Raw genomic sequence first — 57,671 nt, 5'->3', positions numbered from 1 at the left:
TCGAAGGGATTAATCCCCAAATTGTCATAGTAATAAGCATGTACCATCCAACCCAAAGGAAGGGCGCTGATAATAAAAATAGCTATCCTGATGGATTTATGATGACGGTTAAGATTAAAGCTCATTAACGATGGGGCTTCCTGTTAGAAGTGCTTAGATAAATCCATGCCTTTGTACAAATGAGCAACCTGATCTTCGTAACCATTAAAAGGCAGTGTACGAACTTTTTTTAATTCACCCAGAGGGACTTCTCGCCGTTGACTCCAGCGAGGATGAGGAACCTCTGGGTTAACGTTAGCATAAAAACCGTATTCTGCAGGGGCAACGCTATTCCAGGTGGTTTGGGGTTGTTCTGCGACCAGTTCGATTTTGGCGATGGCCTTAATGCTTTTAAAACCGTACTTCCAGGGAACGATCAAGCGCAAGGGAGCACCGTTTTGGTTAGGTAAGGGTTTGCCGTACATACCATTAGCGATCAAGGTCAGAGGGTGCATGGCTTCATCGAGGCGTAGCCCTTCAGAATAAGGCCAGGGCAGGGTGTTTCGTCGTTGGCCGATCATCTCTGATGGACGCTTGATGGACTCAAATCTTACGTACTTTGCAGCACTGGTGGGCTTAGCTAACTCCAGTAACTTTGCGAGCTCAAAACCTTGCCAGGGAACGATCATCGACCAACCTTCGATGCATCGAAATCTCAAAATATGAGTTGCCGCCTGAGGAAGAGAGGCTAACGAAATGGATAGAGGATTGTCGACCAGACCCTCGATGCTCAGGGTCCAAGGCTCAGGCTTAAAGTCTTTTGCGATTATATGAACGAACTTTTTGTTGGTCGAGAATTCGTAGTAATTGTTATAACGCGTTGCTTTTGCTTCGTCCGTTATCTTTAACTTGGAAGCCGCGGATACCGAAGCCAATGGCAGGCAGCTTAGCAAGCCCGCTTGTACGGCTTTGCGAATAAACTCTCGACGAGTATTAATCATGTGCTCAGGAGTTATCGGTTGTGACTTCATGCTCGCTTGAATGACTCGAAACCAGTGGATTTATGATGGTTATAAGTATAGATGAGAAAACCAACAGTCTGGGTTGTATTTTCTGCGCTTACTTATTGGATTGTTTAAATAAAGTTGGCATTTTTAGGGGGACTATCTACGCTTTAGATAAGAAGAAATCGCCGTCCTTTTTAAGCGGCTATCTCTGGCTGGCAAATGAAAAATAACCAATGCCTATTGAGGAGAATCAATGCAGTATCCGTCAATAAATTCCCCACCGCATTCTATCACTTGCCCTAATTTTTGCTATCTGCTGATAGACTAAGGAGTTTTATCCTTGCTTAGGTTTGCGTATGAATGCTCGCTTTTATTGGTTTTAAACCTGAGCGGCTGGCTGCAGTATAGCGTATTGAGAATGCGTAACTGGGCGTTGGTTTGGACTGCGCTAATGGCCGGTATGGTTTCTGCTGCTTCTGAGCAATTAACTCAAGACGCTATGTATCGTAATGCTGCGCTTATTTATCAAGAACGTTGTGTCTTATGTCACGGTAAGCAAGGATTTGGTCTCGGCTTGTTGCCCACCTCGGTAAAAAATTATCCCAACACAAATCTTCATAAATTGCGTCACGGTGATTCTTTGGAAGATATTAAAAAGAACATTGCTCTGGGAGCCAAATTATCAAAAATCGATGACAAAATGCCGCCCTGGGATGAAGAGCTGACAGTTGAGCAAATTAATGCTTTAGCGAAATACGTAAAACTGCTCGTTGAAGAGTCAACAAAAGCCTACAGTTATCAAAAAGATTTAACCAACAAACAAAGTGTTTCTGATGCGGCGGGTAAGAATGCTTATAAACGCTATTGTGTTCAGTGCCATGGTGAACGAGGTCGTGGTGATGGACGTATGGCTAAAATTATCAAAAAGCCACCACCAGCCAACCTGGCTGCCTCGTTAATGCCTGATGCTTACTTAAAAATAATCATCAAAAGAGGAGGGGAAGCCATAGGGCGTTCTCCTCAAATGCCACCCTGGGGGAGTGAACTCACTGAGCAACAAGTTGACTCCATTATTCGTTACATCAATATTTTGAGAAAGGACACGCTCAAGCCTCATGAAAAGCGTCAATAATAAACCCAAACGCTCGGTTATTCGGCAGCTAAGAGCGAGGTTTATTGCTCTGCTATTAGTGTTGGTTAGTGGTATCTGCATTCTTGCTGCCTGGGGTGGACGAGAAATCTACCTCGAGAACGGCAAAGTAAAGTCGGCAATTACCATTAATAAGGTTCGTTTGACGTTGGCGAATGAGGCGAAGCTCTCTATTGTGACCATGGCAGCCGCTCGTGCTAACTTAATTGCAGCGGATCAACCTCGAGAAATTAAGTTGGGAGCGGTTGCGACTATTGGCGCTTCTTCAAAGTTAGAAGAGGCCATCAGCAAATTAGCTAAGGTACTCGACTCCAAAGAAGTTAAGCAGTTAGTGACACTGCAGGCTCAGCTTCGACCTTTATCGCTGGGAGTGATTCGAGCAGGCAGAAAAAACAATGATGACTTGGCAATGCAGGAGCAGGCAAAGTTATCACCCCTGCAAAAAGAATTTGAAGCATTAGCATTAAAAATTGTCGATCTCGAACAAAAACGGCTTGATGGGGTGATTAAGTCTAATGAAGAGGCCATTGTGACGCGTTTGGAAACTCTCGGTGGTCTAATGGCCGCGATAGCTGGTGTCGGCCTTCTTATCACCGTGCTTTTGGTATGGCGAGCAACTAGCGGGTTAGCCAAAGGACTAAATGTGGCTGTGGATGTGGCCAATAAAGTCTCGACGGGCGAAACCTCTGAAGTGAGCGAAACCGAGCGTGAAGATGAAATTGGGCTCTTGATGCGTTCGTTGGATCGAATGCAAAATGAATTGATCGCAAAGTTTGAAAAAAGTGCCAAAGAAACATCGAGCTTGATGAGCGCACTTAAAGTAGCGAACACCAGCCTGATGTTGGCAGACAATGAACACAACATTATCTATATGAACGAGTCTGTGCGAAAGATCTTTAAGACTCATCGAAGTAGTTTTGAAAGTGCATTAGAGTCTTTTAGTGTCGATGAAGTGGAAAGTACAAAAATTGATGTGTTGTTTAATGATGCGAAAGGTCAGGAGTTATTAACTCCCACGGTTGATCAACCTAGAAAGCTTCGTACTCACTATGGTGAAAGCACCTTCGATATTGTTACCAATGTGGTATTAGGTGCTGATGGCGAAAGAATTGGAGTCATTGTCGAGTGGAATGACTTAACCGAAGAGTTGGTAAGAATGGAGTTGGAACAGCGTGAGGCTGCAACCAATCTTCGTGTAAAGCAGGCATTAGATAACGTCAGTGCCAGTGTGATCGTTGCGGACGAAAACAATCGTATTGTTTATACCAATCAATCGGTACTGGAAACTTTAGCTAAGGTATCTGAACATCTTGGTTCAGATACTCTTGGCCAGTCGCTAACACTGTTTGATCCTTTTGTAGACAGTTCAGAGTCCTTATTGCATCCATCAAATAATCAGCGTTGCAATCGAGCTCATATAGGAGAGCGGCACATTGATCTTACTTTAAATCCCGTGCTTACCGATGAAGGCCAACAAGTGGGTGCTGTTGTTGAGGTTGTGGACCGCACCGAAGAACTGGCCATTCAATCAGAAGTTGATTCTATTGTGAATGCAGCAAGAATGGGAGATTTGTCGAAGCGAATTACACGGCGTAACGAAGAAGGTTTCTTTGCTCAGTTAAGTACTGGCTTAAATGAAATGTTTGATACAACGTCTCAGTTTGTTAGAGAGATGGGGGATGTGTTTAAAGCCATGTCTCGTGGTGACTTAATGATCTCGGTGTCAAAAGACTATCATGGTGAACTCAAACTAATTGCTGAGGATGTTAATAATACACTTATAAAGCTTCGTGAGACACTCGGTAACATAAGTGCAACCTCGATGGAGGTGAGTCAAACGTCTATTCAAATATCCGATGGCAACAATGCACTCAGTACTCGAACAGAAAGCCAGGCCAGCGCTTTAGAAAAAACGGCCGCCAACATGGAACAGCTGACATCCATTGTCAGTGTTAGTGAGCAAAATGCGATTGCGGCTTGTGAAGCTGCGAGTGAAGCTAAAAATAAGGCACAATCGGGAGGCAGTGTTGTAAAGCAGGCGATTACCGCAATGGATGATATTTTGGTCGCCAGCAAGAAGATTAACAACATCATTGGAGTGATTAATGACATATCGTTCCAAACTAACTTATTAGCGCTTAATGCGTCAGTAGAAGCTGCACGAGCAGGGGAGCAGGGGCGTGGTTTTGCTGTGGTTGCGGGTGAGGTGCGCTCTTTGTCTCAGCGTTCTGCTGAAGCAGCAAAACAAATAAAGGAGCTGATCACTAACAGTGTTCAGAAAGTGGATGCAGGTTCATTATTGGTCAACGAATCCGGAGCGACCTTAGATGAGATTGTTGCATCGGTTGAGACCGTATCCCGTTTGATTGAGCAAGTCAACGAGGCGGCTAGTGCGCAAAGTTCTGGTATTAATCAAATAGATCAGGCCATTCGAGAAATGGATGGGATGACACAGAAAAACGCAGAGCTGGTTCAAGAAACCTCTGTGGGGTCAAACTCGTTAGCCGATCAGGCGAAAGATATGACGCGATTGGTAGGCTTTTTTAAAGCTAACTAGGTGATAAACCTCTTAATTCTCAAATTCTTTTAAAATTTAAGTCCCTTAAAACTTATAAGACAAATCAAGCATCAGACGTCTTTCTAAACCTGGCGTTGGTGCTTGGCCACCACGGTAGGGTTGGACATAATAGACATCGGTATCAAAAATATTAGCGATACCAATACCGACATTAACATTCTCTATTTGATGCTGATAAAAAATATTGATGTTGGATTCGACGCTTAGTTTTTCTGGCTCGCCACATACAAAATTCACGGTATCTTCAATGCAGGCATATCGATGCCCAATAAAAGCACCGGTGATATTAATAAGATTGTTATGGCTTAAGTTTATAGTTGAAGAAAACTTAAGCATGTGATTGGGGATACCTAGCACTTTTTGTGGCTTGCCAACAACCGCAAAGCCGTTTAAAGCCTGACTGTTTAATTCGAAATAAGAATAGTTGATATCGGTGATTCCCCATGAATTTTCAACTTTCAGGAGGAGTTCTGCTCCTAGTGTTTTGACTTGTCCAGCAGTTATGTTGGCAAATAAGTTGGGTTCATAGGCGATATAATCTTCGATATCTAGATGAAAAATATTGCCTTGAATATAAATATCGTCGCTCAGGTAGGTTCCATACTCAAACTCAATGGAACTTAATTCTTCGGCACCCGCAATCGGTGTGCCTACCAATTCTGCCGTCGCCAGAGTTCCAAATTTAGGAATTTTAAAGGCTTCACTGTAAACGAATTTAATATGATGATCTTCATTGGCTTTAGTGATTGATAGTCTTGGAACGACACTGCTGCCGACGAAGCCATTGTTTTCGTATCGAGCTCCTAGCGTAATATCTGCCCAGTCTAAGCTTGATTCGTATTGTACAAAGAGTGCATTGTCACTGACGGAGTCTGAAGGCGAACCGTTGAAAAAAGTGGTGGGGTCCAGAAAGTAACTGTCAAGCAGTGTCATCTTATCTTTGTAGTGACTCAATCCAAACAGTATGTTGGAAGTAGGGTTTAAGTCGTATAAGCCAATCACCTCCAGTCGACGTCGGCTGACTTTTTCTTCTGTTCGATGAGGTCCTCTATCGGGATAAAATGACCCCCAAGGTTCTTGCTTGATGTAACTTATGTGGGTTTTAATATTGAAGTTATTGGTTAAAGACTCTTGGTGTTTGAGACTCACACCTAAAGATTTAAAAATGACCTCACCGTTTCGGGTAAACTCCGTAAAGTCGTTAGAAGGATTAAAAAAGTCGTTAGAAAATAATCCTATGCCGCCAATACCAATGCGATCTTCATACTCATAATCATCATAAAAAACTCTAAAGTCGAAGGTGTCGTAAGACAGTGAGAAATTTAAGTTCATAGGAGTGACATTAGAGTTGTTTTTTAAGGAAAAAGAATTGCCCGCAATGCCAACATAATCTTTATTGCTATAGTCACCTGCACCCCAAAAGCCAGAAAGAGAATAACCAATACCATTATCGAGCTGATTGCCGACCATAAAGGTTAAGTTCTTGTTATGAGTGTTACCGGAAGTAAAATCACTGCTGACAAATATTGCTCCGCCGTTTTGTGACGCGTCGTAAGTGGTGACATTAATAACGGCCAGTTCGGCATCTCCACCATATAAAACAGAACCTGGACCTCTAATGACTTCTACCCGCTCAATGGATTGAGCTGAGTATCGATTATTTAAAATGATTGTGCCAAAGGCGAGATCATTTTGCTCAATGCCATCAATGATGAGCAGGATCTTTCCATCAATGCCCCAAACACCCCGAAAACTGAGTGAAAATACACCTTGGGCATCCACTCCCACCCAGAAGCCCGGAAAGTGCTTTAAAATATCCAACAAGTTTCGAGCACTACTTTGTTGTATTTGTTCCTTTGTCATGACACTGACAATACTGGGTTGCTTTCTTATGGTTTTTTCTTTGTTTGAAGATACGGTTATTTCGAGGTTCATTAACTCGCTGAGTTCGAGATTGAATAAGTCTCTGTCATCGTCTGCGACAACAGAACCTGACGACAAAGCCAGAAAAATGAGTAAGCAGGTAATCGTCAGTTGAGCGAGTATGTGGGTGTCTAGGCGCAAAATTTGAGTCCGAATATCACATAAGAACCTGATTTATAAGTAAGTTTAGCTCAAGTATTATGAAATGCGCGAATAAGAGCCGTCTTTTTATAAACGAAGGCGCAGGAGTCTGACTCTCAGACTCCTGCGCGCGGCGAAGCAAAGTATCTTAATGTTGAGTTGTAAAGATACTATAGGTATTCAATGAAGCTCTATTCTGGCAGTTTGTTGAAGGTAAAGCTGTCTTGGGTAATTAGCTTATTGTCGTTTAATGGATCAGCTACATACCAAGTAAAAGTGTATTCTCCAGCTGGGAACCAGGTAGGTATGTTGATGTAAGGACGGGTGTAAGATTTTTCTTCACCTGAGCTGAGCTCTAGCTGTCGAGACTTGTGGACAGGATAAGCTTCGCCTGTGGGCAAAGTTAAAGACGACCACTGATTGAAGTTTTTGTAGCTGAGGTCATAATCTAAATTACGAATCAGCGCATCATACTTGAGTTTTCCTCCTTCTGCAGGGACTGAATAGTTAGGATCATCCTTGACGATATCGACTTCAAGTAAGTCGGGTTGATTGATGGTTCCTGTGATCGTGACATCCAGGGACGAGAGGGTTGCCTGGCCCTTGTACATCTTAACACCAAAAGTTTGAGCGCCATCCAGAAAGTCGGAAGCACCCGTATGTGCTGGTGTGATACAGGTGGTACGTGAAGCAATCGGCGTTGAGTTTATATTGGTCCAGCCATAGCTTGCGCTGCCAAATGGACCCATCATAAATCCTTCGTTGGGATCGGCTAAGTCGCCCGTAAAATGAGCCGTAAAGCAAATTCGGTCGATGGATTCGAAGCTAGCTCCAAAATCTACCGTTGCGTTGTGGGCAATGTTGGTTTCTAGATGGAGTGGGAGTCCTTCTTGAAATGTGGCGCTAGTCGTGAGCGAAGAGGCCTGTACTGTGGTAGCAATGGACAACAGGCCAATGATGGACAAAATTTTATTCATAAATTGTCTTCCTTAGTTTGAAAATAGAGTAAGTAGGAACCAGTAGCTCCTTTATGTGCTGATGTTTAGCACTCTAAAAAGACGCATTTCTGCGACGCCAAATATTGTCGCAGGTCGCTGTATCATATCCTGAGACAGTGAACAAAAAAGAGTGTGTTTTTTATGGATGGGTTTGATCGAGTTTATGATTTACATCGAGTGCTCAAGGGACGAAAAACAGTTATATCTACAAAGGATATATTGTGTGAGTTGGAGTGCTCTCGCGCTACCTTTAATAGAGTCAAGCGCCACATGATCGACTTTCTTGGCGCTCCGATAGAATACGATAGAAATCGAGGGGGTTACTATTATGTAGAAAATGCGGAAGAGGGATTTGAGTTACCTGGCGTTTGGTTTAATGAAAAAGAATTGAATGCCTTGCTTCTTGTACAGCAGTTGTTGACCAATCTTGGTGTTGGTGTATTGAAAGAAGAAGTGTACCCCATCCAACAACGGGTAGCGCAACTGTTAAGGCAGAGTACCATCGAGCCAGCATCACTAAGTAATAAAGTTCATTTTCTAGGGGTGGGTATACGAGACGTTGAAGGGCATCAATTTCAATCGATTACTCATGCGATTTTAAATATGACTCGTATAGGTATTACTTATGTCACCCGTGATGAGGGCATTGTGACCCAGCGAGAGATTTCTCCGCAAAAATTGATCAACTATCGAAACAACTGGTTTTTGTATGCTTGGTGTCACAAAAGGGAGCATTATAGAACCTTTGCTGTGGAATGCGTCTCGAATATTCAATTATCCAGTAATCCTTTTAAAGTTGTGAATGAAGATGATATGGAAAATCATTTTAAGCAGAGCTATGGCATTTTTGCGGGCAGTGAAATTGATACTGCCATCATTAAGTTTAAGCCAGGTATTGCGCAGCGTATTTCTGAAGAAGTATGGCACTCGAAGCAACAGGGGCATTTTTCTGACGACGGTTTCTATACCTTAAAGTTGCCATTTAATATTAGGCAACCTGATGAGCTCATTATGGATATCGTCAAGCTGGGAGATAAAGCCGAGGTGGTGTTTCCGCAGATTTTGCGCGATGCATTAGTTGAGCGCTTAAATAATGCGCTTGGTGTTTATCAAATTTAAGTTATTTATCGGGCTATGGCTATGTTAAACTGAGAGGTAAATATAAGGAAAATAGAATGAAGATAACGGGTTTATTGACGATTGTTGGATTATTTTTGTTGGTTATGACGTTTGCAGGCGCGCATGATGCACCTTATGTTATGTCTTGTTTTCATTGCATTCCTAATGCTTCATTACCTCTCACTGCCATGGCCATTGCGGCTATCTCCATTACTCTGTTAACCATTGCCTTAACGCGCCTTATCAAAGTAACTCCTGCTATTTTGCTCAATAAATACTCCGTCAGTTCGATAGTTCCGCAATCGTTAAACCACTTTGATGACTCGCTTATCCCTCTCTTCCCGATACACCTTATGCTTCCCTTGGATGAGGCGCTAATTATTGAGAGTAGTGTTTAGTCACCACAATTTCACCTGGATTTGAACCTCTCCTTGTTAGGATACTGATATTGCCTAACGAGGAAGATTTAATGAAACTCAAAAAATTAGTGACGGCTAAGGTTTTTCAAGCAACCCTTGGCGTACTCTTCGCACTAAGTGCCATTTATTACGTATTTTTTACATTGGATAGTGAGCCTTTATCGACTCAAGAAATATTGGATAGATACCAATATTCTGCCTCTCAAAACCTGAATTTCGAGCTTAATAAGCTGGAGGAAAACCTCTATGAATTCCATTACAGGAGTTTTGATGGGGCGAAAGTAAAAGGGCAAATCCACTACCCCGAAGTGAAAAAGGACCGTTATCCTGTATTGCTGGGTATGCACGCAATGGGGCGCAGTTATCCTCGTTGGTGGGTGGATTCATTAAAAGGCAGACCTACAGTTACCCAAGTTAATAAGATTACCCAAATTGCAAGAAACAAGGGCTATGTGGTTATTGCTATTGATGCTCGATATCATGGATCGCGAAAAAAGGCAGATCGAAGTTTGCGCTCCATTATGATTGATCTGACGTTTCTGGGTGACAAGGATGATTATGTTCGTATGATTCGGGATACTGTTCTGGATTATCGAGTACTGCTCGATTGGATAGAGCAGCAGAAGGAGCTGGATATTTCTAATACTCATGTTGCCGGTTATAGCATGGGAGGACAAATGAGCCTGCTTCTAGCAGCAGTGGATGTTCGAATAAGTAATGTTTTGTCAATTGTTCCCCCCTATCTGGAAGATACTACCGCATCCGTTGCGCCTAAGAACGTTGTTTCGTTGTTAGATGACAATAAAGTCTGGTTGGTTACATCAGATGATGATGAAAATGCAACACATGAAGAAAATGTACTTTTGTTTAAAAGAATTCCTTCGAAAGACAAGAAGCATATTGTGTTTAAAGGAAATCATATCTTACCGGAGGAGTATGTTAACTCACTTGTTGAGTGGTTTTAATTACCGAATAAGACGTTGTGTATGTTCGAATAAGTAACGTTTTGTCAATTATTCTCCCTTATTTGGAAGGTGCAGCTGGAATCGTTGCGCCTAAGAATGTTGTTTCGTTATTTGATGACAGAAAAGTATCTTTGACCATCATCGGATGATGGCGACAGCACAACTCATAAATAAATTCCATTTACTAAATTAATTTCTTCGAGTGATAAGAACCTTTATTTTTAAAAGGAAGTTATGCCTTGCCGGGAGATCGTGTTGACTCATTCGCTGAATGGTTTTGATTGCTGGTTAATGGTTTGCGTATGTTCGAATAAGTAATGTTTTGTCAATTGTTATCCCCTGTTTGGAAGGTGGTAGCCTATTTGTTACGTTAGGGAATATTGTTTTGTAATTAAATGGCAATAAATTTTGGTTTGGTTTTATCGGTTGGTAACTAAAGCGGAACTCACAAATAAAATTACTTTTAAAATAATTTTTGTAGAGGTAAGGGGTGTCTGCATAAAGGCGGTTGTTCCTGTCGAAAGTTTTTTACTGGTTTTATTAATTTTTTTTGATTGCCTCTTAAGTGTTGTGTATGTTCGGATAGGTATCGTTTTGTTGTTTATTCTCCTCTTTTTTTAGGTCTGCCTGTGTTTTTTCTTGAGTTGTTTTGTTGTTAGATAGCTAAATTGGTTGTGTCGGGTTGTTATGAAAGATGGAGTTGGTTGGAAGTGCTGGGTGAATTTGTTTTTAAATGGATTGGTGCTTTAGTTAAAATGAAAATTGTTTTCAAAAAATATTTTTTGTTTTCTAGAAAAAAATTTTATTTCGTGATAGCTTCCATCTCGATCTCTAATAAAGACTGTTTTGAAATTAATGAATAGGATAACTAAAAATGAAAAAACTATTTTATATATTTGTTTTTATTGTCGGGTTTATTTCGAGTAATGTTTTTGCTGCGGATAAAGTGATTACTTGTAACTTCTGTAGTGTTAGCTCTCATAACTATCTGGCTAAGCAGGCCGTTCCTAGACATGTGAACTCAATGTTAGTGCATGTATTTGATCACGGCAGAAAAACATTGCACTCTTATATGGTTATTAATGAACGTGATATTGGACCTTCGATTATGACCTTTGTAGCTCCAATACAAACTCCAGCTCCAATTTTTGATAAGTATACTGATTACGTTAATGCGCTGGAGTATTTTGAAGTACTAAAAAATGCGATCGATGTTGTTCCTGAGCATGTTGCTTCCAGTGCATGGGATATGGTCGGAGACCCTGCTGCTCGCCAACGGGTTGGAGACTGGTTTCAGTCGAGTCACTCTGTGTATTCGGCTCTTACAAGTGTTATTAATTTAGCGACAGGATTATTTGGTCACCCTGCAATTACTTTAACTTTTGAGTTTGCTGATGGAAGTACTGCAAAATTTAAGTTTCAATCTATTGATTCAAATAATGATATGTATTATCAACTTGTTCCTGTTCAATCTCGAGATGCAGATGGAAATACATTAGAGTTTTCTGGCAGCAATAACTTTGGTGGCTCGATGGCAAGCTCTCGATCACTGAGTGACTTTCTTGCAGCGGCTGCTCGTGCTGGAATTCCAATTATTGTAAACGGTGGAACAATTGGTGGTGGCGTTCCTGTAAGATGTGTCAGAAATGGAAGTGGAGGAATTACCTGTACTCCAGTTAATTCTCGCACTTAGATAGACATATCTTGATATTAGCTCCCAAGCTTATTCTATTGGCTTGGGAGTACAATAAAGATTTGTTTAGGCTTAAGCCACTTGTATTTCTGTTAAAAACAGATTGCTTGGCTCTAATGAATGAAGGGCCCGTGCCAGATCTTCTCGAATAAAAAAGTCACTGGGATACTCTGGAATACGAAACAGAGCAGGGGCGGCACTGACTTTATCCTCAGAAAAAACATAGTCGCCATCGACACCAATAGGATCATAGGGTTCACACTCGTCATAAATAACTTCGGATCGAGCGGTATCTAAGGCATCAAAGGTAGCGAGGGAATGCACCATCCAGTAATCTGAGCTGACGATTTGCTCGTCTGAGGAGTAGATATCCAGCGGTAATATTTCGACTTCTTGTTCTGATAAATGACTATCGAATAGCTCTTTGCAGCGAGATGATACTACTAACAAACAGGCTGTGTTAGAAATAAAATCGGTCATGCCTTTTTCTTGAGGCATGTTTTCTAAATAAACTTTGAGATTGCCAGAATAAACTTTCTCGTATAGGTTTTTAACGGGCAATCCTTCGGTTAAGTGCCAACATTTAAGCTTAAGACCCGAAGGTGCTCTTTCAATTGTGGGTAGTTGTTTGATATTTTTTAAATCACCTAGTATTTCTATTTGAAAAAATCGCATGCTGATTCCCTGATTGGCTTGCTTAGACCTGCTGTGGATCTGAAGAGCAGGTCTATCTTTTTCGATAATGAAAGTATAGGGAGTTGGCTTCCCTTATTCTTTGTTGATCTTCTCAAAAACAATTTCCAGTTGTTTTTTCATCGCATCATCGACTTCTTCTGGCTTAACTCGTGAAATAATATTTCTTAACACGCGAATTTCATTCTGGTCGATCTCGCCGTCACGCTCTGCAATGGCAAGAATCTCAGCTAATTCATTAGCACAAAGCTTTCCGTCATTAGTAAAGCACTCAATGGAGCGAAATGACATTTCAAGATAATCTCTTGGTTCAGACATAGGTATTTTCCCTTTATAAAATAAATGTTTTTAATTATCTAACGCCTTAATTCAGGCTCAGACAGTATAACGAACCTGACGGGTTTAGAAAAAGAAATTGCAGCCATCTAAAAGGCTGAAACTTGTTGGGATATTGAATCTGATTACACTTTGAGCATTTTCTGGAGGATTTGTTGGTTTTTAATTCATAAGCATTGGATGCATTGGCAATACCGCCTATTAATCAGTCGTCCCTTATTGACGGGCTATATATAACTGCTGCTTCTAGGGGGTTATAAATAAGCGACGACAGTGCTCATTAAACTGCTTTTCGTCTCGAACCCAAAAGACTGATACAGTGAGTGTGCATCAGCGGTTTGTAGAGCAAACTGGGTATGAGAAAACTGAGGATGAGCCAGCATGGTTTCCAACATCCACTTTCCAACCCCTTGGCCTCTGTGATCTTCGGCAATAACAAAATCAGCAAGCCAGGAAAAAGTGGTCTTGTCAGAAACAAACCGAGCGAAACCTACTTGCTTGTTGCCAAAAAACAGGGTGAAACAATAGGAGTTATCGACCATGGACTTAACCACATCAATAGAGCGGTTTGCCTTCCAGTAGGTGGTTTGAAGTAGTTTATAAGTGTGTTTGATATCAACAGGGAGCTCGTTATCAAACAAAGTGTAATTTTGAAATTCCCAATGCATAATTGCTTTCCTGTGCTAGAAAAACGAAGTTGGGTGAATTGAGAAGGTGTTTAATGGAGTATAGCACTGATGGTTTTATTCGTCGCTTGAACTAACTTAATATCGGTGATTGAGTCGCTTATCAGGCGAGGTGTTCTCTTGCCTGATAAGCCTTAGTAAAGAACTATTTGATTGTTGGTTGATACATGAATAGATGGGCATCTGTCTTTCTGATGAAGAGCAGATTATCGCCGTTTTGAGAGGCCGAACTGAGTTTTCCTAAAGTCAGGTTTTTCAAGTTTAGTGGGCCAGGAAAATATTCTTTTCCTTCCGAGACTAGCTGGCCGTCTTGATAGCTGTAGAAAAGTAAGTCATTGTCAAAGGAACGATGGGCTACAATTTCTATTTCCGAGTCATTGTCAAAGTTTCCTGCGGCCACACCAGTCCAGTTGGATGCCGAGCCTGCTTCTAACGTTGCTACGTAGGTAATAGCACCATTATCCAGCTCGTAGAGATAACCTTTACCATCAAAGTTACGCAGTGCAATAAACTGGTCTTTTCCTACGTTCTTAAAGTCACCCGCAGCGACGCCCGCCCAGCTTGAAGCGTTGCCGTTTTCCAGGGTCGCTATTAAGGTAATTTGGTTATTAGCATACTCATACATATAGGCGTTGCCATCTGAGTTTTTAAAACCAACAAACTGAGCTTTTCCGTTACCTTTGAAGTTTCCTGCCGCAACGCCTGCCCATTGAGAATTGGCATCTTGCTCAAGGGTCGCTATTTGAAGCAATTGGTTGTTGTTAACTTCAAATAGATAGATGTTGCCATTATCGTTGTTTACAGCTACCAATTGTTCTCGGCCATTACCAATGAAATCGCCTGCCGCTAAGCCTGACCAATGAACGATGGCATTATCTTTATAACTGCCGAGCGTTGATACTTGACTGTTGTTGTATGCACGTAAGAAAAGCCGTCCATCAAAGTTTCTGGAGGTAATAAACTCATCGATGCCATTCCCATCAAAATCACCCGTAGTAATCGCGGAGTAGTCTGACGCAGAACCTGAACTTCTGTCTGTAGCTACAGGGTGTAACTTGTTTTGATGTTGAAACAACTCTGCGATAGAAAGTATTATCCAGCCAAAGTCGAAAGAGCCCGGTGTACTTAAACTGTGCTCTAGTAAGACATCCTCAATGACATGGTAAATGTCAGGATCGAAGGTCGACAGCGATAAATAACGGCCCACAGCTGTGGCATTTTCGATGTCACCTGTCCGGTCAAGAAATCTATAGAACTTACCTGGTTGTTTTTTATATATACGATTGGTAAATGTTGAAGCAAATCGGTTCATATCGTCTTGTGTAACAGCGAGGTTATTTTCGAAACAAAGTCGCGCGAAATCAATTTCAACAAATGCATGGTCTGAATTTTCTATATTAGCGTCGTCTGCTCCGTAGTACCATATGTATGATTGATCTGAAGCATCATAAGTCAGGTGTTCCTTAAAATGTGCTAAGAGTTGGTTCACTCGATTTAAATAGAAGGTGTCATTGGTGTATTTGTACATCATTAATAGGACTCGACCCATAGCCGCAGACATATTAAAAGGGACTGATTGTCCACTCAAAGTATGCTGGGGATGTGTCATGATGCGGTAGTTGCCAATGGCGTTATCCCATTGAAACTCATGGGCGGTTATGGTTTTTTGAGCTTCAGTGACAAAATGCGCGGCGATGGTTTGAAAACTGCGGCCATCAGCTTGATAAATATAGTCACCTAAGGAAGGCGTATTTTTTACCAGCTGAGCAAAGTCCAGTATTGGGTAAAGAATCATGCCGCTATGTCCAACCCAGGAGTAGGCTTTATTATTCGTTACGGGTCTTGTACTTGCCCAGGTTGGCCGAACAACACCGTCCAATCCTGAAACCTGGGGAATAGCATTGTCATCTCGTTGGGCAAATACATTTTCGGCGTGTCGAATAAGCTTGTCTAGATACCTTCTTTCGCCCGAGGCACGATACATGGTCATGTAAGACATCATGACGTAGCTTTCACCCCACGCTAGAGCGTCTTCTTTATTACTGGAATTAGAATGCCAATCGCCTCTAATCTGGTCATGGGCATCGAAAATTTGTTGATAGTTCGAGCTGGCGTAAGAAGAATGAATAGAAAACGCCAAGCCAAATAAAAGTGCTACTTTTTTTAACATAATAACTCCTGAGAGAATCTAATGATTAGTCGACAGCTTTCTTGCATAAAAGAAGGGGAGAAGCCTTAAAGTGCTGTCGCTCTTTCCTAAAATTAAAATCGTTTAACTACTTGGTAACGAGTAAATTTCCATATTATTACTCTACATAAACCAAGGTAATTCTAACATAGTTGCAAGAAGAGAGTCTATTGTGTCGGTTTAGGTAGGTAAAAAGTAACCGTTATGGCGGGGAGGTAGGGTTTCGAACCCCGTTGAATAAGTTGAGTGTTTTACGAGAAAAATAAAAAAGGCGACTTGAAAGTCGCCTTTTTATCGAACGTTGCGAGTGAGTGGATTAACCACACTTAGAATCGCCGCAGTTCAAGCAAGTCATGCAACCGTCCATCATGATGACAGCGTTGGTCATACACTTGTTGCACAGTTGAGCACCATCAGGGAATTCTGATTTGGCTTCGGTCTCACCGCTTTGTTTGGCTTCGTATTGAGCGCGTTTCTCAGCGATCAGAGCTTTTTGATGCTCATCTAGCTCGTCGTCTTTTAATAAACCGATCATCTTGAGGTGTGACTCAATGGCTTCGCCGATTTCTGCTACCAAGGATGGCATAAAGCGACCACCACGTTTGAAGTAGCCACCTTTAGGATCAAAAACGGCTTTTAGCTCTTCAGCTAAGAAGGTACAGTCGCCACCTTTACGGAAGACGGCTGACACAACTCGAGTTAGAGCGACAACCCACTGGAAGTGATCCATGTTTTTCGAGTTAATAAAAATCTCGAAAGGGCGGCGCATTTCATGTTCGGTTCCCTGATTTAACACCATGTCGTTGATGGTCACATACAAAGCATGTTCTGACAGCGGTGTTTTAATCTTATAAGTCGAACCTAACAGCATTTCTGGGCGTTCAACACTCTCGTGCATTTGCACAATTTCTGCCGTAGGTTTTTCTTGGGGTGCTGCTTCAACCTCAGGTTGGTCTTTGGTTTTTACACTATAGCCAACAATCGTTTTATCGATTTTGTGTGCCATGGTTATTTCCTATGTTCGTCTTGTGTCGCTGCAATAAGGCCATTGTAACCGCTTTTTTGCAAAAAGGCGTGCCATTAATACCACACCTTTTGCTGTTATCTTTATGGGGCCTTAAACCTCACTGCGAAATACTCTTTAAGTAATAAATCTGTCGCTGTTGCTTAAAGTTTGCCGTAGTAACCTTCTTTTAAAGCATCAAACAGATTTGCCGCGGTATGAGTTTCACCATCATACTCAATTTCTTCGTTACCTTTGACTTCCAGCTTGGTGCCATCTTCTAGCTCAAACTGATAAGTGGTGTTTTCCAGATCCTGTTCTTTAACCAGTACGCCCTGGAAGACCTCTGGATTAAAGCGGAAAGTGGTGCAACCTTTAAGCCCTTGCTCGTAAGCGTAACGATAAATCGATTTAAAATCGTCGTAAGGGAAATCAGTCGGAACATTCGCTGTCTTAGAAATGGATGAATCAATCCACTTTTGTGACGCCGCTTGAATGTCAACGTGCTGCGTTGGTGTAATGTCATCAGAAGTGATGAAGTACTCAGGCAGTTGCTCGTCGGCATTCTCTGAGAAAGGCATGGCTTTATCGTTGATCAATGTGCGGTAAGCCAACAACTCATAAGAGAATACGTCGATTTTCTCTTTCGACTTTTTGCCTTCGCGGATCACGTTACGTGAGTAGTGATGTGCGAAGCTTGGCTCAATACCATTACTGGCATTGTTCGCTAATGACAAAGAAATGGTTCCTGTTGGTGCGATAGAAGAGTGGTGCGTAAAACGCGCGCCTACTTCGGCCAGTGCTTCGGCTAATTCTGGCTCTACTTCGCCAACTTGTTGCATATAGCGACTGTATTTGGCGTGAAGGACTTTACCTTTTACTTTTTGACCAATTTTGTAACCGTCTTTTTTCATTTCTGGACGCTTACGTAGCATCTCACCAGTCACTTCGAAGTCTTGTTCCATGATAGGAGCAGGGCCTTTTTCTTTGGCCAGATCCAAAGCGGTACGCCAGCCTTCTAGCGCTAACTCTTTGGTGACTTCTTCGGTGAAAGCAACAGACTCTTTTGAGCCGTACTTCATACCCAACATAGTCACTGTTGAGCCTAAGCCGAGATAACCCATACCGTGGCGACGCTTGCTCATGATTTCGTCGCGCTGACCACCTAGAGGCAGACCGTTAATTTCGACCACGTTGTCAAGCATACGAGTGAAGATGCTAACGGCTTTACGGTACTTGTCCCAATCAAATTTAGCTTTGTCGGTGAAAGGATTTTTCACAAACTTGGTTAGGTTGACAGAACCTAACAGGCAAGAACCATAAGGAGGAAGAGGTTGCTCACCACAAGGGTTGGTTGCACGAATGTTTTCGCAGAACCAGTTGTTGTTCATTTCATTTACTTTGTCGATGAGGATAAAGCCAGGCTCAGCAAAATCATAAGTGGACGACATGATCAGGTTCCACAAATTATTCGCTTTTACTGTTTTATGAACGCGACAGGCAACACGACCTTCTTTGTCAGTGATGTAGCCTTTAGAAACAGGCCAGTCACGCCAAACTACTTGTTCTGAATCTTTAACGTTAACGCCGTCGGCTTTGGCTTCTTTTTCGCTCAATGGGAAGGCAAGCTTCCACTCGGCGTTGTTTTTAACCGCTTCCATAAACTCATCAGTGATCAACAGAGATAAGTTAAATTGACGCAAGCGACCGTCTTCACGCTTTGCTTTAATGAAGTCCATCACATCGGGATGACCTACATCAAAGGTTGCCATCTGTGCACCGCGACGACCACCTGCCGAAGAGACGGTAAAACACATTTTGTCGTAGATATCCATAAAGGATAGAGGGCCAGAAGTATAAGCGCCGGCACCAGAAACATAAGCGTTTTTAGGACGTAAAGTTGAGAATTCGTAACCAATACCACAACCGGCTTTTAGGGTCAGTCCGGCTTCATGTACTTTGGCCAGAATGTCGTCCATCGAATCAAGAATAGTGCCCGATACGGTACAGTTGATGGTTGAGGTGGCTGGTTTGTGCTGTTGTGCGCCCGCATTCGACATAATTCGTCCTGCTGGGATCACACCATGACGTAGCGCCCACAAAAACTGCTCAAAAAATTCTTCTTGTTTATCTTTGGCTTCAACGCTAGCCAAAGCTTGTGCTACCCGCTGGTAGGTGCCATCAATATCAGCGTCTACTGGACTGCCATCTTTGGCTTTTAGACGGTATTTGGTATTCCAGATATCGACGGAAGCGGTTTGTAATTCAATATCAAAATTAGAGGCTTCTATTTGTTTTTGTAGTGCGGTCATGTCCTGCGTCCATCCAAAAATATGAAGGGTTGTTTATTAGTTTGAGAACAAGCTGTGGATAACCTACATATAACTCCATGAGCGATACATAACTATATGGTGGGGCCATCCGAGAATCTCGGCACAATATATAGTTGGATGGCTAAACTGTAAAGCAGATATTGATTATTCTGCACGGCAAAAACCGCTAGATGATTGAAACTCTTGGAGATTTTCAAAATAAATTTTTTTGCTTGACAATACTTTATTAAGTGCTTGTTTTGCAACGCTTATACAGCTGATTGAATATTGTTCATTAGTGGTAGTTTGAGGCACAATTTTGGTGCTTAAATTATGCCATTTTGTGATGAGTTTGATTACATTGTGGCAGCATTTATGGCTGGGACGAATGTTTGTTGTGAGTAAGAGGGGAGTGCTTCGGTTTGTTTAATAAATGCTCAGGTTACCTTTCATCGATGAGAGAGCGGTAGCTCAGAATGGATGCATCAGATCTGCTCTCTCGTTGTTTAAACTTCCGTCGTCAGGTAAAGATATTCATGTTCAGAGTGGTTTCTGTTATCTTTCCGCCAACTTGATGTATTTTCGCTGATTAGGGCTGTACCGATGTTGAGTAAAGAGAGTGATGATGAGTTGTGTCGACATTTAGTCAGCGCTTTTGCTGAGGTGTTTCCTCACTTATTGATACAAGGCGGGGCGGATGAGCCTTTTTATAGTGCGCCCAAAGAAAACGCCAAAGCGACACTCTATTTTAGAAGCAACTATCCGCGAAGCTTACTGCACGAAATGTCTCATTATTGTTTGGCTGGGGAGCAGCGAAGGGCTCAGGATGATTTTGGGTTTTGGTATGTTCCCTGTGGCAGAACACAAGAACAGCAAGAGCAATTCGAGAAGGTTGAAGCAAGACCTCAGGGACTCGAAAAAGCCATGTGCGACATTATTGGCATTGATTTTTCTCCGAGCATTGATGATTTTTCTGGGCGGCCACCTTCAGACAGTTTTTTGCAGGGGATCGAGACTGCTTATAACGAAATGCTGACCAATCCACCCCCTACAGCTAAGAAGGCCATTCAAGGATTGTCTTATTATATGGAAAGCTGTTGTTGAATGGGTTTTTAGAGCAACCAATCTTGATGCTGATTGTATTTTAGTCAGTTACATAAAGTTAAAAACTCCCTGCACCATGTCTCTGGCACAGGGAGAGTCTATGAGTTTTACGGAGCTGTATTAATTAGGGAACCAGTGTAAAGTTTTTAGGCTCAATACACATACCATGCAAATTGATGTCATAGTTCCAATCTGCTGTTGTGTCGCCGATAAAGCGTTCTCTAGTTTCTAGGTGAGCAGAAAAACGCAGGCATTGTTTGTTATTGATTAACTCATACTTTTTACTGCTATGGTCACCTTGTTCAAGAGTATCGTTACTACTCAAGATTGTTTTTATCCGCTCTCGATTAGCAAAGAATCCTGTGCAGGGTTAATGTACAATAGCAACACCTAAAGAGCGCTATTTGTGCATTTGATGAATGAGTGAACTTTCGAAATCTGGGCAGGGATCATCAAGACAAGTTCCCCATGATGGAAGAGTTGGCAGTATAGAGGCAGTTGCATGTTTAAATTGGGATTGGTGGTGAATCCATTTGCCGGGATCGGAGGCAGTGTTGCCTTAAAAGGCAGCGATGGCGAAGACATTCGAGCACTGGCTTTAGAAAAGGGCGCTCAACCCTTGGCGCCAACGCGTAGTCAGGCGGCGCTGGCTATGATTGAGGCAACCCATCGTAACAAGCTACAGATTTTGACAGCATCGGGTGCAATGGGTGAAGACAGTGTGGTCGCTGCAGGTATGACGCCTGTTGTGGTGGCTGAATATGCTCAACCTAGCCAGGCTGAAGACACACAAGATTTGATTCGATGTTTTGAGCAACAGGGCGTTGATGTGATCTTGTTTGCCGGTGGTGACGGTACGGCACGAGATATTTTATCGACATTGGATACCGACATTCCTGTATTGGGTATTCCTGCTGGTTGCAAGATCCACAGTGGCGTTTATGCGGTTACCCCCAAGGCGGCCGGGATGGTGATTAATCAGCTTATCGAAGGCGAGCTGTTATCATTGCGCGAGGCATCGGTGATGGATATCGACGAAGCTGCCTTTCGCGAAGGTCGTGTTAAGGCGCGTAACTTTGGCAGCATGATCATTCCTGATGCGTTGAAATATGTTCAGGCAACCAAGCAGGGGGGGGTAGAAGTTGAAGAACTGGTACTCCAGGACATCGCTGCGGATGTGATCGAAAATATGGAGCCAGATATTTGTTATGCCATTGGCTCTGGCTCCACCTGTGCGGCACTGATGGAAGAGCTGGGTCTCGAAAACACTCTATTAGGCATTGATGTGGTTAAGGATAATCAACTGATCGCATCGGATGTTGATGCCATTTATCTTTCTAACTTGTGCGAACAGGAAACCGTGGAAGCAGTCATCACGATCATCGGTGGGCAAGGGCATATTATTGGCCGAGGCAACCAACAGTTTTCACCCGAAGTCATTCAGAAAATTGGTTGGGAACACTTTCATGTTATCGCCACAAAACAGAAAGTTCAGGCACTAGAGGGCAAGCCCTTGATTGTTGATAGTGGTGTTGCTGAGTTAGATGATGCCTTGTCGGGCCTGAAAAAAGTGATTACCGGATATCATGATTCGGTGATTTATCGGGTCGGCATTGATTATGATGCCTAAGTGGCTTGAATGGTAAGGTCGCTGACGTCAGTCATTGTATTTTCTCTGTGTCAGCATTCTCTTAAAGACAGTAGCGATATGGTTGCAAAACGCTGTAATGCTGCACCTCGACAGAATCTAGAAACAGACGCTAAGTAACTTAATTTATTCATGATATTGGCGCTCGAATCTTGCTTGCGAAACTCCTTTTGGGATATTTGGTCCCTTGTGATTTAACCCCATCGGTCTATTATTAATCCCGTACACAGGAAGTGTATATCACGGAGGGTTCGACAGGAACGCGAACATCAGGGAAACCAGGGCGGAACCAACACGGCAGGGACCAAAACGGAAGATAGCGAGAATGCTAGGGCGGCTGGAGGCCGCCTTTTTTATGCCTGTGATTTTTATCTGGGCGTTGAGAGATCTTGATGGCTTGGTTATGCTGGATAAAAAACGAATAAGATCTCATGTTATGTTACTTCGGTTTATTTTTCTTCTGATAGTCAGTATCAATCTTCTTGCCTCAGAGCCTGGCGTATTACCTAAACCCATTACTAATAATGCTGTCGCTGCGGCGAAAGTTAATGGTCAATGGCGACTCTATTCCTTTAACGGTTTGGCTGAAGGTAAGCGTTGGAGTGATGCAACGTCTCATGCTTCATTTTGGCAATTGGGTACGCCACAAGGCCAGACACTTAAGCCCGTTCCGGGCCCTGGCGGTCGATTAGCCAGTATTGCTGTAACGGTGGCCAATCAAATTTATTTGATGGGAGGTTATACTGTTGCAAAGGATGGTAGCGAAGTATCGACACCCGAAGTATTTCGTTTTGATCCTATCCAATCGAGCTATCAACAAGTGACAGAGATGCCGTTTCCGGTGGATGACAGTGTTGCTCTGGTTTATCAAGATCGATACATTTATCTGGTGTCTGGTTGGCATCATGATGGCAACATCAGTCATGTTCAAATGTTGGATACTCATTCCATGACATGGACACAGGTTTCGCCTTTTCCTGGCCCTGCCGTCTTTGGGCATGCGGCTGGTATCCTTGGCAATCAAATGGTAGTGGTTGATGGTGTCAAAGTCGCTGATCGCTCTAAAGGTAAACGCATTTATAAGATGTCACCCGTTTCGTTTTTAGGAACGATAGACCCAAAGAACCCTGCCAAAATTAAGTGGCAAGTATTGCCAAAACATCCTGGGGCGGCGGGTTACAGAATGGCCGCAACAGGAGATGAGAAGGGACAACGCATTATCTTTGCTGGTGGCAGTGCAAACCCTTATAACTACAACGGTATTGGCTACGATGGTCGTCCTGCTTCTGCTGACAGTCGCGTTTTTGCCTGGGATCTAAAGCAACAAAAATGGCAGGTGCTGCCTTCACTCAAAACAGCTTCTATGGATCATCGCGGGTTGCTTGCGGTTGACGATTGCTTTTATCTGCTAGGTGGCATGTTGGATAAGCAGCGAGTGACTGACAAAATACAGCGTTACTGTCCTAAGTAAAGGCATCTTGATTATCTCGTGGAAAAATTCCTTTTGTCGAAATGCTTAACAGTTCCATTTTGAGATGATTCTAAGTGTTTGTTTTTAAGGAATAATTATAGTTGGCACAAAGTATGCTCTACTAAAAGCAGATAATAAACCGATACAGGAAGTGGAAGATGAATAAAAAAACATTAATCGCGTTAGGTTTAACAGGAGCAATGACTGCTCCGGCATTTGCTGTTCCTTTTGAGTATGTTCGAATTGGCGATCAGGATGGCTTTGGGTTTAATGCAGATGCTAACTTCGCTGCTTTAACCGGTGATGGCGGATTAATTGATCGTAACAATGATGGTCAATTAGGGCCGGGCGATGTATTGCCCAGTTTGAATGGCGGTGGTGTGGTTGCTACAGGTAGTGGTGACGATTTTGATAATCGTCTTAATGAATCAGTAAACGGTATTGGTTTTAGCGACAATGGCACGCAAGGTGTCGAGTTTACTGATATTGCTTTATCCACCAGCTACGATAACTCTAGCAACAACAATAATGTTTATGACGCCAACACCAGTACCTGGGGTTCTGGCGGTACTTTCCCGAGCGGTAACTCCAATAGCTTACCTAATCAGCCTGGCTTTGTTTTTGATTTCTTTGTGAGTGCGGGTGACATTGTTGCTGGTACGGATATCTTCTTCAATATGGTCTTTGGTGACTATGATGTTTTTCCTGCAGAAATCGATCTGATTTATGCCAACAATACAGCCGATACCTTACCGGTTAACTTACAGAACAATGGCCCTGATGATGGATTGATTCAAGCAGCCTTTGTACAGTTAAGTTTTGCCGATGTGTTTACCTGGGATGCCATTAACAATGGTTGGTCCGGTTATCTCGAAGTGAACTTTGATGCGCCTAATGAGCCCTACACAGCATTCGATTTTGTTGAATTAAGTGTGGCACCTATTACGGTCCCAGAGCCAGGTCCTTTATCTGTCTTGTTGTTAGGTTTGGGTTGGTTATACCGCGCTCGTAAAAACGCATAATCAATCGCGCTGTCTCTCTTAAACCAGAAAGCTCCTAGTTGAGCTTTCTGGTTTTTTTATATCTCCATTATTTTAATTTCCGAATATTAAAAGTGACTAAATTTTCATTTTTAGTCGTATATTCTCGATTTGATATATCGTTTTTGAGCCAAAACATATGGGGTTAGTCCGGGAGCTTATAAGAAAATGTAGGAGATCGCCTGTAACCTTTGTGCGAGATCTCTTACAAGCCTGTAAGCCATGTCTCGTCTTGCTGTAAGTGAGTTACGGTTTTTTGATAGTAATTTCTTCTAACTTATTGATTATAAAAAACTAATGGTTTTTGAGTTAAGACGTTTGTCATCTAATTGTCATAGAAAGCTTATTGTCTATCACCCTGATTAACGTAATATAGAACCCGTGGACAGGACAGGGAATCACGGAAAGTAAGGCGTTCACACGGAGTTGCTAAATGGTTTAGCTCATGCGGGAAACAGGGCATGGATGAAAACAGCACTTGATGAAAGTACGACAGGATTTGAAGGACTGGGAAGAAGGGGAGCCTGATGGAGAAGGCAACGGACTAAACTGGGATAGACGAGACCTTGTTCTCATTCAAAGAAGGTAGCCACGAAGGCTGCCTTTTTTATTGCCCGCGATTTACGTTTTTCTATTATTTCACACCTTCTAATGATTTCTTCAAGGCGGCTTTGGCCAGCAAGCGTGTTGAATCTAAAGTAGGTAATGCAGAGTTACCGTCGTTAATGATTAATGGAATTTCGGTGCAGCCTAAAATCACGGCATCGCATCCTTGCTGTTTGAGATTATTAATCACTGTTTGAAAATAACGAATACTGTCTTCTTTAAACACGCCGTGGACTAATTCCTCCATAATAATACGTCCTACCTCATCAACTTGCTCTGCATTGGGCTTTACACAAGCCAGAGATTCCTTCTCCAGTATGCCTGGATAAACACTGCTGTTTACTAACCAGTGAGTCCCCGTCAGGCCTAAGCGCTGGTAGCCTGATCGTTTGGCTTCTGCTGCCACGACTCTGGCGATATGCAGCCAGGGTAAAGGAGAAGCCTGCTCAACCCATTCAAAAGCCTGATGAATAGTGTTATCAGGACAAATAAGCAACTGTGCGCCAGCATTCTTCAAGTGGTTAGCCGAAGACAGCATCAGATCGGCAACACCTTGTAGATTGCCTTTTTTCAGACAATCGACATAGTGACTCAGCGAGTGGGTATGCATGGCGATCTGAGGATGTTGATAGTTTCCCAACTGATTTTGGGCCTCTTGGCAAAGGGTTTGATAACAGAGGGCTGCGCCTTCTGAACTGCAACCAACAATACCGATGGAAAGGCTTGAATCAATATCGACGTTATTTTTGTTCATTGAGAATGCTTACTGATGGAAAGTGGGTGTCTGCAAAGTGTATCGAAAGGGCTAAAACACGTCGATAAAATATCTCGTAACTGAATGATTTTTGTGCAAAAAATGTGTTGGCCTGGTGGGCGTGTTTGAGTTGATGTGGGTAAGTGTTAGGTCATTGTTGAAGATGCTTGTACGCCATATCTCACAAGGTTGTGCGATAACTTGGTGACTTGTTATCAGTCGAGACTTATCTCAATCTATAAAGCTCTGTAAGTTATTGATATAAAATGAAAAAGTAGAGTGGGTAAATATTGAGCAAGTCCCTCAGTCCATTTTTCTGCCGATACCCCCCATTGTTTCGAATAATTATCCGCGTACTATAGACCCCGTAAACAGGAAAACGGACTACATGGATGTCTTGGGTGTTTACACGGAACAACTGGCTGGAGCCAGTTACAGGGACAAAGGGCACGGACGAAACACAGCACTTGATGAAAAAACACACTTCAGGGAAGTGCAGGGAGTCAATAAGGGAGCCTGATGGATTGGGCAAGGGACTATACAGGACATTGAGACTGATGACTCAACTGAAAAAGGCAGCGTAAGCTGCCTTTTCTTTTTGTGTTTTCGTTGATAGTTAAGTCTTATCTGCATATCCCAAAGCATCAACCAACAACATCTTACTACGCACAAAGATCCCGCTACCTCGCGCAATCTCTTTACCATCATCATTATAAACCACCGATTCCGCGACCCATTGGCTGCGATTTTTATTTACTACTTTACCCACGGCGCGCATGTTGCCTTCACTAACTGGACGGGTAATATAGGTCGTGAAGGAGGTGGTTAATACAAACACTTCTGGTTCCAGAGAATTGGCTGCGAAGAAAGCAGCATCATCCAGTAGCTTAAAGTACACAGAGCCGTGTACAGCACCTGCGGCGTGAAAGTAATCGGGAGTCAGTGCTATCTGAATTTCGGCTTCACCTTCTGCGACCGTGATTTTGGGTGGATACAGTTTGTTGATGGGAGCAGCCTGATACATGCTTTCTAGACAGCGATAGTGTTGTTCTGGGGTCATTGGAATACTCCATCCTTAAATCAATGAAGATTGACGACTTGATGGCAAACAAAGATAAGACAAAATAGCGATTTCGCCAATCATTTTGGTGACAGAATCAGAGCCAAATTAACTGATTTTTCTAGATTTTTCTCCTCGGCTTAAATTTGCCACTTCCCAAAAGGGTGATATTGGCCATCAAGCGTGTGAGAAATATCTTACAAGCGTGTAGGAGATTGCGGTTATTTGCGTCGCGTCAAAGCTTACTTATGCTAATGGCTTTTGTTAAGTGATTGAAAATAAATAGCTTTTTGTGGTCCTTACCAAGGTGGGAGCAGAATTGTCCCACAATCTTCCCTAAAAGGTGGTTGTTTTCGTCGGTCAGTAATTTAATATTTACCTCGTGGACAGGAAACGGAAGCATTGGATAGCACACAAGTTCACATGGAAAGTTGAAAGGCATTCAACTTAGCTGGGACAAACAGGGTATGGACAAAAACAGCACTTGATGAAAAGCACGACAGGATTGAAAGGATAGGAACAGAAGGGGAGCCTGACGGATAGGCAAGGGACTAAAAACGGACAAAAAAGAGTTTATCTCTTTCGAAAAGGTAGCCAGGAGGCTACCTTTTTTTATGCCTGAAATTTATTCACTGGATTCGGTTCGCTGTTGGAAAAAAGGTAAGCGGTTTTCGGGTGGCTTCTTAAGCTCACGAATAAGAAATCGAGCAGGGTGGAGGTATTGATACAGAGCTTCAGGCAGGGGAGCCATGTTGCCAACGATCTGGCTCTTTAACATCTCTGCACAAATAAAGGCGCTGGTCATACCGCGTGCGCCATGAGCAATATTGAGCGATAGCCCTGGCCAATAATTCCCGGCCGGAAAGCTTTTGGCTCGTTTACCTTGCCATAGGGTGTCATAGGTTTGAATAAACTCGTCCAACATAGGCAGTGGGCCCACCATGGGGAGTCGGTCACTGGCACAATAACGAAAACCCACACGACCAGACAAAGTATCCGGTGCTGATATGGGCTGACCTGTTAGCTGGCCTAGCTTATCGAACAACTCTTGTTGGCTGGCTTGAGTTAGCTCTGGGTTAGTATCTTCCCGATCAAAGGTAGCACCCACATACAGCTGCTGTGATTTAGGGATCAGATAGATATCGTCGCAAATCACCGCATCCGGCTGAATACCTTCGTTTAATTCTAATGTCTGACCGCGCACGGTAATTGCTGGTAGAAAATTTTCCGGTAGCAGCGACTTGGCGCTATGACTGTTGCAAATAACCAGATGGTCAAAAGCGTCCCACTGATTGTCCTCTGATATTAATGTCCACTGCTGGGCGTCACCCAGCTGTAGCTGATTGATGGCTGTATGGAAATGACACTGAATATTGGGATGTTGGGATAAACGCTCGCACAAAGCCGCAGGTTGCAAATACCCCGAGCGAGGAAACTCTAACGCCCAGCGCTCTCCATCGTGCACACTTTGCTGCGCACTGTCCGATGGTGACAACAATCGAACCCAGGATTGGAATTCTTCATTGTCTTGATACGCTTTGATCAGCTTGGTGGCGTCATTCTGATCTTTCGCCAGTTTGAGCACACCGACAGGATGAGAGAGTTTATCTAAGTCATTGGCATCAAGACTTTGCAGCAGATAATGATAAGCATGCCAGAAAAACTGGGTGGTCGGGTTCACATCGCTAGAAAGGAAAGGGTAATAAATGCCCGCGCTATTGCCTGAGGCTCCAGCGCCAGCCGCCGCTGCCTGCTCAAATAGGTGAACTTCGAGTCCTTGCTGAGCGAGGGTTTGGGCCGTGGTGGTACCCGCAATACCGGCACCAATGATGGCGACTTTTTTTACCGCGCGAGTTGGGGCATTGGCCACTGTAAACCAAGGTGTTTGGCGCTTTTGAGGAATGGGTGGCGATGGCTGAGACTCAGACTCAAGGAAGCCCGTCGCCATCTCTCGTTTGTATCCAAAGCCTTTGCGCTTAATAATCCGAAATCCCTGTTCTTCGAGTCCTCGGCGAACAAAGCCTGCTGCCGTGAAAGTGGCAAAACTCGACTCTGTGCTGGAATTTTGGCGTATGAGTGCAAAGGCCTGATGTGCCCAGATCTCAGGATTTTTCTTGGGGTCAAAGCCATCCAGATACCAGGCGTCAATGAGCGGCTTTGACTGCATCAGATGCTTGAGGGCATCCATCACATCGTGGTACAGCAGCGTCAAACTAACCCTGAGTTCTGGAAAATGAATCGTCCACACGCCTTCTAGTGGTGGTGGATAGTGTTGTTGAATCCGTTCTGCAATATGGGCAAGATGTGGCCAAGATTGATGAGCTTTAATTAAGTCATCGAGAATGAGCGGGTACTTTTCGATGGAGATAAAATTTAGCCAACCCTTGTCATTATGAAACGACTGCCAGTATTTGGCGGTGACTAAAAAATTTAAACCAGTACCAAAACCAATTTCACAAATATGGAAGGGATGTTCATGAGTACAGGTCTGCCAACGTTCCCCCAGCCGATTGCCATCGATAAAGGTATAACGGGTTTCGTCGGCACCGTCTTCTCGTGAAAAGTAAATATCGTCGAACAGGCGAGAATAGGGGATGCCATCCTGCCAATCGATACTGGCTGATGTCAGGATGGGACTGGCCATGAATTAATCTCTTACTAGATTCAAAAACTCAGCACGGGTGGCAGAAGAAGAACGGAACAAACCATTCATTACAGAAGACGTCATGGTCGAATTTTGCTTTTCTACACCACGCATCATCATGCACATGTGTTTGGCTTCTACAATCACACCTACACCTTTAGCATTGGTGACTTCTGCAACCGCATCAGCGATCTGCTTGGTGAGATTCTCTTGAATCTGTAGGCGGCGTGCAAACATATCAACAATACGAGCAATTTTTGATAAGCCAATGACTTTGCCTGTGGGGATATAAGCAACGTGGCATTTACCGATAAAGGGTAGCAGGTGGTGTTCGCATAGCGAATACAGTTCGATATTTTTAACGATAACCATCTCATCATTGTCACTTTCAAAGATAGCCCCGTTAACCACTTCTTCGAGGTTCTGTTGGTAACCACGGGTCAAAAACTGCATGGCTTTGGCGGCGCGTTTGGGGGTGTCTTGCAAACCGTCACGAGTAACGTCTTCGCCGAGAGAAGTGATGATGTTTTTGTAGTAATCCGCTATTTGTTCAGTCATAGTCAAAGTGTTGCTGGTAGAATATCGGCGTATTGTATCTAAAAGTAGCTTAGCGATGCCAGTAAATTGCTGAAATATACCCGTCGCCTTTCAAGTTGCAGCGCTGATGTTCAAGTTGCAGCGCTGCGCGCGCTCACCCCAATCACTTAGTGTATCTAAGCTCAGGGGATTCACTTGCTGGCCGCCTACCTGCACCTTGAAATACTTTGGGTATAGCTGCTTTAAGTAGAATGTAAACAGGTGATTTTTGAACATAGCGATTGATACTGCCATTCCAGGAAGAGACGAATTGTTTGCTAGGTTAGGTAAAGTGATACCTTTTACGCCTGGTGATTTGAAGCGTGGCGATTTAGCAGAGGTTGACGCTTTGATTGTACGATCGGTCACCGCGGTTAATGAATCTTTGTTAAAGGATACGCCTGTTCGTTTTGTCGGTACGGCGACCATAGGCCGTGACCATCTCGATGAACCGTGGTTGCAGAGCGAATCCATACCGGCTGTATCGGCACCGGGTTGCAATGCCGTCGCCGTCGTGCAGTATGTGATGAGCGCAATGGCTTATTATGCGCTTAAAGTTCGGCGTCCTATCCAGGAATTTCGCCTGGGGATTATTGGTATGGGGCAAATTGGTTCTCGTTTAGCCAGTGCTTGTTCGTCGTTAGGAATTTCTTATTCATATTACGATCCTGTGCGTTACGAAACTCATCAGAACAATGACGCTTTAAAACGCTTACTTGAGCAAAGTGATGTGGTGAGTGTCCATGTGCCATTAACCCGCGATGGTGCTTATCCTACTTTGGCAATGATCGATCAGTCCTGGTTTGACATAATGAAAACGGATGCCTTATTGATCAATTCATCTCGCGGAAAAGTAATCGTAGAAAGCGCGTTGCAAAATTGGATGCGACAGGGAGGGCAAGCGGTTCTCGATGTTTGGCCTGAAGAACCCGCGATTGCCGCTGATTTATTGCACAATGTCTTGCAGGCAACACCCCATATAGCTGGCTACAGTCTGGAAGGAAAATGGAAAGCCAGTTACCACTTATATGAGCAACTGGCGCAGAGTTTTAATTTGCCTGCTGAGCAGCAATGGGCGGCATTGTTACCACCAACAGAAGTATTGTCTTTATCATCAGCTTCGTTAGAGCAACAGTTGTTATCCAGCTACAGAATTTATGACGATCATCAATTGCTGATTGAAAGCTATGAAAAACAAGGACCGAGTGGGTTTAGCCAACTGCGTAATCAATATGTTTTTCGTCGCGACTATCGCGGACAATGTTGGCAGGGAGAATATGCTGAGCAACTGAATTCGTTAGCCTTGCTTTAATGGAGCAAGGTTAACTAGTCTTAGTCTAGCTGTAAGACTTCAAAAGGATGCCACGAACAACGATTGCGGCCGTTATCTTTTGCTCGATATACCGCTTTATCTGCACATTGAATAATGCTTTGAACCACTTGTTCCTGGCTGCTGTTTTCGTGGGTTGGATCCCAGGTTGATGCGCCAATAGAACAAGTGATTTTAAATGAGTTCTGTTTATCGCTAACTAAAGTTTGTTGTTCTACTTGTCGACGGATCCTTTCGGCAATGTCTTGAGCTGTTTTTCTATCGGCGCCAGGTAATAGAATGGCAAATTCTTCACCGCCAAAACGCGCCAGTAAATCCGTTGTTCGTAAAATAGGCTGAATGACCTGGGCTACTCGTTTAAGTGTTTTGTCTCCCGTATTATGACCGTGATAATCGTTGATCTGTTTAAAGTGATCCAGATCGATAAACAGTACAGATAATGGCGTTTGTTCTCTTTCTGAGCGAGCCACTTCTCGTTCTAACCATTGATACAAACAGCGACGATTTTTGGTTCGAGTTAAAGGATCGATCAAACTCAAATGTTTAAGCTTGTCTACATTGACCATGTTTTCTAAGCAGATAGAACATATTCTAGCCAGGTGATCCAAAAAATCTGTCGACATTTCTGGGCTGAATCTTTGGCTATCGTAGCTACCAAGATGGTAACTGCCAATCAATAAGCCTTGTCGGATTAATGGCAACATGGCAATGCTTTCTACATATTTTTGATCTGGAAACAATTGGCGCGAAAGAAAAATATTTTTTTGCCTGAGTTGAGTTTTAAAACCGTAGCTGAACAAGTCTTCTAGCTCGATACTATTAGAAAAAAAGTGTATGTCGTCGAGTTTAAAACTGGGATAAATTTCTTTTATCAACTCTTGAATATTATGATCCGAATCAAGCAAAAACAAACTGACGCAATCAATTTTGAAGCGACTTTTAAAACTATCGAGTAGACACTCAAAAAGAGAAGGCAGTGAGTCAGCCTGCAACAAAGCCAGCTCCAGTTGCTGAAACTTAATCAGTGCTTGTTCATTGGTTTGTGCTTTTTCGATCAACTCCTGAAGGACTTTTTTCAGACGTTGATTTTCAAGTTTTAGATGGTCATCATTCGTGTGCGATAATAAGGCCATAACGACAGGCTAAGCTCGCTTTTTGGTTTTGCAGGGTGTCTTATAGCGCTCGCTGTAATGAATGGATTCGCAACCGTACTGAGTCGCAGAATGACTTTTGATACGATCACTTTCTTCTTTAAAGCGAATAAAAAATGCTGTGGACTGACCGGCAATCTGGTTCTCCTTAAGAATGGCACATACACGCGCCATAGCGTAGATAGATTGAGATATATCATGATTTGAGAAAGTGATAAATTGGACCAGAATTTCATGGGCCTGATTGGCGGTGAGGTGCTTGCTTTTAAGACCGTGAATGAGGTGGGTAATCAGGTTTTGTTCGATAGAGCGCAAGTGTTCTGGTTGAATCTTGTTCTGTTTAAGCCAAGCTTCATACTGTTGCTCACAAAAGACAACGGAACCATCGGTAAACTCATGCGCCAGCATGAGCTGCATAAGCGAATCTGCTAAGTTTTTCATACCACAATACAACTTAATAAGAGTGACATGAGCTGATAGTAGACGCTAATGGAAGCATAGGTATCTCAACTGAGCAATTTCTCCGACAAGCGGTAATAAAAGGCGAAAAGTTGAGAACTCATTCAAATTTTGTTTTTTGCACACTATACTGTAAATAGAGTGCTTAGGTGTGACAGAGCCTTTGATTAGATTTTGTCAGATAGCACTTACGTCTGTTGGAAGTGTTGTTGAAGATTGATAAACTGCGCCCCAGCTTGAATAAGCATCAAAGAGCCTGCGTTATCAATCATACTGTTGGGCTTGAACAGGAACCAGTTAACCTACTGATAGTGACTCCATTTTCATGAGTGATGTTAAAGAGACCGAAGAAGTTCAATGGACCGATATGGCATTCGATGAGCGTCGTTTTGATGACGATGATCGACGTTCTGGTATCGACCGCCGTCAGGTGCGAGGTCAGGCAATGACGATTCCTGATATGCGTATGGGAACTGAGCGGCGTTCGGGTACTGATCGCCGAAAAATGGTACGTCTGACCATTACAGGACGTGCTATTGATATTTAACCTGTTGCGTCAGCGTCGGTTAACAATAAATCAAGGAAGGCTTTAGCGGCATTCGACATGGGACGTTTTTTATGATGAATAAGTCCCAATGTTCGGTGCAGTTTAAATTCATCTTCAAAAAGCTGAACTAATTGATTGTTCTCTAAGGTTTTTGGCAGAACGCCCCAGCCAAGGCCACATTCCACCAATGTTTTTATGGTCTCTAGATAGTTCCCTGTTTTTATCTGCGGTAAGGGGATGTCGTGTTCATTAAAATAGCGAATGATACTGGTGCGGGTGAAAGTAAATTTATCAGGGAATATCACTGGGTAATCCGACAATACCTGAAGTCCTTTATTGGTATGAGATGCCAGCTCGTAATCGTGAGCACAAAACAGACCCAATTGATCGTTCCAAATAGGGTAATGTTGCAATTGAGGATGATTAAAAGACGGTTGATTGTCTTCGGGCAGCGTTAATACCGCCAATTCGATGTTGCCTTCTAGCACACCTTGCCAGGCTTCTTCTGAATCCATAAATTGAATATTCAAATCAATACCTGAGTGTTGCGCTAATAACGCTTTAATGATTTTGGGCAGTCTATGCAGGCCAATGTGGTGCCCTGTAGCCACTTGCAACGGTCCTGCAATGGCACCGGATAAATTCCGCACTTTTTGTCGAGTAAACTCCATTTGCTGCACCAGTTGCTGAGCTTCTTTCAGCAACAACTGCCCTTCGGCGGTGAGCTGGATATTGTGACCGACACGATCAAACAGACGACATTCAAGGCTTTTTTCTAATGCCGCGATGCGCTTGCTAATGGCCGGCTGTGTCAGGTGCAATTGTTCGGATGCGGTTGTAAAGGAGTGGTGGGTGGCCACGGCAATAAATGACTTTAGAGTTTTTGCGTCCATAACACTCGAGGTCGTAAGAAAGGAATATGTCATAAGTTTATTCTATTCCTAAGTGGAATGAAATATATAAAAATAATGAATTGGAGTTATTTTTGAGGTTGCAGTAAGCTCGAATCATCATAAGAACTTAATTGAGGCGACAATGAGCAACGAGACCCAATCGCATTCTCTACAGAATTCTCCACAGACGAATTCTCCACAGACACTCTACGACAAACTGTGGCAGCAACATTTGATCAGCGAAGAAGACGATGGTACGGCCCTGATTTATATTGATCGACAGCTGTTGCACGAGGTGACTTCGCCACAGGCGTTCGAAGGTTTGCGTCTGGCGCAACGTCAGCCCCACAGGGTGTCTGCTAATCTGGCTGTGCCTGATCATAATGTACCGACAAAAGATCTGGAGCTGGGTATTACGGACCCAGTGTCGCGATTACAGGTAGAGACACTCGAAGCAAATTGTCGCGATTTTGGGATTACCGAATTCGGGCTGGGCGATAAACGCCAGGGTATCGTGCATGTTATGGGTCCAGAGCAGGGAGCTACCTTGCCCGGCATGACCATTGTGTGTGGCGATTCTCACACGGCGACTCATGGTGCTTTTGGCGCTATGTCCTTTGGTATTGGTACCTCCGAAGTTGAGCATGTGCTGGCCACCCAATGCCTACGGCAAAAAAAGATGAAGAACATGCTGGTGCGAGTGGATGGGCATTTGAACCCGGGTGTGACGGCTAAAGATCTGGTGCTGGCGATTATCGCGGATATTGGTACAGCGGGTGGAACGGGTTATGCCGTTGAATTTGCCGGAGAAGCCATCGAAGCGCTTTCTATGGAAGGGCGCATGACCGTCTGCAATATGGCCATCGAAGCGGGAGCTCGTGTCGGCGTTATCGGTGTTGATGACAAAACCTTAGAGTATGTTAAGGGACGTCCATTAGCGCCAAAAGGTGAGCTTTGGGACCAAGCTGTTAGCGCTTGGCGAGAGTTGGTGTCTGATGATGGTGCACGCTTCGACAAAGTCGTACTACTTGATGCGACGACTATCGAACCTCAAGTCTCCTGGGGAACATCGCCAGAGATGGTCATACCCGTAAAACAATCGGTGCCCGATCCGCAAAAAGAATCCGATTCGGTCAAGCAGCAGGGCATGGACCGAGCACTTGAGTATATGGGCTTAACGGCTAAACAGTCTCTTGCGGATATTCCGTTGAACAAAGTATTTATTGGTTCCTGCACTAACTCTCGTATCGAAGACTTACGTGTGGCCGCCGATGTGGTGAAAGGAAAGCAGGTGGCGTCCAGCATAGAGCTGGCCATTGTGGTGCCTGGCTCGGGCCTGGTAAAAGAACAGGCAGAGAAAGAAGGATTAGATAAGATTTTTACCGATGCCGGGTTTGAATGGCGTCAACCTGGATGCTCAATGTGTCTGGCAATGAATGCCGATCGATTGGCTCCAGGTGATCATTGCGCGTCGACATCGAATCGTAATTTTGAAGGTCGACAAGGGCAAGGCGGACGGACCCATTTAGTCAGTCCTCCCATGGCTGCCGCAGCGGCTATAGCTGGGCATTTTGTTGATGTTCGTGAATGGTTAGTGGCAGCAGAGGAGGTAGCCTGATGGAAGCATTTAAAGAGTTTTGCGCAAAGGCGGCTCCACTTGATAGAGCCAACGTGGATACCGATGCGATCATACCCAAACAATTTCTTAAATCGATTCGTCGTTCGGGGTTTGGCCCTTATTTGTTTGATGAGTGGCGTTACCTGGACCAGGGCGAACCAGAGATGGATTGCAGCCAACGGCCACTGAATAGCGACTTTGTGCTTAATCAGGATCGCTATCAAAATGCGCAGGTGTTGTTAGCCCGACAAAATTTTGGCTGTGGTAGTAGCCGTGAACACGCACCCTGGGCGTTGGCTGACTATGGATTCAAAACCATCATCGCTCCAAGTTACGCCGATATCTTTTTTAACAACTGTTTTAAAAATGGTATTTTGCCCATCGTTCTTGATGAAGAAACCGTCGATCAGCTTTTTAAAGCCTGCGTCGAAAATACAGGCTTTGAAGTGACGGTGCTTTTATCTGAGCAGCAATTGAAATTCAGCCATCCTTTGGCAAACGGACAAACAACCCTTGCTTTTGATGTCGAACCCGGACGTAAGCATTGCTTATTAGAAGGCTTAGACGACATCGGTTTGACGTTGCAACAAGCCGACAAGATTAAACAATTTGAAGCCAAACACCGGGAGCAAGCGCCCTGGGTGTTTGCGACAATCGCCAAATAGTGAAGGAGTTTTTCACCCATGACTCAATCTGTTTTAGTATTACCTGGTGATGGTATCGGCCCAGAAATTGTTGCTCAGGCCAAGCGAGTGTTAGAGCATTTGCAACAGCATCATGGTTTGGATGTTACCCTGGAAGAAGCCTTAGTGGGCGGCGCTGCCATTGACTCGACGGGCATTCCTTTACCTGAAGAGACATTGCAAAAAGCAAAGTGTGCTGATGCTGTTTTACTGGGGGCTGTTGGAGGCCCTAAATGGGAAGCTCTGGATATTTCTATTCGACCAGAAAAAGCCTTATTGGGTTTACGCTCTCAATTAGAATTATTTGCCAATTTGCGGCCTGCTGTTTTGTATCCGCAGTTGGCTGAGGCATCGAGCTTAAAAGCTGAGTTAGTTGCAGGTTTGGATATTCTCATCATCCGAGAATTAACGGGCGGAATTTATTTTGGTCAACCGCGCGGTGTCAGTGAAGTCAATGGCGAGAAAGTCGGCGTAAACACCTATGTTTATAGCGAGTCTGAAATTCGTCGAATTGCTCATGCCGGATTTAAAGCCGCACAAAAACGTAACAAGCGTTTATGTTCTGTCGATAAAGCCAATGTGCTTGAAGTCACCGAGCTGTGGCGAGACGTTGTGACCGAAGTCGGTAAAGAGTATCCTGATGTTGAGTTAAGTCACATGTATGTCGATAACGCTGCGATGCAGTTGATTCGCGAGCCAAAGCAATTTGATGTGATAGTCACTGGCAATATGTTTGGTGATATTTTATCGGATGCCGCAGCCATGTTAACAGGCTCTATTGGTATGTTGCCATCGGCGAGTCTCGATGCTAATGGCAAAGGTATGTATGAGCCTATTCATGGATCGGCACCAGACATTGCTGGCGGTGGAGTTGCGAACCCTCTGGCTACCATATTATCGGTGGCCATGATGTTGCGGTTTAGTTTGCAGCGAGCCGATTTGGCCGAACAAGTAGAAAAGGCTGTTGGTGTTGTATTGGATCAGGGATACCGCACTGCCGATATCGCTGCGGGTAACGAAAGTGTGAACACGCAGGCAATGGGGGATGCGGTGATTGCAGCTTTAAAATAATTGTTTTCGAGTGTGAGTGTAAAAAAGCCTTGGTGGAAAACATCAGGGCTTTTTTCTTGGGTTTCTGCTTGCTAATAAAATTTAACGAATTATAATGCGTCCAATTATTGTTATTTGCCACGGGAGGCGAACTATGAAATCTACTTATTTAACTTATAAGATGTTGGGCCATTAATTCCTTTTGATTGAATATATCCGTCGCCTTTCAAGGTGCAGCGCTATTGTTCAAGTTGCAGAGCTGCGCGCACTCACCCCAATCACTTAGTAAAGCTAAGCTCAGGGGATTCGCTTGCTGGCCGCCTACCTGCACCTTAGAATACTTTGGGTATAGATACACAACTCATTTAAATTATTTGTTCTAACTAAGGAACATCATTTTTTATTGAGACAAAAGATCGACATCCTTAGGGCTCGACATTGTTATTGCTATTGATTATCAACTGACACAGGATCTGTAGAGATTGAGTGCAGTTGTTTTGAAAACTATTCAAATGGAAATTTTACAATGGGCAATGTCATTAAAACAATTGAACATTCTAATAATAAAACGGCTCGTATCATTATCTCTGATAAAAACTGGTTAGAAACCACGGCTGTTGAACAACTTAAAAAAACACTAGAGTTACCAGGCATGTGTTGTGGCATCGGTATGCCCGACTTGCATCCTGGTAAAGGCCAACCAATTGGCGCTGCGTTTGTGAGCAACGGTATTGTTTATCCTCATTTAGTGGGCAGTGATATTGGCTGTGGTATGGGGCTTTGGCAATTGGAGCAACCAGCCCACAAAATAAATCTATCTCGTTGGGAAAAAAAGTTAAGCCAACTCAATGACGATACCCCCTTTAATGAGCAAGCTTTTGTTGAAGCTTTGTCTTGCGAGGATTCTGACGATTGGTGGCAGTTTGCTAACGAGCGCATGGGAACCATTGGGGGCGGTAACCATTTTGCTGAAATTCAAAAAGTTGAGACAGTGTATGATAGTACTTTGTTTGAGTCTTTGAATCTAAAGAAGTCTGCGGCTGTGCTATTGGTTCATAGCGGTTCTCGCGGTCTTGGTCAATGGATATTACGTCAGCATGTTGACCAGTATGGAGCAAAAGGGCTTCTTGCAAATGAACCGGAAGGTCTGGAGTATTTGCGTAAGCATAACTTTGCTATTCAATGGGCTGAGTGTAATCGACGAGCCATTGCTCATCGAATGATGACTCAGTTATCCGTTGAAGGTGAAAGAGTTTTAGACATTACTCATAACAATGTTGTTTCAATGGAAGAAGATGAAGCTAAGCTAATGATGCCATATCATGAGTCAACTAAGGATAATTGGATTCATCGAAAGGGAGCCACACCGACGGACAAGGGGATGGTTATGATCCCCGGATCTCGTGGCACTTTAAGTTATCTGGTTAAGCCACTAGTTGAAAACTCCGAGGTAATGGCTAAAGCCGGATTTTCTTTAGCTCATGGCGCAGGTCGTAAGTGGAAGCGCAGTGAATGCAAAGGGCGATTGAGACCACGTTTTCATGCGAATCAGTTAACCACAACAGAGTTGGGTAGCAAAGTGATCTGCAAAGATCGTGAGTTACTTTATGAAGAAGCTCCGCAAGCCTACAAAAAAATTGATCGAGTGATAGATGATTTGTTGGAAGCTGGATTAATCAAACTGGTTGCTGCATTCCGACCAATCATTACCTACAAAACAACAAAAGCCTGAATCAGAAAGCCGTGTTTTTACGCGGCTTTTTGTTGATTTAAAATAATTGCTGCCCAATATGTCAAAATAATTTACATGATTCACTCCTTTTATCTCAATGCCACAAAAAACAACAATGACAGTTTTTCTTCTCAAGATTTTATGATGTTATAGGGAGGGTACATTGATGAAAGTTTACAAGGAGAAATACAATGAGAAAAATATTAGCCACTCTATTTGTTTTTTGCGGGATGATGGGACAGGTATTGGCAACGCCTATTATGCCAGATCCTAATGATGACGATATTTTTATGGTTACGGGAAGCCCTAATACCTACTACGATAGTAACGGTAACTACATTAGTCAGGGAGTAGGAATGGGGTTACATGCTCAGGATGGGTACTACATTGCAGATATCTGGCTCACCTGTAATGGCGATAATATTACGATGAATGACTTCTTTCATTTTAATTGTGACGGCTCTGTTAACAAAGCGCTGGATTACTTTAAAGGTTGGTCGAATGTACTCACTTTTTTTGATGTGATAGGAGATTATAATTCGGGTAACTTTGAGTTCACCAGCCTGGGAGCCTATGTAGAAACCTGGTATCACGTTCCTCAACAACCATTATCTGCTGATTATACGATTATGTATCAGGTCGCAGCGATTCCCGAGGCTAATATGTTTATGCTGTTTATGTTCGCTTTGTTTGCAATGGCCATTCAGCGTCGTAGATGCTGATATTTAGATATCAATAACGCCAGCATTGCGCTGGCTCTATTCTTTTTTATTAATGAAGTTCTCCGGAGCTTTTTCTTGTAGCATGTAGGCAAAGGCAATCACTTTGGCCACCGCAAGATAAAGTACTTCGGGTATTTCATCACCCAGTTCTAACTGTGACAAAACATCCACAAGCACCGGATCTTCATGAATATAAACATCGTGTTCTTCTGCGATGCGAATAATATCTTCTGCTAACAGGCCTTCACCTTGTGCGACAATCTTGGGAGTGTTTTTTCCGTCGTACTGTAATGCGGATGCTTTTGAAGTTTTGTCTTTATCCACGGTTATACCTTAAATTCAATAATATGTTCGCCTGAGCTTGGCGTTAATAGTGGTGATGCATTACCTGTCTGAGAGTCAAGGCTATCTACTTTAACTCCTGCTTCCTTGAGTTCTTCTTTTAGTTGGTTGATGTGATCCATAAACAGTTGCTGTGTTTGTGGTTGTTCGGCAATAAAGCGTACCGAGAAGCGATCGTTAACCAGCTGTACTATGGCTTTAATCGGCCCTAAGTTTTCAAACTCGAAGCGAATGGTGACACTCCATTTTTTTGCGGACTTTTTATCGGAGTTTTGTGGTTCTCTTTCAATCATCATTTGAATTAAGGAGACTTGTTGATGGTGAAGAAAGGGAAACTCCGTAAGCCATTGGGTAGTCGGTGTGTTATCTGCAACCACATTTTGGCTTTGTACCCACCGTACTCTCGAGAGAGAAGCTTCAATTTTGTCATTTAGTTGCAGCAGGATTTCTTTTATCTGCTGAGGTTCCATGGATGTTCCTGGCGAAGCTTTTGTCGGCAGATTTGCGAGCAGGTTACTCATGGCGTTGGTAAGCGGTTTAGAAAATAGTTTTTCGGCTCTACTAAAAGTGTCTGGCGAAGTTTCTAGCAATGTTTTTATTTGCAGCAGGTTTTGTTTCCAGTCCTGTTTGAGAGTATTTACTGGAGTCGCGGACTGGCTGAGAGTCGCGAGTTTACTTTCGTTCCAGTGGCCACTCGCCGTCACTGCTTCCTTAATCGTTTGAGAAGTTAAGTTATTAGAAGACAAGGTTTGATTGAGCATAGTATCAACAAATAAACGGACTAATTGTAGTTGTAAATTGTTCGATGCGACATGAGAGGTGTTTTGTTGAAATTGTTTCAGTTGGCTCAACAGCTGCGTAGGGGATTGTTGTTTGGGAAGATCATGACGGGCAATTTGTTGAAGTGTTTGTCGCTTAAGAGCTAGAGAGCTCGTCTGTGATGTTAAAGCATTGGTCGATAGGTTCGCGGGTGTGTTTGTTCCGGAGGAGGGATTTGTTGCCGAAGTTTTGGTTGCTACTAATGCCTCGCTATTTGGAGCTGATCTGGGAGCAACACGTTGAAAATACTTTTGAGCATGGGATTGTTCAATCAGACGTGTTAGCAGCTGCAATTGTTCTTTGGGTAACGCTTGATTAGGCGTGCCAGCCGTCACCAACTGAAGGCTGACGGCACTGTTGTGCAGTTTTGGGATCACAGCCAGTTGTAATGCTGGGCTTAAGCTTTTTAATTGATTGAACAATTGGGCGTTGGTTAATGGGATTTTGAGCAAAGCGTTTAATCTGGGCAAAGCCAGTTTTAGCTCAGGTGGCTGGGCGTTGAGAGTGACTGAGCCGTTTAGGCGTTCGCCTTCGAAACGACGCAACGCTTGAAGAATTCCCCCTGGTGCCGAATCGGAGGGTTTTTGCGGCGTTAAGCTTGGAATCGTTTTATCAGTCACAGTTTTGAGGCCGCTTCTGGTTTATCATGAGTTCTACTTAAGTTATCGGCCTCACAATAGCCAACTCAAGTGTGAAAGTAACGTGCAATTGCAGTAGTCGTGCTTATTTTTTGGGCGCCATGTGCGACAATCTCTCGCAACAACTCAAAACAAAATCATTAGCTAAAACAATGGCTTTATATTAGTATAGCGCCACATTTGGCAGTGACCGGAAAAACGGGAAGGGGATGTATTCAGAATTTACCCTTAAGTGTGACAATCTGGCCTTAATTCGTGGTGAGCGTTTGTTATTTAAACAAGCTGCGTTCGAATTAACCAATCGTCAGGTCCTGCATATTCAAGGTGCCAATGGCACCGGCAAAACCAGTCTACTGCGTGTTCTATGCGGTATTATCGAGGCTGACGAAGGTGAGCTGCATTGGCAGCAGCAGCCGATCGAACAGACTCGACAGGATTTCTATCTGAATACCATCTACCTCGGCCATCAGCTTGGTGTTAAAAAGGCAATGACGGTAGAAGAAAACCTCGCTTTTTATCAAGCTATGCGTCCGCAGTCGCTTTCTGTCTCTATCTCTGAAGCCATTGCACAAGTGGGTTTGGCTGGGTTTGAGCAGCAATGGGTGGCTAATTTATCTCAGGGGCAGAAGCGTCGAGTGAGTCTTGCTCGACTATTGCTGGAGTCTGCCCCTTTATGGATTCTGGATGAGCCATTTGTGGCTTTGGATGTGAAAGGCCAAAGTTGGCTGGCTCAACACTTTGAAGCACATCGTGAACGTGGTGGCTCTATTATTTTTACATCTCATCAGCCTGTTGAGCTGGCCTGTGATGTGCAAAAACTCGTCATAGGAGCTCAGTGATGCTGGGGTTACTTATTAAACGAGAAATTCGGCTACTATTACGCCGAAAAGCAGAATTGCTGAATCCACTGTTTTTCTTTCTGGTTGTGACCACCATGTTTCCATTGGGGATTTCTCCCGAAGCGAAAGTGTTAAGTACTCTGGCCCCAGGTGTGCTGTGGGTGTGCGTGCTCCTGTCGTTATTATTATCTCTCGATGTTTTGTACCGCGAAGACTTTGACGATGGCAGTCTGGTGCAGTTATTAATGTCGGGAGCATCAGCAGCCAACATCGTATTAGCCAAATCCATAGCAAACTGGTTGTTTTGTGCGCTACCCCTGATTGTGATGTCACCGCTTTTATCCGTCATGTTGCACCTTCCATCTGACGCTTTGGGCGCCCTGATTGCGTCACTACTCGCCGGAACGCCAGTGTTGTGCCTGCTTGGCGCTATTGGCATGAGTCTTACTGTTGGCTTGCGACGTGGCGGTATACTATTGGTGTTGTTGGTATTACCCTTGTATATTCCTGTATTGATTCTCGGCACTATGTTGGTTTCCGCAGCCAGCATGGGCCACAGCTATTTACCTTTGTTATTACTGCTTATAGCGGCCAGTGTTATGAGCGTATCCTTGGCACCCTGGGCGGCAGGGGCGGCTTTAAAAGTATCTGTGAGTGAATAAAATCTATGTGGACTTGGTTTTATAAGTTAGGTTCGCCTAAATGGTTTTTTGAGATGTCTAACCGTTGGCAACCGTGGGTGTTTGGTTTAGCAATGATTGGTTTGGTGGGAGGCTCCTATTGGGGGTTGTTTATTGCACCACCGGATTATTATCAGGGCGATACTCAACGTATTATGTATATTCATGTGCCATCGGCGTATTTGTCGATGTTTGCCTATTTAATGATGGCGATTGCGAGCGCCATTGGCCTCATCTGGCGCATGAAGATGGCTTATATTGTGTCGGTTAGCTGTGCACCTATTGGCGCTGCTTTTACCTTAATGGCATTGATTACGGGTGCTCTGTGGGGCAAACCTACCTGGGGCACCTACTGGGAATGGGATGGTCGCATGACCTCCGAGCTGATTTTGTTGTTCCTCTATATCGGCTATATGGCGCTGCATTATGCGATTGAAGACACCCAGAAAGCCGACAAAGCGGCGGCAATTTTGGCCATTGTTGGGGTAGTGAATCTACCCATCATTCATTTTTCGGTAGAATGGTGGCATAGCCTGCATCAAACAGCATCCTTGTCCAAGCTAGAGAAGCCTTCTATTGACGAAGCCATGTTATGGCCTTTGTTAGTCATGATTACGGCATTTCAGGTATTTTTTGTTGCGGTTCTGATGCCCAACATTCGCAATCACATTTTGTGGCGAGAAAGGGATACGCGCTGGGTTAAAGAGGAGGTGAGCTCATGAATCTATTCAGTCTTTTAATGATGACGACAGAAGAGGCCAGTCAGGGCATTCCTTATAACCCAGAACATTGGTTTTTTGTCTGGTTATCCTATGGCATTGTAACGGCTTTGGTTATATTGTTGATTGTTGGTCCGGTAGTCAGACGCAAACAAGTTAATCAGTCGCTCAAGTTGTATTACCAACGTAAGCAGTTGTTGGATAAAGAGCAGGGGGTTTAGTATGAAAGCACATCGTCAACAACGTCTCATTGCCATTATCGCCACTATCATTGGCGTGGCTATCGCCTTATCTTTAGTTATTTATGCGTTAGGGCAGAATGTAAATCTATTCTATTCTCCTGCACAAATTGCCGCTGGTGAAGCACCTATTGAACGTACTATTAAAGTAGGCGGTCTGGTGTTGCCGGGTTCAGTAAATAGAGAAGAAGGTACATTGAATGTTGCCTTTACCGTTTCTGATAATGCTGCGACTTTGCGTGTACACTTCTCCGATATTTTGCCAGATCTGTTTAAAGAGGGTCAGGGCATTGTTGCTACAGGTATGCTGATGCACGATGGCAGTTTTAAAGCGACTTCCGTTTTGGCAAAGCATGACGAAAATTATATGCCACCAGAAGTCGCAAAAGCACTCGAAAAAGCTGGTCACCCTATAAAAAAATAAAAAGCAGGATACCTTAAGAGCAAAATATGATCATAGAGCTGGGTTTTTTTAGTTTAGTGTTTGCGCTCATGGTAGCGCTGTTTCTTTTTGTGCTGCCTATGATTGGCAGCATGTATGCTCAGAGCAGTTTAATTCGCTTTGCTCGACCCGCTGCACTGGTATTGTTTGTATTGGTACTCGGGTCGTTTTTGGCGTTGGTTTATGGTTTCTTAACGGACGATTTCACCGTCCGTTATATTTATATGCATTCCAATTCTCGCTTACCTGATCCATTAAAAGTTTCAGCTGTTTGGGGCGCGCACGAAGGCTCTATGTTGTTGTGGATCCTTATGTTGACAATGTGGACGGCTGCGGTTGCTATTTTCAGTCGCCGTTTGCCTGACGTTGCCGTTGCGCGTGTATTGAGTGTGATGGGATTCATAACCTCTGGTTTTATTGCCTTTGCCGTTTTTACTTCTAATCCTTTTGAGCGCGTTTTGCCTTACTTCCCAGTTGATGGCAATGAGCTTAATCCACTGTTGCAAGACTTTGGACTGATTGTGCATCCTCCTATGTTATACATGGGCTATGTCGGATTTTCTGTTGCCTTTGCTTTTGCTATCGCGGCGTTACTCAGTGGCGAATTAGATAGTACCTGGGCGCGTTGGTCACGACCTTGGACGACAGCGGCCTGGGCATTTTTGACCGTTGGTATTGCGTTAGGTAGTTGGTGGGCGTATTACGAATTAGGCTGGGGTGGCTGGTGGTTCTGGGATCCGGTCGAAAACGCATCCTTTATGCCCTGGCTAGCGGGGACGGCTTTGATCCACAGTTTAGCGGTGAGCGAAAAGCGTGGCACCTTTAAAACCTGGACGGTATTTTTGGCGTTAGCGACCTTTAGTTTAAGTTTGTTAGGTGCTTTCCTGGTTCGTTCTGGTGTCATTACATCGGTACACTCTTTTGCCCAGGACCCTGTTCGTGGTCTCTACCTGTTAATCTTTCTTGGCATTGTGGTATCGGCTTCATTATTGCTGTTTATCTTCCGTGGTGGGGTGGTTAAGTCTACAGGTAATTTCGAAGCGCCGCTCTCTCGCGAATTCATGTTATTAAGCAATAATATTTTACTTTGTCTGGCGCTATTAGTGGTTTTCTTGGGTACCTTGTTCCCACTGTTTATGGAAGCCTTTGCTGATCAAAGTGTATCGGTTGGACCGCCGTTTTATAATTTGGTGTTCCCTATCGTGATGGCTCCATTGCTTATTTTGATGGCGATTGGTCCTTTGCTTCATTGGAAAAAATATTCCGCTGGCAAGTTGATTAAGCAGCTGCGTTGGATATTCCTGATTGTGATCATTCTGGCTATTGGGTTTTATGCTTTATACATTCCTAATGAAACCAAAGCGGTCTGGATCGGTTTGCTGTTATCTTTCTGGGTGATCTCTGGCTTGCTTTACGACATTATGGACAAAGCAAAAAACAGTCGTTCTCTTGTGACCGGATTGCGCAAATTAAAGCCTTCGTTTTGGGGAATGCAACTGGCTCACCTGGGGATTGCTGTGTCGACTATTGGCATCATGATGGTGACCTTTTTCAGCGAAGAAACTCTGGTTCGATTAAAGCCTGACGAAAGTTTCCGTATGGGACAATATGAGTTTACCTTCCGTGGTATTCGTAATCTTGAAGGGCCTAACTATTTAGCGACTCGTGGAATCTTCGAAGTGACCGATGGCCATGAGAATTTTGCCTTATTCCCTGAAAAACGGCAGTATCTGGCATCACGTCAGGTTATGACAGAAGCCGCCATTGATCCTGCTTTAATGCGGGATGTGTATATTTCATTAGGTGAACCCCTTGATAATCAAGCATGGTCGGTTCGTATTTATGTGAAATCTTTTGTTCGCTGGATCTGGCTTGGCGCTATCTTTATGGCCTTGGGAGGGTTCTTAGCCATTTCTGATAAGCGATACCGTTTAAAAGCTCGCCGTAAAGAAGCGCTGGCTGCGGCATAAATTGAATTTAAAAAAATAAGAAAGCGATGACTGTAGAACACGAAAAAAAACAATCAAAAGTGGTGACCGCAGGTATACCGGTTTTTATTTTATTAGCGTTATTGTGGTTAGTTTTTTTCACCGCATTAGATGATGATAAAACGGTGATTCCTTCACAACGTCAGGATCGCGTGTTACCGAATTTCTCTGCTCCTTTGTTATTGAATCCTGAACAGAGTGTCTCATCGACGCGACTTAGAGGTGAGTATCGTTTACTTAATGTTTGGGGTTCTTGGTGTCCAAGCTGTTATGCAGAACATCCTTTCTTTATGGAGTTGCAACAAGAAGGGGTAAAAATTGTCGGTATCAATTACAAAGATACACGAGAAAAGGGCATTCAGTTTTTAAAACAACTGGGTGATCCCTATGAGTTTACTTTTTTTGATCCTAAGGGACGAATTGCTATCGAAATGGGCATAACCGCAGCGCCAGAAACTTTTTTAATTGATAAAGAAGGCATTGTTCGTGCGCATCGTATTGGCGCAATGGATCGAGATATCTGGCAGCAGCAGTTCTTACCCATTATCAATGAGGAGCAAACACCATGAGAATAGGATGGTTGTTTTTGATGTTGGTTGTATCGGCCTGGGCTTGGAGTGAGCAACAGGAAGTCCGAGAATTTGTAAATCTGGATCAGCAGGCGCGTTATCAACAATTGATTAATGAGATCCGTTGTCCTAAATGCCAAAATCAATCCATTGCTGACTCAAACGCTGGAATTTCAGAAGACCTGCGTGATTTGATTTACGAAAAAATCATGGCGGGAGAGTCTGATGAAGCGATTGTTGCGTTTTTAACAGAGCGCTACGGTGATTTCATTAGCTATAAACCAAGCATGCGTGGAGCCAATCTAATTCTTTGGTTTGGTCCATTCTTATTTATTGCTCTGGTGTTGCTTGTTATTTTTGCCCGTACTCGCAAAGCGACCAACGTTGAGTTGTCGGTAGAAGACGAAGAGCGATTACAAAAACTGTTATCAGAAGAAGAGAAGTAGCCTCAATGTTGTGGATTTATTTAGCGATAGTATCTTTGGTCAGTATTGTTTTATTAGCATTACCCTTAAGAAAAGTTCGCAAGAGCTCTGCGGATGTTCATCGCTTGTCTCTTAATAAAGCGGTGTATCAAGATCGTCTGAAAGAACTTGAAAATGATCGAGAGCTACAACAGTTGAGTGAAACTGAATTTGAAGCACTGAAACAAGAGTTGAAACTCACCTTACTGGAAGACGCAGAACGGCAGCATGAAATTAAAAACGCATCGGATCACAGCAGCCTTTATTGGATAACGCTGGGTATTATCCCTATCTTGGCCTTGGCGATCTATTTTACGGGTGATAGTTGGACTCAATATCAACATTGGCAGCAACTTAAAGAAGAAGCCGCAGCCAACAAAGATGATCCAGAATGGTTTAATTCTATGACTTATGGCGACGTTTTATTGATGTTGCGAACGCAATTAGATGAGCGTCCCAGTGATACCAAAGGATGGATGTTTTTAGGCTCGGTGCTTATTGATGCCAAAGCAAAAGAAGAAGCTTATAAGGCATTTGAGCGTGCTATAGCGATTAATAAGACAGACATTGCGCCACGTATGCAGTTTGCCCAAATATTATTAAAGCTGGGTGGCGATGAAGATATTAAACGTGCTGAACATGAGTTAAAAACCATCTTAACGATACAACCAGAGCATCAAGCCGCACGATTAATGGTGGGGTATGTTCGCTTTCAACAGCAACAATATCAGCAGGCCATTAACATTTGGCAACAATTAATTGATGAGCGTAATGCTGCAGGTGTAGAAGGTGGAGAAGGGCTAAAAATGCTTCAAGCCCAGATTGCTCAGGCAAAGGTCAGGTTGGAGCAACAAGCTAACCCAGAGGTTATCGAGGGAGATAAACTGACATTGAATATTGCGCTGGCTCCTGAGTTTAAAGGCACTGTAGCACCTAATCTGCCAGTGTTTATAAGTGTAAAGGGAGACGATGGAAGCCCTGCACCCGTGGCGGTTAAGCGTATTACGGTAGCTGATTTACCTGTTCAGATGGTGTTAACGGATCGCGATGCGATGATGCCAGGCAGAGTGATGAGCTCGATGAATGAATTGACCGTTCAGGCGCGAGTTTCTTTTTCGGGAGTGGCCAAAAGTCAGCCCGGTGATTTGTCATCTCAAAAAATTATTCTGTCAAAAAATAAACGCTCTAACGCGATTTCTTTGTTAATCAACGAAAAACTCTAGCCAATTGAGTCACTTACTTTGTATTTTTGTGACAACGTACTACATTTTATCTGACCCTAATAGGTAAATTATGGGGGCTTCAATTCAGCTCCCTGAACCCGGCAGGATCTGATTGATGATTGGCATCGTAAAGACCTATTAGAAAGCCACCTTAAATAAAAATTTATGTAACAAAGGTGGCTTAGGTCTGTCATTAGGAATAACCACTTCGAATATTTTAGAAATCGGTTATTTTTTGTTAACTTTTGGAGATAGATTGTTATGAACAAAGATATGAATAAATTGGCTGCGTTAGTTGGTGCATCATTAGCGGCTTCTTTAACAGTGACTTCTGCTAATGCAGATGCTAATCCTTTCGGTTTAACAGACATGTCAGGTGGTTACCAGGTTGCAACTCTTGGCGAAGGCAAGTGCGGCGAAGGTAAGTGCGGCGGCGACAAGAAAGGTAAAAAAGAAGGTAAGTGCGGCGAAGGCAAATGCGGCGGCGACAAGAAAGGTAAAAAAGAAGGTAAGTGCGGCGAAGGCAAATGCGGCGGCGACAAGAAAGGCAAAAAAGAAGGTAAGTGCGGCGAAGGCAAATGCGGCGGCGACAAGAAAGGTAAAAAAGAAGGTAAGTGCGGCGAAGGCAAATGCGGCGGCGACAAAAAGAAAGGTAAAGAAGGTAAATGTGGCGAAGGTAAGTGTGGCGGTTAATTCATAGACTGCTAGTTCTTAGATACTAATCTAATGACATCTACTTATCCCGTTAGTGGCTCTGGTCTTGGTCTCCGCCGTGATTTGATGGCGGAGATGGCCGAGAGCCATCTTGACCCTGTTTCTTTTATGGAAGTTGCACCCGAAAACTGGATTGGCATTGGCGGTCCGATGGGGCGAGACTTCAAAAAGTTTACCGAACGATTCCCTTTTGTATTCCACGGCTTGTCTTTATCCATTGGCAGTCCTGCGGGGCTTGATACCGCACTGGTCAAAGCCATTAAGCAATTAATGGATGAGCACGGCGTAGAGTGCTATACCGAACACCTAACCTATTGCAGTGACGATGGTCATTTATACGACTTAATGCCGATTCCTTTTACCGAAGAGGCCGTGCATTATGTGGCTGATCGTATTCGTCAGGTTCAAGATATTCTTGAGCGTCCTATTGCGATGGAAAACGCGTCTTATTATGCGGCACCTCACCAAGAAATGTCAGAGATTGACTTTATTAATGCTGTGATCGCAGAAGCGGATTGCCAGCTTTTGCTGGATGTTAATAATATTTACGTCAACTCCATTAATCACCGTTACGATCCTGTTGAGTTTCTTAAATCCATGCCAGGCGATCGCGTAGTCTATGGGCACATCGCCGGACACTATGATGAGGCGGATGATTTAAAAGTGGATACTCACGGCGCTGACGTTAAGCCAGACGTGTGGAAACTATTAGAGATTGCCTATCAAGAGTTTGGCGTATTTCCGACCTTGTTAGAGCGAGACTTTAATTTTCCTCCCATGGACGAGCTACTGGCAGAAGTCCAAAAAATTAAAGATATTCAAGATAAAGTGTCTCAATCCTTAATCGCCGAACAGCAGGTCAGCCATGGCTAGTATGCCTTCCTTTCAGCAGGCTCAGTATGAGTTTGCAGCGCATATTCGTGATCCTGAACAAAAAGATAAGCCTCAAGACGTCGAAGAGCGGCGCATGGAGGTTTATCGCAATTTGTTTTATAGCAATGTAGAAGGCTTTATCAAATCTGGCTTTCCGGTGCTGCATTCTTTGTTAGAAGAGGATGAGTGGAACCACCTGGTTCGCACCTTCTTTGCCTCTCACCAAGCGAAGACTCCCTATTTTGCTGAGATATCCAAAGAGTTTGTTTCGTTTCTTGAAGACAATAGGCTTGAGTTGTACAAGCAGTATCCTTTTTTGCCCGAACTGGCTCATTATGAGTGGGTAGAGTTGGCGCTCTATATTGATACCCATGAGATAGATGAGATTGAGCTTGTCGATTCCAACGATATTCTTAACCATAAGTTGGCTTTTTCTCCCGTTGCCTGGCCCTTGGCCTACGAGTTTGATGTGCACCACATCAGTGAGGATTACAGTCCAACAGAAGCGCCTGCCCAGCCTTCGTTTTATGTGGTCTATCGTGATCGAGAAGACGATATTGAGTTTTTGGAGATCAACGCCGTTACTTTTCAGTTGATACAGCTGATTAAAGAGTTTCCTGAAGATAAAACCAGTATGATTCTTGAGCGACTTTGTTCTCAACTGCCTCAATTTGAGGAAGGCGTGATCATGAGCAATGGACTCAATACCATTCTGCAATTGATGCAACGAGATATTATTTTAGGATTAAAGCACTAACCCTCGGCTTTTTGAGTTCAGCTTAAATTCAGTTTTATTTGTTAGTCTGCTGGACTCTAGGCGCTGTTGACCTTTTGGGTCACAACAGAGACAGTCAACGAAAGGCCGACAGCCACTAGACGATGAAATTTGCCGGAGGCTATTGATGACGAGACCTAGCCTCTATACACTGTGTTTAATTTCGCTAATCATTAGAAAAGTAATATGAAAAAAATCATTGCAGGGTTAATGATCGTTGCCCTTTCCGGTTGTGCCTCTACGGGAGATAATCCTGACGATCCCTTCGAAGATGTTAATCGTTCTATCTATGGTTTTAACCGCGCGTTAGATAAAAATGTGCTTCAGCCAGTGGCGAGAGGCTATCAGGCTGTGACGCCAGATCCTGTTGAGACGGGAATTGATAATTTCTTTGCCAACATTGGTGACGTGGGTAATTTCGTTAACAATCTATTGCAGTTTAAGTTGCTGGATGCCACCAGCGATTTAGGGCGATTAGCCGTCAACTCCACACTCGGAGTTGCAGGTTTGCTGGATCCTGCTTCGGCCATGGGACTCGAAAAACACGATGAAGATTTTGGACAAACATTAGGAGCCTGGGGAGTCGGACCTGGCGCTTATGTAATGCTACCATTCTTGGGGCCTTCAACCTTAAGAGATACTGCATCGATTCCTGCCGATAATTATCTAGATCCTCTGTCTTATCTGGACGATCAAACTGCCGAGTATGGTTTAAAAGGCCTGCGTTTGCTAACACGACGTGCCGCTCTATTAGAATTAGAATCACAGTTAGAAAGCGCCATCGATGAATACGCATTTGTTCGTGATGCGTATTTGCAAAACCGTCGCTTTAAAGTGTACGACGGTGATTTACCCTTTGAAGACGATTTTGATTGTGATCCAGAATATGAAGACTGTTAATCCATAGTTATTTCGTTTTTATCTTGAGTAAAAAGGTTTCTTTTATAGAAGCCTTTTTTATTGCCTGATGGTTTTAAAAAGAGTTGATGATTTATCAGAGTGGTGGAGAAGCAGTTAAGCTTTTTAAAAATATTTTGGAAGAAAAATCAGAGGGAGAGAGGGCCACGAGACATCTATGAATAGATATCTTAAATGAATTAAAGCAGGAGCTGTTGAAGCGGGTCTGTTTATTCTCCTGCTTTTTTATTAACGCAATTTAATCGTTAATTGACGTTTCCAATAGAGCCAGCAACATGATAATGACCATCATCAAGTTTGTCTGCACGCATTACGGTAAAATCAGCTTCTAGTGGAGCAAGCTTTGATTGGGTTGAACTGATTTTTACATTCAGTCTTTGCCCAATGTCAAAAGGATTATCTGTAACAAAGGCAACGCCAGTGGCGCTTAAGTCTTTGCTATCTCCTTTAAACGTATTACCAGTGATAGGATCTGTAATTTCAACCGAAGCATCAACGAACATACGGATGTAATCACGCTTTTCTTCATATTCTCTTTGGATCGACGACATAATATATAACCCCAATCAGCTAACGAGTAGTTAACAATCCTTTTGCATAGTAGGTAATTATAGGAATCAGGTCAATCACAATGTTACACTTATATTTGCTCAAAGCCGTGTAATAAAGGGCTTGTAGAGAGGACTAAAAGGGTAAAGCGGTGGTTATAGGCGTTTGCATCGGTTTAGTATGCAAACTGGATACCCAGTTTTTTGCAGCATAATGTAAAAATAAACGTTGAATCACCCTACCATTGTGCTATACAACATTTATACCAAAATAAATTGAGAAGACTTCCAATTGGACACGCTATTCTCAAATAGAAATGACCCATTAAAAAAGGCGGATCAAATTCAAAAAATACTGACAATAGATGATGACGATCTGGTTCGGCAAAGCATTGTTGTTTTTCTGGAAGATTGTGGGTATGACGTCATAGAAGCTGACTGTGGCGAAGACGGCGTTCGGCTTTTTGAAAGTGAACAACCGCAATTGGTTTTGTGTGATCTGAGAATGCCAGGTATGGATGGCATGAAAGTTCTAGAAAACATTACGCGCATTTCTCCTGACACTCCTGTTATTGTGATCTCTGGCGCAGGCTTGATAAACGATGTGGTTGAAGCATTACGTTTAGGTGCCATTGACTATCTTATTAAACCTATATCTGATTTGGCGGTGTTAGAACATGCGGTCGAAGGGGCTTTTAGCAAACAACGGCTAGAGTCTGAAAACTTGCGTTATAAAAAAGAACTTGAAGATGCTAACAATGAGCTACGTTCGCACTTGAATGTTCTGCAGCAAGATCTAGAAGCAGGGCGTCGTGCTCAAGTTCAATTGCTACCACAACCCTATACTCAATTGGGCGCTTATGAGTTTTCTCATACCGTGGTGCCATCCTTAGATTTAAGCGGTGACTTTTTAGATTATTTCGAAATTGATTCACGTTATATCGGATTTTATGTCGCCGATGTTTCTGGTCATGGTTCTGCATCGGCATTTGTCACCATGATGTTAAAAAGTTTATTGAACCAACCCTTACGAGATTATCGAGTTAATCGCGACGACACCATTTTGCATCCAGACAGGGTGTTAAACTTTTTGAACCAAGAGCTCATTAAAGCTAATCTCGAAAAATATGTGACGCTATTTTTTGGTGTTGTCGATACTCATGAGCATCAGCTCACTTATTCTATTGGCGGGCATTTCCCTAGACCTCTATTGATACAGGGAACACAACGACGAATATTGCAGGAGCGAGGGTTTCCTGTGGGTATGTTTGACTGGGTTAATTACGAAAGTCATTCGTTATCGCTGGAAGAGCCTTTTTCGTTGGTTATGTTTTCTGATGGTGTTTTGGAGTGTATTAAGCTTAAAGACGGTGATTTTTCTGAGAGCTCGTTATTGGAGCTGGAACTCGAGCATCACCATCAAGCCTCTGATATCGTCGACTTGTTATCGGTACGGGGCTTGGAACGTTTACCTGACGATGTTTCTATTTTAATTTTGAGAAAACGTGATCATGAATGATTCAAAAATTGAATATGCTGTCATTCAACACCACCATGTGCTGCGCCTAGAAGGCGATGTGCGTTATCAGGATGTCATGCCTTTGCATGAGTTTCTTGAGCGGTTGGAGGTGGATGACCAGCCTTTTATTCTCGATTTGTCCAGGGTTACTTTATTGGACAGTACTGCCTTAGGCATTTTGGCTATGGTGGCAAAACGTTGTCGCAACCAGTCTCTCGACATGCCGGTGCTCTATGTTGTTGATCCTGCGGTTCGAGATATTCTCTTAGGGGTTTGTTTCGATCAGGTGTTTAAGATGACAGGGGAGAACCCATTGTTATCATCAACGGTGGCTGCAAAGCCGCTAGAGCCTGTGCAGCTTTCTTTAGATGAAGTGAGTGATACGGTAAAAGTGGCTCACGAAGAGCTGGCAGACATTGACGAAAAAAATCGTGAGTTATTTAAAGACGTGAATAACTTATTAGCTCAGTTAGGTAGCAAAAGCGCTTAAGCCGCGTCGATTGCTACCACTTCTTTTTCGGTTGAAACAAATCTGAAGATTCTTCCTCTTCGGCTTCCTCGGTTTCTTCCGTTTTACCAATACGTTCATTTCTTTCTTTTTGCTGTTCTGTCGCCACAATATCCAGTAGCTCCTGCAATTCATCTAACAGAGCTTGAGTCTTCTCATCGGTGATGTTTTGTTTGAGTAGGAGTTGCTTTGCATTATTAAAATGCTGTTTGGCCAGTGGCAACTTATGGTCTGCCATGGCTTCTTTTCCAACGGTCACCTGAGCCTGAGTTTGCATAAAGATATAAAGCTTCTTTAAGTGAAGTATGCCTTTGTTCGCATGGTTGATATCAATACCTGGTACTTTGCCAATTTTATTGATGTACTGAATAACACCTTTAACGCGATTCATTAAAGCAACAATCTCAGTGGGATCACTAGGAAGCTTAACTGAGCCTTTATCTGAAGGGGCTTCTGGGGAGTCTATTTTTGCCTGAATTTGTTCTATAGATGTCTGGATATCACTTTGGTCTGGATCGACATCCAGCGCCTTTTTCAGGTTTTGCATAATGTACTGCAAAATAACGATACGTGCATCGGGACCAATAGGGTACTCATAGAAGCGATCATAAAGATCTTGGCCCTCACGGGCTTTGTACCTTAGTTTCGCTACTTTGGCGCGTTTTTCGGCGCGCTTGTGCTCTCGCATCTGGATATAGCCACTGATCCCGATACCCAGAATAAGCAGTAATGCTGCCGCCGTTATAATTAGTGTTGTGCCCATAATTTAATAACTTATTTTCAATGAGTTACGCTTTAATTATGAATTAAATTCTTCACTTGTCGAGAAATTAAGGGATCTTAATTTGAAACACCCCTCCATTTAGCGGTGCACCGTTAAATATCTTGATACTTCCGGTCTGACCATCGTGTATATGCAGCTTTGCAATTTCGGCCGCAAAATACAAGCCAAGGCCCGTACTGCCTGTCTTGGCGTTGATACATGAAGAAAAATCATAATGCTTATCGAGCATGGATTTGGGATAGCCTGGTCCATCATCAGCCACCTGAATCATGATGCCATTATCATAAAAAGCTGAGATTAAAAGCTGGGTTTTAGTGTAACGAATACTATTGCCAATTACATTGCTGAGTACACTGGAGATCAACTCGCCGTCAAAAAAGCCGTCCAGTTCATCATCAACATCGATATTGGCAGTAATATGGCTGTGCTCCAGCAGAGGTGCATGTTGCAGTACTGAATCTGTGACAAAGTCTTCGAGATTGTGGTGCTGGTAATTAAGAGTCAGTTGTTGCTTCTCGATTTTATACAAGCCAAGTAACTGAACCAGGGCACTATTGAGACGTGTCGCTTCGTACTGAAAAACAGAAAGCTGCTGCTTATCATCTTCGTCTTTAACAGGATACTTATTATTAAGTAGGCTGATGGCTCCCATGAGCATCCCTAAGGAATTTTTCATGTCGTGTACGGCAGAAGCCAGAACCAGCGCAAAAATGGGTTCTTTGGGAGCTGTCATCCTTGTTGGGTTTCCTGTTGCTGTAAAAGTCGGGTCATGCGTTGCAGTTCAGAAAAACGCTGATAGCGTTTATCTTGTTGTGGTAACGTCTGAATAGAACCCAAATAGTTCTCGCATTGAGTTAAATAGTCCGTGTTCTTACTCGATTGATGCGCTTTAAGCAGTACCTGAGCGGCATTTAATATGATGCCAATATTTTTGGGAGCTTGTTCTACTGCTTTGGCAAATTGTTGGATGGCTTCGTCATAATTTTTTTGTTCAAAAAGCTTGATGCCTTGCGTGTTTAACTGATTGGCTTTTTTACCTTTTTCAAGGATGGATTTATCGTTAACAAACGCAGAGGCTTTTTTAATAAAGCGAGCATCTTCAAAATTTCGCTCTATGGTTTCCGCTAGAATCGACTCAGCAATCTCTTCCTCGCCCATAAATTTTAACCCTTGAGCTACTTCCAGACCGCTATCGGCTGGTAGCATGGTATCTAATTGTTGATAGAGCTCTTTGGCTCGCTCAACTTTTTTATTGGCAGCATCGTCTTTCCCCTGGGCTTTTAGAAAACCAGCTTCAACAACAGAACCTCTTAAATTACTCACCGAATCACCAGAATAGCTGTCATAAAATTCTTTCATGACTTTTTCGGTGTCTTCTACAGCGGCTTTCAGGTTTTGCCCTTCAAGATCACCCGCATCAAGCTGATGGACGACACTGCTGGCCAGTTTTACGTAGCTGTCTGGGTTTTTATGGACCGAAAAACGTCCTAATTTGACGGCTTTTTTAAAGGCTTTGGATGAAGCACCAAAGTCTTCATTTTCAACGGCCACATCACCCAGCTTACTTTGTCGTTTGACGGCTCTGGGGGATTTCTTGATGGCTGACTCCAAAGTGACCTGAGCTTCTTTGCCCATGCCTTGTTGCAGCTGACATTCGGCTAAACAATCATAGGCCTCTAGTAGCATTGGAAACTGCTTGATGGCGTCTTGAAAAATGCTGTGTGCCTGATCAAAGTCTTTTTTTCTCATGTAAGCTTTGCCCTGACCGATGATGGCCCAGGGTAGGGGACGT

57 protein-coding genes (2 of these 57 cut by a window edge) are annotated in these 57,671 nt (G+C 43.4%); 33 read left to right on the top strand and 24 right to left on the bottom strand.

Going from position 1 to position 57,671, the window contains the following annotated elements:
• Positions 1-125 carry the 5' end (the start) of a sulfite oxidase heme-binding subunit YedZ gene (locus NH399_RS05030; RefSeq protein ID WP_253037454.1) on the bottom strand. Its footprint begins 568 nt before the window's first position, so the window shows 125 of its 693 coding nt (coding positions 1-125); the start codon lies at positions 123-125; the stop codon falls past the left edge of the window.
• A gap of 18 nt (positions 126-143) precedes the next feature.
• On the bottom strand, positions 144-1,010 hold the full coding sequence (gene msrP / locus NH399_RS05025; protein WP_253037453.1) for a protein-methionine-sulfoxide reductase catalytic subunit MsrP: 867 nt from the start codon (positions 1,008-1,010) through the stop codon (positions 144-146).
• 394 nt (positions 1,011-1,404) lie between these two features.
• Between msrP and NH399_RS05020 the strand changes: the two genes are divergently transcribed.
• Together NH399_RS05020 and NH399_RS05015 are read left to right on the top strand one after the other, a co-directional pair.
• Entirely contained in the window at positions 1,405-2,118 is a 714-nt protein-coding gene (locus tag NH399_RS05020) for a c-type cytochrome (protein ID WP_253037438.1), read from the top strand.
• Positions 2,102-4,693, top strand: a complete 2,592-nt coding sequence (locus NH399_RS05015; RefSeq protein ID WP_253037436.1) for a methyl-accepting chemotaxis protein — start codon at positions 2,102-2,104, stop codon at positions 4,691-4,693. The genes NH399_RS05020 and NH399_RS05015 overlap by 17 nt, the downstream gene beginning before the upstream one ends.
• A gap of 45 nt (positions 4,694-4,738) precedes the next feature.
• Here NH399_RS05015 and NH399_RS05010 read toward each other — a convergent pair whose 3' ends face one another.
• Complete coding sequence (locus NH399_RS05010; RefSeq protein ID WP_253037426.1) at positions 4,739-6,778, bottom strand: TonB-dependent siderophore receptor; 2,040 nt, start codon at positions 6,776-6,778, stop codon at positions 4,739-4,741.
• Positions 6,779-6,969: 191 nt separating this feature from the next.
• Complete coding sequence (locus NH399_RS05005; protein ID WP_253037415.1) at positions 6,970-7,755, bottom strand: hypothetical protein; 786 nt, start codon at positions 7,753-7,755, stop codon at positions 6,970-6,972.
• A gap of 162 nt (positions 7,756-7,917) precedes the next feature.
• Here NH399_RS05005 and NH399_RS05000 point away from each other — a divergent pair, with 162 nt between their 5' ends.
• From NH399_RS05000 to NH399_RS04985, 4 genes are all read left to right on the top strand, one after another.
• Positions 7,918-8,895: a YafY family protein gene (locus NH399_RS05000; protein ID WP_253037413.1), complete on the top strand. Its 978-nt coding sequence runs from the start codon at positions 7,918-7,920 to the stop codon at positions 8,893-8,895.
• Between the two features lie 56 nt (positions 8,896-8,951).
• On the top strand, positions 8,952-9,293 hold the full coding sequence (locus tag NH399_RS04995; protein WP_253037400.1) for a hypothetical protein: 342 nt from the start codon (positions 8,952-8,954) through the stop codon (positions 9,291-9,293).
• 71 nt (positions 9,294-9,364) lie between these two features.
• On the top strand, positions 9,365-10,279 hold the full coding sequence (locus tag NH399_RS04990) for an alpha/beta fold hydrolase (RefSeq protein ID WP_253037398.1): 915 nt from the start codon (positions 9,365-9,367) through the stop codon (positions 10,277-10,279).
• Between the two features lie 874 nt (positions 10,280-11,153).
• Positions 11,154-11,972: a hypothetical protein gene (locus NH399_RS04985; RefSeq protein ID WP_253037396.1), complete on the top strand. Its 819-nt coding sequence runs from the start codon at positions 11,154-11,156 to the stop codon at positions 11,970-11,972.
• Positions 11,973-12,044: 72 nt separating this feature from the next.
• On the opposite strand, the gene NH399_RS04980 is transcribed toward NH399_RS04985, so the two are convergent.
• From NH399_RS04980 to NH399_RS04955, 6 genes are all read right to left on the bottom strand, one after another.
• On the bottom strand, positions 12,045-12,647 hold the full coding sequence (locus tag NH399_RS04980; protein WP_253037394.1) for an imm11 family protein: 603 nt from the start codon (positions 12,645-12,647) through the stop codon (positions 12,045-12,047).
• 93 nt (positions 12,648-12,740) lie between these two features.
• Positions 12,741-12,983 (bottom strand): hypothetical protein, encoded by a 243-nt coding sequence (locus tag NH399_RS04975; RefSeq protein WP_253037392.1) that lies wholly within the window; start codon positions 12,981-12,983, stop codon positions 12,741-12,743.
• A gap of 272 nt (positions 12,984-13,255) precedes the next feature.
• A complete protein-coding gene (locus NH399_RS04970) occupies positions 13,256-13,669 on the bottom strand; it encodes a GNAT family N-acetyltransferase (protein WP_253037389.1) in 414 nt (137 codons plus the stop codon).
• A gap of 163 nt (positions 13,670-13,832) precedes the next feature.
• Positions 13,833-15,857, bottom strand: coding sequence for a hypothetical protein (locus tag NH399_RS04965; protein ID WP_253037387.1), 2,025 nt, complete (start codon positions 15,855-15,857; stop codon positions 13,833-13,835).
• Between the two features lie 334 nt (positions 15,858-16,191).
• Positions 16,192-16,881 carry an NrdJb gene (locus NH399_RS04960; protein WP_253037385.1) on the bottom strand — a complete coding sequence of 230 codons (690 nt, stop codon included), beginning with the start codon at positions 16,879-16,881 and terminating at the stop codon, positions 16,192-16,194.
• Positions 16,882-17,042: 161 nt separating this feature from the next.
• Positions 17,043-19,190, bottom strand: a complete 2,148-nt coding sequence (locus tag NH399_RS04955; protein WP_253037383.1) for an adenosylcobalamin-dependent ribonucleoside-diphosphate reductase — start codon at positions 19,188-19,190, stop codon at positions 17,043-17,045.
• A gap of 603 nt (positions 19,191-19,793) precedes the next feature.
• On the opposite strand from NH399_RS04955, the gene NH399_RS04950 reads away from it, so the two are divergent.
• Positions 19,794-20,294 carry an elongation factor P hydroxylase gene (locus NH399_RS04950; RefSeq protein ID WP_253037371.1) on the top strand — a complete coding sequence of 167 codons (501 nt, stop codon included), beginning with the start codon at positions 19,794-19,796 and terminating at the stop codon, positions 20,292-20,294.
• 124 nt (positions 20,295-20,418) lie between these two features.
• Here the strand turns inward: NH399_RS04950 and NH399_RS04945 are convergent, their stop codons facing one another.
• The gene (locus NH399_RS04945; protein ID WP_253037369.1) at positions 20,419-20,619 is read right to left on the bottom strand and encodes a hypothetical protein; all 201 of its coding nucleotides are present in this window, start codon (positions 20,617-20,619) and stop codon (positions 20,419-20,421) included.
• A 177-nt stretch (positions 20,620-20,796) separates the two neighbouring features.
• On the opposite strand from NH399_RS04945, the gene NH399_RS04940 reads away from it, so the two are divergent.
• The 4 genes from NH399_RS04940 (at position 20,797) to NH399_RS04930 (ending at position 24,435) form a co-directional block, all read left to right on the top strand.
• Complete coding sequence (locus NH399_RS04940) at positions 20,797-21,924, top strand: ATP-NAD kinase family protein (RefSeq protein ID WP_253037367.1); 1,128 nt, start codon at positions 20,797-20,799, stop codon at positions 21,922-21,924.
• A gap of 9 nt (positions 21,925-21,933) precedes the next feature.
• Positions 21,934-22,062: a hypothetical protein gene (locus NH399_RS25390; protein WP_256489289.1), complete on the top strand. Its 129-nt coding sequence runs from the start codon at positions 21,934-21,936 to the stop codon at positions 22,060-22,062.
• 205 nt (positions 22,063-22,267) lie between these two features.
• Entirely contained in the window at positions 22,268-23,413 is a 1,146-nt protein-coding gene (locus NH399_RS04935; RefSeq protein ID WP_253037366.1) for a hypothetical protein, read from the top strand.
• 158 nt (positions 23,414-23,571) lie between these two features.
• Positions 23,572-24,435, top strand: coding sequence for a hypothetical protein (locus NH399_RS04930; protein ID WP_253037364.1), 864 nt, complete (start codon positions 23,572-23,574; stop codon positions 24,433-24,435).
• A gap of 652 nt (positions 24,436-25,087) precedes the next feature.
• Here NH399_RS04930 and NH399_RS04925 read toward each other — a convergent pair.
• The 4 genes from NH399_RS04925 to folE all read right to left on the bottom strand — a co-directional run bounded on the left by NH399_RS04925 (position 25,088) and on the right by folE (position 30,075).
• Positions 25,088-25,813, bottom strand: a complete 726-nt coding sequence (locus tag NH399_RS04925; protein ID WP_253037362.1) for an aspartate/glutamate racemase family protein — start codon at positions 25,811-25,813, stop codon at positions 25,088-25,090.
• A gap of 616 nt (positions 25,814-26,429) precedes the next feature.
• On the bottom strand, positions 26,430-26,873 hold the full coding sequence (locus tag NH399_RS04920; protein ID WP_253037354.1) for a PaaI family thioesterase: 444 nt from the start codon (positions 26,871-26,873) through the stop codon (positions 26,430-26,432).
• Between the two features lie 625 nt (positions 26,874-27,498).
• On the bottom strand, positions 27,499-29,517 hold the full coding sequence (mnmC, locus tag NH399_RS04915) for a bifunctional tRNA (5-methylaminomethyl-2-thiouridine)(34)-methyltransferase MnmD/FAD-dependent 5-carboxymethylaminomethyl-2-thiouridine(34) oxidoreductase MnmC (RefSeq protein WP_253037353.1): 2,019 nt from the start codon (positions 29,515-29,517) through the stop codon (positions 27,499-27,501).
• Positions 29,518-29,520: 3 nt separating this feature from the next.
• Entirely contained in the window at positions 29,521-30,075 is a 555-nt protein-coding gene (gene folE, locus NH399_RS04910) for a GTP cyclohydrolase I FolE (protein ID WP_253037352.1), read from the bottom strand.
• Positions 30,076-30,322: 247 nt separating this feature from the next.
• Here folE and NH399_RS04905 point away from each other — a divergent pair, with 247 nt between their 5' ends.
• A complete protein-coding gene (locus tag NH399_RS04905) occupies positions 30,323-31,405 on the top strand; it encodes a 4-phosphoerythronate dehydrogenase (protein ID WP_253037351.1) in 1,083 nt (360 codons plus the stop codon).
• A 20-nt stretch (positions 31,406-31,425) separates the two neighbouring features.
• On the opposite strand, the gene NH399_RS04900 is transcribed toward NH399_RS04905, so the two are convergent.
• Complete coding sequence (locus NH399_RS04900; protein WP_253037350.1) at positions 31,426-32,556, bottom strand: sensor domain-containing diguanylate cyclase; 1,131 nt, start codon at positions 32,554-32,556, stop codon at positions 31,426-31,428.
• Positions 32,557-32,565: 9 nt separating this feature from the next.
• Positions 32,566-33,015, bottom strand: coding sequence for a hypothetical protein (locus NH399_RS04895; RefSeq protein ID WP_253037349.1), 450 nt, complete (start codon positions 33,013-33,015; stop codon positions 32,566-32,568).
• A 343-nt stretch (positions 33,016-33,358) separates the two neighbouring features.
• Between NH399_RS04895 and NH399_RS04890 the strand changes: the two genes are divergently transcribed.
• Positions 33,359-33,580, top strand: coding sequence for a hypothetical protein (locus tag NH399_RS04890; RefSeq protein ID WP_253037348.1), 222 nt, complete (start codon positions 33,359-33,361; stop codon positions 33,578-33,580).
• On the opposite strand, the gene NH399_RS04885 is transcribed toward NH399_RS04890, so the two are convergent.
• Positions 33,577-34,506: a LysR family transcriptional regulator gene (locus tag NH399_RS04885; RefSeq protein ID WP_253037347.1), complete on the bottom strand. Its 930-nt coding sequence runs from the start codon at positions 34,504-34,506 to the stop codon at positions 33,577-33,579. The two genes, NH399_RS04890 and NH399_RS04885, sit on opposite strands and share 4 nt — an antisense overlap.
• 109 nt (positions 34,507-34,615) lie before the next feature.
• On the opposite strand from NH399_RS04885, the gene leuC reads away from it, so the two are divergent.
• From leuC to NH399_RS04860, 5 genes are all read left to right on the top strand, one after another.
• Positions 34,616-36,091 carry a 3-isopropylmalate dehydratase large subunit gene (gene leuC / locus NH399_RS04880; RefSeq protein WP_253037346.1) on the top strand — a complete coding sequence of 492 codons (1,476 nt, stop codon included), beginning with the start codon at positions 34,616-34,618 and terminating at the stop codon, positions 36,089-36,091.
• Entirely contained in the window at positions 36,091-36,756 is a 666-nt protein-coding gene (leuD, locus tag NH399_RS04875) for a 3-isopropylmalate dehydratase small subunit (protein WP_253037345.1), read from the top strand. Before leuC ends, leuD begins: the two co-directional genes overlap by 1 nt.
• Before the next feature lie 18 nt (positions 36,757-36,774).
• On the top strand, positions 36,775-37,845 hold the full coding sequence (leuB, locus tag NH399_RS04870; RefSeq protein ID WP_253037344.1) for a 3-isopropylmalate dehydrogenase: 1,071 nt from the start codon (positions 36,775-36,777) through the stop codon (positions 37,843-37,845).
• Positions 37,846-38,350: 505 nt separating this feature from the next.
• The gene (locus tag NH399_RS04865; protein ID WP_253037343.1) at positions 38,351-39,556 is read left to right on the top strand and encodes an RNA ligase RtcB family protein; all 1,206 of its coding nucleotides are present in this window, start codon (positions 38,351-38,353) and stop codon (positions 39,554-39,556) included.
• 191 nt (positions 39,557-39,747) lie between these two features.
• Positions 39,748-40,278 (top strand): hypothetical protein, encoded by a 531-nt coding sequence (locus NH399_RS04860; RefSeq protein WP_253037342.1) that lies wholly within the window; start codon positions 39,748-39,750, stop codon positions 40,276-40,278.
• Between the two features lie 36 nt (positions 40,279-40,314).
• On the opposite strand, the gene NH399_RS04855 is transcribed toward NH399_RS04860, so the two are convergent.
• A complete protein-coding gene (locus NH399_RS04855; protein WP_253037341.1) occupies positions 40,315-40,602 on the bottom strand; it encodes an EscU/YscU/HrcU family type III secretion system export apparatus switch protein in 288 nt (95 codons plus the stop codon).
• A 2-nt stretch (positions 40,603-40,604) separates the two neighbouring features.
• The gene (locus tag NH399_RS25825; protein WP_253037340.1) at positions 40,605-42,059 is read right to left on the bottom strand and encodes a flagellar hook-length control protein FliK; all 1,455 of its coding nucleotides are present in this window, start codon (positions 42,057-42,059) and stop codon (positions 40,605-40,607) included.
• Positions 42,060-42,286: 227 nt separating this feature from the next.
• Between NH399_RS25825 and ccmA the strand changes: the two genes are divergently transcribed.
• The 13 genes from ccmA (at position 42,287) to NH399_RS04785 (ending at position 52,502) form a co-directional block, all read left to right on the top strand.
• Positions 42,287-42,916, top strand: coding sequence for a cytochrome c biogenesis heme-transporting ATPase CcmA (gene ccmA, locus NH399_RS04845; RefSeq protein ID WP_253037339.1), 630 nt, complete (start codon positions 42,287-42,289; stop codon positions 42,914-42,916).
• A complete protein-coding gene (gene ccmB / locus NH399_RS04840; RefSeq protein ID WP_253037338.1) occupies positions 42,916-43,578 on the top strand; it encodes a heme exporter protein CcmB in 663 nt (220 codons plus the stop codon). The genes ccmA and ccmB overlap by 1 nt, the downstream gene beginning before the upstream one ends.
• Before the next feature lie 5 nt (positions 43,579-43,583).
• Entirely contained in the window at positions 43,584-44,318 is a 735-nt protein-coding gene (locus NH399_RS04835; RefSeq protein ID WP_256489287.1) for a heme ABC transporter permease, read from the top strand.
• Positions 44,315-44,536, top strand: a complete 222-nt coding sequence (ccmD, locus tag NH399_RS04830; protein ID WP_253037336.1) for a heme exporter protein CcmD — start codon at positions 44,315-44,317, stop codon at positions 44,534-44,536. The genes NH399_RS04835 and ccmD overlap by 4 nt, the downstream gene beginning before the upstream one ends.
• 1 nt (position 44,537) lies before the next feature.
• On the top strand, positions 44,538-44,978 hold the full coding sequence (gene ccmE / locus NH399_RS04825; protein ID WP_253037335.1) for a cytochrome c maturation protein CcmE: 441 nt from the start codon (positions 44,538-44,540) through the stop codon (positions 44,976-44,978).
• Between the two features lie 26 nt (positions 44,979-45,004).
• Entirely contained in the window at positions 45,005-46,966 is a 1,962-nt protein-coding gene (locus tag NH399_RS04820; protein WP_253037334.1) for a heme lyase CcmF/NrfE family subunit, read from the top strand.
• A gap of 26 nt (positions 46,967-46,992) precedes the next feature.
• A complete protein-coding gene (locus NH399_RS04815; RefSeq protein ID WP_253037333.1) occupies positions 46,993-47,553 on the top strand; it encodes a DsbE family thiol:disulfide interchange protein in 561 nt (186 codons plus the stop codon).
• Positions 47,550-47,999: a cytochrome c-type biogenesis protein gene (locus tag NH399_RS04810; RefSeq protein ID WP_253037332.1), complete on the top strand. Its 450-nt coding sequence runs from the start codon at positions 47,550-47,552 to the stop codon at positions 47,997-47,999. The genes NH399_RS04815 and NH399_RS04810 overlap by 4 nt, the downstream gene beginning before the upstream one ends.
• Positions 48,000-48,004: 5 nt before the next feature.
• Complete coding sequence (gene ccmI, locus NH399_RS04805) at positions 48,005-49,240, top strand: c-type cytochrome biogenesis protein CcmI (RefSeq protein ID WP_253037331.1); 1,236 nt, start codon at positions 48,005-48,007, stop codon at positions 49,238-49,240.
• Between the two features lie 261 nt (positions 49,241-49,501).
• On the top strand, positions 49,502-49,933 hold the full coding sequence (locus NH399_RS04800; protein ID WP_253037330.1) for a hypothetical protein: 432 nt from the start codon (positions 49,502-49,504) through the stop codon (positions 49,931-49,933).
• A gap of 33 nt (positions 49,934-49,966) precedes the next feature.
• Positions 49,967-50,827 (top strand): DUF692 domain-containing protein, encoded by an 861-nt coding sequence (locus NH399_RS04795; protein ID WP_253037329.1) that lies wholly within the window; start codon positions 49,967-49,969, stop codon positions 50,825-50,827.
• Positions 50,820-51,584 carry a DUF2063 domain-containing protein gene (locus tag NH399_RS04790; RefSeq protein WP_253037328.1) on the top strand — a complete coding sequence of 255 codons (765 nt, stop codon included), beginning with the start codon at positions 50,820-50,822 and terminating at the stop codon, positions 51,582-51,584. Before NH399_RS04795 ends, NH399_RS04790 begins: the two co-directional genes overlap by 8 nt.
• Positions 51,585-51,788: 204 nt before the next feature.
• The gene (locus NH399_RS04785; RefSeq protein ID WP_253037327.1) at positions 51,789-52,502 is read left to right on the top strand and encodes a VacJ family lipoprotein; all 714 of its coding nucleotides are present in this window, start codon (positions 51,789-51,791) and stop codon (positions 52,500-52,502) included.
• Between the two features lie 263 nt (positions 52,503-52,765).
• Here the strand turns inward: NH399_RS04785 and NH399_RS04780 are convergent, their stop codons facing one another.
• Complete coding sequence (locus tag NH399_RS04780; RefSeq protein ID WP_253037326.1) at positions 52,766-53,071, bottom strand: PilZ domain-containing protein; 306 nt, start codon at positions 53,069-53,071, stop codon at positions 52,766-52,768.
• A 289-nt stretch (positions 53,072-53,360) separates the two neighbouring features.
• Here NH399_RS04780 and NH399_RS04775 point away from each other — a divergent pair, with 289 nt between their 5' ends.
• Positions 53,361-54,587: a SpoIIE family protein phosphatase gene (locus NH399_RS04775; RefSeq protein WP_253037325.1), complete on the top strand. Its 1,227-nt coding sequence runs from the start codon at positions 53,361-53,363 to the stop codon at positions 54,585-54,587.
• Positions 54,580-55,077: an STAS domain-containing protein gene (locus NH399_RS04770; protein ID WP_253037324.1), complete on the top strand. Its 498-nt coding sequence runs from the start codon at positions 54,580-54,582 to the stop codon at positions 55,075-55,077. The genes NH399_RS04775 and NH399_RS04770 overlap by 8 nt, the downstream gene beginning before the upstream one ends.
• A gap of 13 nt (positions 55,078-55,090) precedes the next feature.
• On the opposite strand, the gene NH399_RS04765 is transcribed toward NH399_RS04770, so the two are convergent.
• The 3 genes from NH399_RS04765 to NH399_RS04755 all read right to left on the bottom strand — a co-directional run.
• The gene (locus tag NH399_RS04765) at positions 55,091-55,858 is read right to left on the bottom strand and encodes a hypothetical protein (protein WP_253037323.1); all 768 of its coding nucleotides are present in this window, start codon (positions 55,856-55,858) and stop codon (positions 55,091-55,093) included.
• A 67-nt stretch (positions 55,859-55,925) separates the two neighbouring features.
• A complete protein-coding gene (locus NH399_RS04760) occupies positions 55,926-56,612 on the bottom strand; it encodes a sensor histidine kinase KdpD (protein ID WP_253037322.1) in 687 nt (228 codons plus the stop codon).
• A protein-coding gene (locus tag NH399_RS04755; protein WP_253037321.1) for a tetratricopeptide repeat-containing response regulator crosses the window boundary here: on the bottom strand, positions 56,609-57,671 show its 3' portion. 578 nt of this gene lie beyond the right edge of the window; only the last 1,063 of its 1,641 coding nucleotides appear in the window; its start codon lies off the right edge, out of view; it ends in the stop codon at positions 56,609-56,611. Before NH399_RS04755 ends, NH399_RS04760 begins: the two co-directional genes overlap by 4 nt.

The sequence above is a fragment of the Pleionea sp. CnH1-48 genome (genome assembly GCF_024124665.1).
In the GTDB taxonomy this organism is placed as follows: domain Bacteria; phylum Pseudomonadota; class Gammaproteobacteria; order Enterobacterales; family Kangiellaceae; genus JAMXSB01.
The sequence above is the reverse complement of the archived record's forward strand: the minus strand, read 5'-3'. Positions and strand labels throughout refer to the sequence as shown.

Bases quoted from the DNA above. Each gene is read 5' to 3' on its own strand.
- leuB (WP_253037344.1), top strand. From the start codon at position 36,775: ATGACTCAATCTGTTTTAGTATTACCTGGTGATGGTATCGGCCCAGAA.
- NH399_RS04990 (WP_253037398.1), top strand. From the start codon at position 9,365: ATGAAACTCAAAAAATTAGTGACGGCTAAGGTTTTTCAAGCAACCCTT.
- NH399_RS25390 (WP_256489289.1), top strand. From the start codon at position 21,934: ATGGTAAGGTCGCTGACGTCAGTCATTGTATTTTCTCTGTGTCAGCAT.
- NH399_RS04935 (WP_253037366.1), top strand. From the start codon at position 22,268: ATGCTAGGGCGGCTGGAGGCCGCCTTTTTTATGCCTGTGATTTTTATC.
- NH399_RS04810 (WP_253037332.1), top strand. From the start codon at position 47,550: ATGAGAATAGGATGGTTGTTTTTGATGTTGGTTGTATCGGCCTGGGCT.
- NH399_RS04815 (WP_253037333.1), top strand. From the start codon at position 46,993: ATGACTGTAGAACACGAAAAAAAACAATCAAAAGTGGTGACCGCAGGT.
- ccmI (WP_253037331.1), top strand. From the start codon at position 48,005: ATGTTGTGGATTTATTTAGCGATAGTATCTTTGGTCAGTATTGTTTTA.
- NH399_RS04820 (WP_253037334.1), top strand. From the start codon at position 45,005: ATGATCATAGAGCTGGGTTTTTTTAGTTTAGTGTTTGCGCTCATGGTA.
- NH399_RS04790 (WP_253037328.1), top strand. From the start codon at position 50,820: ATGGCTAGTATGCCTTCCTTTCAGCAGGCTCAGTATGAGTTTGCAGCG.
- NH399_RS04800 (WP_253037330.1), top strand. From the start codon at position 49,502: ATGAACAAAGATATGAATAAATTGGCTGCGTTAGTTGGTGCATCATTA.
- NH399_RS04970 (WP_253037389.1), bottom strand. From the start codon at position 13,669: ATGCATTGGGAATTTCAAAATTACACTTTGTTTGATAACGAGCTCCCT.
- NH399_RS04900 (WP_253037350.1), bottom strand. From the start codon at position 32,556: ATGGCCTTATTATCGCACACGAATGATGACCATCTAAAACTTGAAAAT.
- NH399_RS05020 (WP_253037438.1), top strand. From the start codon at position 1,405: ATGCGTAACTGGGCGTTGGTTTGGACTGCGCTAATGGCCGGTATGGTT.
- mnmC (WP_253037353.1), bottom strand. From the start codon at position 29,517: ATGGCCAGTCCCATCCTGACATCAGCCAGTATCGATTGGCAGGATGGC.
- leuC (WP_253037346.1), top strand. From the start codon at position 34,616: ATGAGCAACGAGACCCAATCGCATTCTCTACAGAATTCTCCACAGACG.
- NH399_RS04930 (WP_253037364.1), top strand. From the start codon at position 23,572: ATGAATAAAAAAACATTAATCGCGTTAGGTTTAACAGGAGCAATGACT.
- NH399_RS04955 (WP_253037383.1), bottom strand. From the start codon at position 19,190: ATGACCGCACTACAAAAACAAATAGAAGCCTCTAATTTTGATATTGAA.
- NH399_RS05015 (WP_253037436.1), top strand. From the start codon at position 2,102: ATGAAAAGCGTCAATAATAAACCCAAACGCTCGGTTATTCGGCAGCTA.
- NH399_RS04865 (WP_253037343.1), top strand. From the start codon at position 38,351: ATGGGCAATGTCATTAAAACAATTGAACATTCTAATAATAAAACGGCT.
- folE (WP_253037352.1), bottom strand. From the start codon at position 30,075: ATGACTGAACAAATAGCGGATTACTACAAAAACATCATCACTTCTCTC.
- NH399_RS04980 (WP_253037394.1), bottom strand. From the start codon at position 12,647: ATGCGATTTTTTCAAATAGAAATACTAGGTGATTTAAAAAATATCAAA.
- NH399_RS04975 (WP_253037392.1), bottom strand. From the start codon at position 12,983: ATGTCTGAACCAAGAGATTATCTTGAAATGTCATTTCGCTCCATTGAG.
- NH399_RS04985 (WP_253037396.1), top strand. From the start codon at position 11,154: ATGAAAAAACTATTTTATATATTTGTTTTTATTGTCGGGTTTATTTCG.
- NH399_RS05000 (WP_253037413.1), top strand. From the start codon at position 7,918: ATGGATGGGTTTGATCGAGTTTATGATTTACATCGAGTGCTCAAGGGA.
- NH399_RS04760 (WP_253037322.1), bottom strand. From the start codon at position 56,612: ATGACAGCTCCCAAAGAACCCATTTTTGCGCTGGTTCTGGCTTCTGCC.
- ccmB (WP_253037338.1), top strand. From the start codon at position 42,916: ATGCTGGGGTTACTTATTAAACGAGAAATTCGGCTACTATTACGCCGA.
- NH399_RS04860 (WP_253037342.1), top strand. From the start codon at position 39,748: ATGAGAAAAATATTAGCCACTCTATTTGTTTTTTGCGGGATGATGGGA.
- NH399_RS04785 (WP_253037327.1), top strand. From the start codon at position 51,789: ATGAAAAAAATCATTGCAGGGTTAATGATCGTTGCCCTTTCCGGTTGT.
- NH399_RS04925 (WP_253037362.1), bottom strand. From the start codon at position 25,813: ATGAACAAAAATAACGTCGATATTGATTCAAGCCTTTCCATCGGTATT.
- NH399_RS04995 (WP_253037400.1), top strand. From the start codon at position 8,952: ATGAAGATAACGGGTTTATTGACGATTGTTGGATTATTTTTGTTGGTT.
- ccmD (WP_253037336.1), top strand. From the start codon at position 44,315: ATGAATCTATTCAGTCTTTTAATGATGACGACAGAAGAGGCCAGTCAG.
- NH399_RS04950 (WP_253037371.1), top strand. From the start codon at position 19,794: ATGTTGAGTAAAGAGAGTGATGATGAGTTGTGTCGACATTTAGTCAGC.
- leuD (WP_253037345.1), top strand. From the start codon at position 36,091: ATGGAAGCATTTAAAGAGTTTTGCGCAAAGGCGGCTCCACTTGATAGA.
- NH399_RS04960 (WP_253037385.1), bottom strand. From the start codon at position 16,881: ATGGCACACAAAATCGATAAAACGATTGTTGGCTATAGTGTAAAAACC.
- NH399_RS04940 (WP_253037367.1), top strand. From the start codon at position 20,797: ATGTTTAAATTGGGATTGGTGGTGAATCCATTTGCCGGGATCGGAGGC.
- NH399_RS04770 (WP_253037324.1), top strand. From the start codon at position 54,580: ATGAATGATTCAAAAATTGAATATGCTGTCATTCAACACCACCATGTG.
- NH399_RS04780 (WP_253037326.1), bottom strand. From the start codon at position 53,071: ATGTCGTCGATCCAAAGAGAATATGAAGAAAAGCGTGATTACATCCGT.
- NH399_RS04765 (WP_253037323.1), bottom strand. From the start codon at position 55,858: ATGGGCACAACACTAATTATAACGGCGGCAGCATTACTGCTTATTCTG.
- NH399_RS04895 (WP_253037349.1), bottom strand. From the start codon at position 33,015: ATGAAAAACTTAGCAGATTCGCTTATGCAGCTCATGCTGGCGCATGAG.
- ccmA (WP_253037339.1), top strand. From the start codon at position 42,287: ATGTATTCAGAATTTACCCTTAAGTGTGACAATCTGGCCTTAATTCGT.
- ccmE (WP_253037335.1), top strand. From the start codon at position 44,538: ATGAAAGCACATCGTCAACAACGTCTCATTGCCATTATCGCCACTATC.
- msrP (WP_253037453.1), bottom strand. From the start codon at position 1,010: ATGAAGTCACAACCGATAACTCCTGAGCACATGATTAATACTCGTCGA.
- NH399_RS04835 (WP_256489287.1), top strand. From the start codon at position 43,584: ATGTGGACTTGGTTTTATAAGTTAGGTTCGCCTAAATGGTTTTTTGAG.
- NH399_RS04795 (WP_253037329.1), top strand. From the start codon at position 49,967: ATGACATCTACTTATCCCGTTAGTGGCTCTGGTCTTGGTCTCCGCCGT.
- NH399_RS04885 (WP_253037347.1), bottom strand. From the start codon at position 34,506: ATGACATATTCCTTTCTTACGACCTCGAGTGTTATGGACGCAAAAACT.
- NH399_RS04920 (WP_253037354.1), bottom strand. From the start codon at position 26,873: ATGACCCCAGAACAACACTATCGCTGTCTAGAAAGCATGTATCAGGCT.
- NH399_RS04965 (WP_253037387.1), bottom strand. From the start codon at position 15,857: ATGTTAAAAAAAGTAGCACTTTTATTTGGCTTGGCGTTTTCTATTCAT.
- NH399_RS04890 (WP_253037348.1), top strand. From the start codon at position 33,359: ATGAGTGATGTTAAAGAGACCGAAGAAGTTCAATGGACCGATATGGCA.
- NH399_RS05005 (WP_253037415.1), bottom strand. From the start codon at position 7,755: ATGAATAAAATTTTGTCCATCATTGGCCTGTTGTCCATTGCTACCACA.